Origin of the sequence: Candidatus Nitrosopumilus sp. (genome assembly GCF_965262695.1) — an archaeon.
Classification (GTDB): Archaea; Thermoproteota; Nitrososphaeria; order Nitrososphaerales; family Nitrosopumilaceae; genus Nitrosopumilus.
Genome location: NZ_OZ253550.1, coordinates 665963 through 723633, shown reverse-complemented (window position 1 = coordinate 723633; position 57671 = coordinate 665963). Strand labels below are relative to the sequence as shown.

Sequence of the window (57671 nt, the reverse complement as noted above, 5' to 3'; positions counted from 1 at the left end):
AATGATTCTGATACTGCTACATGAAAATTATCTGCTTTAGAGCATTCATTTAACTCTGGAATCAAATCCAATAATGGGTGGATGTATTTTTTTCCTTCAAATTCTGAACCTTTGACAGTTTTCTCGATTTTATAATCTTCAATCTTTACTTCTGTCATAAATTCCTCTAATCTTGTTTTTCCAACAACCCATGTTTCATTTTCTACTTTGACATAAACATAATCTTCTTCTGGTTGTAATCCGACCATTGCATCAGTAACTAGTGTAAATGGCATTGTAGTCCATACAATCAAAAATGTATCTTCATCTACTAGTTTGACTTTGTAGTACAACGATGGATCCTTTACTTCTTCATATCCTTGGTTAACTTCTGCATGGCTAAGTGATGTCTGGCAGCTAGGACAATATGCGATAACTGTAAAGTCTTCTTCTAAAATTCCATTCTCATGTGCTTTTTTTAGCACTTGCCATTCTCTTTCAATAAATTCATCTCTAAAAGTCCAATATGCTTTCTCATGATTAAATGACATTCCAAGTAATTCATCTACTTTAACCCATGTCTTGTTGTATTTCTCAACAACTTTTTTGCATTCTGATACAATTCGCTCAACACCAAATTGTTTGATGGCCTCTGTCTTTCCACCTGTTACTCCTAACTCTTTTTCCACTTGTAATTCTACAGGTAGTCCTTGAGTATCCCATCCTCCATTAAATTCAATTTTTTTTCCTTGAAGTGTGTTGTATCTATACCACAAATCTTTGATGACTCTACCTCTAAGATGACCCGCATGAGGAATTCCGTTCATTGTTGGGGGACCTTCAATGAATCTTATTTTTTCAGGCTTGTCTGATGCAAAAATCTGTTTTTCTAAACCAATTGATTTTACATATTCTTTAATTTCTGATTCTATTGCTTTTGCATCAAATTTTGTGGAAAGTTCCATCTGGCTTTTGGTAGATCTGTGGCATTATAAAGCTAAATTGGTTTTATGAGACTTGGATTATATAATTGAGCAAAAAATAATTTGTGTTGGTAAATGTACTGGTGATTGGTTCTGGAGGAAGAGAACATGCTCTGTCATGGAAATTATCTCAAAGCGCCAAAGTTGATACTGTATTTACTGCTCCTGGAAATGGAGGAACAAAAAACAATGTCTCAATTGATGTTGATGATTTAGATGGTCTCGCAGATTTTGCTCAAAAAAATAATTGTTTTACAGTAGTTGGACCTGAAGCTCCTTTAGCTGCAGGAATTGTAGATAAATTCAATCAAAAAAATCTTAAAATTTTTGGTCCTGCAAAAGACGCAGCACAACTTGAGTCAAGTAAAATCTGGGCAAAAAACTTCATGAAAAGAAACGACATACCTACTGCTAGATTTGAAATATTTGATGATGCAGAAAAAGCTCAAGATTATGTCAAGTCGCTTGATTACAATGTTGTAGTCAAAGCAGATGGGTTGGCTGCTGGAAAGGGCGTAATTGTTTGTAATAGTTCTGATGAGGCAATTTCTGCAATTCAAACGATTTTGATAAAAAAAACATTTGGCGATGCTGGAAATAGAATCATCATAGAGGAGAGAATTGATGGCATTGAAGCCTCATACATCGCACTTTCTGACGGAAATATTGCGATTCCAATGGCATCCAGCCAAGATCATAAGCGAATCTATGATGATGATAAGGGTCCAAATACTGGCGGAATGGGTGCATATTCTCCTACTCCGATAATTGATGAAAATCTGGCAAAAAAAATTCAAGAAAAAATTATTGATAAAACAATCCAATCAATGAAAAATGAAGGAATTACATTCAAAGGATTTCTTTATGCTGGAATCATGCTAAAAGACAATGAACCGTATGTTTTAGAATACAATGTTAGGATGGGTGATCCTGAATGTCAACCAATCACAATGAGAATGGATTTTGATTTGTATGATTATTTTGTTGCAAGTGCAAATGGTGACTTATCTTCCATGCCCCAAATCTCTTGGAAGGATCAATACTCTGTATGTGTTGTTTTAGCTTCAGAAGGATATCCTGAATCTTATCCAAAAAACGAAGAGATTGTTGGATTTGATTTGATACCTGATAATGCATATGTTTTTCATGCTGGAACAAAACATGTTGATGGAAAAGTTCTTTCAAATGGAGGACGTGTATTGGGAGTAACTGCATTAGGTGATACTTTAGAGTCTGCAATTGCAAATGCCTATACTGCATCTGAAAAAATCTCTTGGCCCCACAAGTTTTGTAGAAAAGATATTGGCAAAAAAGGTCTTGCCTATCTCTGAGTTTCTATAACTCTATCTTCAGTAACAACCCAATCAATTAGAATGTCATGATCTGATTTTGGAATATTTTTTACAACTTGTTTTTCTAGAGTTAAAGAAATTGTTGTCGTTTTGTGATTTGCTAAAAATTTGTCATAAAACCCATGACCGTATCCTAGCCTGATTCCTTTTGGGGTAATGCCTACAGTTGGTACTAAAATTACATCCAAATCATTTTCAGTTTCACATTCTATTTTTGGCTCCATAATGTCAAAACTACCACTTTCTAGGCTCGAAAAATTACTTATTTTCTTAAAATCCATATGTTCTCCTGACACTCTTGGCAAAAATACTTGCTTTCCATTACTTAGTAATTCCTGAATGATATCTTGGGTTAGTATCTCACTTCCAATTGGATAGTATACACCAATTTTTTGTGCTTCTCTGAACACTCTGATTTTTTTTAATTTCTTGTTGATTTTTTCACTGGCAATTTTCATCAAATCAAATGACGTTCCATCTCTTTTTTCTAAAAGAAGATTTCGTAATGATTTTTTCTCAGAATTATCTTCCAATTTGACTACTCAATGATGCTGCAGTTATTGTATTTTTTAAAAGCATTGCAACTGTCATTGGACCCACTCCTCCTGGAACTGGTGTTGCAAAAGATGCTTTTTGAATAATATCTTCAAAATCTGCATCCCCGACTAATTTTTCTTGGAATCGTGATATTGCAACATCAATTACTATTGCACCTTCTTGAATCATATCTGAAGTTAATGTGAATTTGTTTCTGTCTCCTACTGCTGTAATGACAATATCTGCTGATTTACATAATTCTGTTAGATTTTTAGTTCTAGAATGACATGTGATGACTGTTGCATTTTTGTCTAGCAACAAATGATAAAGTGGTTTTCCTACAAGATTGCTTCTGTTGATTAATACAACATTTTTCCCTCCCAATTCTATTCCATGATAATCAAACATCTCCATTACTCCTGATGGTGTACATGCAACTAGTGCGGCTTTTTTCATTGCTAACAGGCCTGCATTGTGAGGTGTTAATCCATCTACATCTTTTAATGGAGAAATTCTTGATGTTGTGGTAAATTCATCTAGTTGTTCAGGTAATGGTAACTGAACAAGAATGCCGTGAACTGAATTGTCATTATTCAAATTTTCAACAATTTCGTTGAGTTGGGCTTGAGTTGTATTTGCATCAAGTTTATGATCTTTTGTAGTAATTCCAACCTCTTCACATGCCTTGTGCTTGTTTCTCACATAGGTGGCTGAGGCTGGATTGTCTCCTACAAGAACTGTTGCCAGGCACGGATTGATTCCTTGAGTCTTCAACTCTTCTACTGCTTTTTTTACCCTGTCCTTGACTGATTGTGCAATTATCTTACCGTCAATCTTGGTTCCTGCCATGATATGTTTTTGATTTGTAGATATTTAATTCTTGGAATTCTTCTTTTGAAATCTTAGAAAAGAAATTTAATGTCACTTTATCTAGTCAGATCATGTTTGTAATGATAGCAGACGTTCAACTCAAAGATGGTGCTGAGGATGACTTCAAAAGTTGGTTTTCAGAATCAAACAAAGTTTTAGCAAACTTTCCTGGATTCATATCTAGAAAATTTCTAAAATCTGCTGATGGCAGTTATAGAATTGTTGTAGAACATGAAAGCAAAGAGACTTTTATCAAAATGCATAACAGTCCTGAACATGAAAAACTACATCCACAAGGACATTCTTACATGAGTGAACCTCCTCAAAGAAAAACATACACAGTAGCTGCTGAATAAATTGAAACTAGAATTTGATTTAACTACATATCTAGAAAAAATCAAAAACAGTAGTGATTATTTTCATACTTTTATTAATCGAGACAGCTTGGCTGCTGGAGTTCTAGTTCTTCAACCTGGGGAAGAAGATACTCAAACACCTCATGAAAGTGATGAAGTCTATTATGTTCTATCTGGTGATGGATTTTTGAAAATAAAAGACAAGGATTACAAGGTTTCAAAAGATAAACTATTTTTTGTTGCAAAAGACGTTGAGCATTATTTTCATGGTAACACAAAGGATCTAAAAGTTTTGTATTTTTTTGGTGGCCCTGATTCCTAACTGATTATTGTTCTGCGACCTGAAACTTTGATCTTTTTTCTTGCAAATAGATTAACTGCTTCGGGATAAATTCTGTGTTCTTCTTTTAGAATTCTTTTTGATAGTGATTTTTCAGTATCATTTTCTTTTACTTTGACTACTGATTGAATTATCACTGGCCCTGTATCCATCCCTGTATCTACAAAGTGCACTGTGCAGCCAGAGTATTTTGCACCATATTCTAATGCCTGTTTTTGTGCGTCAAGACCTGGAAATGATGGTAATAATGCTGGGTGAATATTGATTATTCTGTTCTTGTATTTTTTTACAAATTCTGGACTGATGATTCTCATGAATCCTGCCAAACACACCAGTCCTTTTCTTGGAGTTACTCCGTATTTTGTTAGAACCGTAATGATTTTCTTATCGTATTCTGCTCTACTCCCTTTGAATCCCTTGCTTTCAACAACTTCGATATTGACTCCAAGTTTTTGTGCAATTTTTAGACCCTTTGCATCTGGTTTGTTTGAAATAACTACTGCTGGGTTGATTGATATCTTTTTTTTCTTAATTGACTTTAGGATGGATTCCATGTTGCTCCCGCGACCTGAGATTAAAATTCCAAGATTTAGCAACTAGTCAATAGTAGATCAAACCTGCAATTTATATCAAATCTTATTTTCATGAATCTCATTGCCTAGAAAAGTCAGGATGACAAAAAATGGTATCCTGTGTGAGGTAAATGATAGTCGGGTTTGTTTAGATCCAAAAAATGCTGATGCTACCGGAATCAATTTTGTTTCGCATGCTCATGCTGATCATCTTCCTTCAAAAAATGGTGGGACGATTTTATCTTCAATTGAAACTAATGAAATTGCTAATCTACGTGGATTCAAGATGGAAAACCATATTGAATCTCATGCTGATTTTTCTCTAATTGACAGTGGTCATATTCTTGGAGCAAAGGGGCTTCTCTTTGATGATATTTTCTATACTGGCGATATCTGTACTCGAAATAGGGGATTTCTTCAAGGTGCAAAGATTCCAAAATGCAAGACACTGATTACTGAATGCACATTTGGCTTGCCTGAATTTGTTTTTCCAAAAATGGATGAAATTCAAAAACAAGTAAATGAACTGATTTCAGAATTGTACGGCAAAGGTATACCTGTTATTTTGATGGGGTATCAATTAGGAAAGGCACAAACCATAACTCAGCTTTTTGGACATTGGGGGCCTCTATATTTTCATGATTCTGTAAGGGAAATGAATACTCTTCATCAGAAATTTGGTGTTGAATTAAAAGATGGTATTGGTCATTCTGAGGCTCAAAAAAATGGATTGTTGGATAAGAAACCTTGGATAATGGTCGCTCCTATGATGTCAAGTAAAAACAAATTCGTTCAAGAAATGAAATTAAAATATGGTGCAGTGACAATTGGATTTAGTGGATGGGCCCAGTCAACAAAATTTTCTTTTGGAAGGAGAACTGATTACTCTATTCCAATGAGTGATCATTGTGATTTTAATGAATTAGTTGATATGGTGATACAATCTGGTGCAGAACAAGTTTACACGATACATGGATTCGTTGAAGAATTTGCAGAACACTTGAAGAAAAAACTTGGAATTAGTGCGCAGCCATTACTTGAAAATTCTTTAGATGATTTTACTTGATAAATTCCTGACAGTTACATTCTGTCATCAAACAAGTTTCAGCATTTCTAATGTGATCATGTGAAAAATGCTTACATTTCTCATTTTTACAAATCCTTCTCTGAGATTCTTTTTGCACCACTGATTGCGCAATCTCATTTGCTTTTTCTTTTGAGTATCCTTTTTTATCGATATAGAAATGAACTACTCTGTTATACAATACATCTGGATTGAATTGTTTTTCTAGCAAAGTAATTCTGCATAAAATACGTCATTATGATATTAAAAGATCAGTTATTGAAAATCTGCAATTTATCTCAAAATCACGCCTATATCCATGAGATTTGTATGCGTAAAATCAGTCACGATACTGCCTTTTTGCTTTTGAAAGAATCTCCCTGAATCGCTATTTTTTAGAAACTCTTTCATTGTGTTTAGGTCTACTTTGGTGTTCTCAGTAATTGCTCCTGCAAATACAGAGTTTCCATCAATTCCGTCAGTTCCCATTGATGCAATAACTATTTTTTTGAATTTTTGAGTATTTTTCAAAAGTCTTAAAACCAATTCTTGATTTCTTCCACCCATTCCTTTTCCTAAAACTTTGACTGTTGTTTCTCCCCCAATGATCAAACATGTTTTCTGATCTTCTGAAATGTTTTCAAGAATCTTTGTTACTGCCTCTTTAATGTCTCCAAAAATTTGCAATGTTTTAATTTTATAGCCTTTCTTTTTTGCTTCTTGTTCCATTGCTTTTAGGCAATCTTCATTATTTGCTATTACTTGGTTTTCCATTTTGTATTTTTTTGGGGTTTCTAACTTTTCATCTTCTAACCCTTTCTCTAAAACTTGCAGAACTTCAATTGGTGTCTTTCTTTTTAGTTTGTATTTTTCTAAAATCTCTAATGCATCTGAAAATGTTGTGTCATCCATGTATGTCGTACCTGATGCAATAGATGATAGGTCATCTCCTTCGACATCAGACATTATCAAACCTACTCCTTGGCATTTCATGTTTTCAACTAGTTTTCCTCCCTTGATTTTTGAGAGATGCTTTCTAACACAATTGAATTCTTGAATGGATGCTCCTGATTTTAGTAATAATTTTGTTACAAAGATTTTGTCATCTAGTGTTATTCCATTTGGCATGGCCAAAAGTGATGACCCCCCTCCAGAAACTAGGAAAATTATTAGCTCATCACTTTTTTTATTCTGTACAAATTTCATGACTTCTTTTGCTGCTTTTACGCTGGTTTGATCAGGCTCAGGATGCCTGGAATTGAAAATCTGGAATTTCTTGCCTTTGATAATTGATTTTGAGCCCTTGGGAATTACTATGATTCCACTCTTTACTGGAATTATTGCATTAAGTGCTCTTGTCATGGAATCTCCTGCTTTTCCAAATGCCACCGAGTAAATGTTAGAATATTTTGTAATATCGATAGTTTTGCCATTAATTTTGATTTTTTCAGGTGTGACATACTTTGAAATTATATTTTCAGGATTTGCTGCGCTAAGACCTGACTCTAAAATCTCTAAACACTCTTTCTTCTTGTCAGTTGTTGCCAACTCTTCAAAATTTTGAATGATCATACTCTACCTCAATAATGCAAGATATAATAATAATCAATGATGCTGGTGATCTATGCATACAGTACGCATTCCAAAAGTTATCAACTTTGGAGAAAATGCACTTGGTGAAACAGAATATCCTAAAAATGCATTAATTGTCACAACAGTTCCTCCAGAACTTTCTGACAAATGGATTGCAAGAATGGGAATTCAGGATTATATGCTGTATGACCAAGTAAAACCTGAACCATCAATTGATGATGTCAATGCTGTTATTTCACAATTCAAAGACAAAGATCCATCTGTCTTAATTGGACTTGGTGGTGGAAGTTCTATGGATGTAGTAAAATATGCTGCACCTGAGATGAAAAAAGAAAAAATCTTAATTCCAACAACCTTTGGAACTGGAGCTGAAATGACAACTTATTGTGTTCTCAAATTTGATGGAAAAAAGAAATTGTTACGTGAAGACAGATTCTTAGCTGACATGGCAGTAGTCGATTCATATTTCATGGATGGTACTCCTGAACAAGTCATCAAAAATTCTGTCTGTGATGCATGTGCTCAAGCTACTGAGGGCTATGATAGCAAACTTGGTAATGACTTGACTAGAACTCTGTGTAAACAAGCATTTGAGATTCTCTATGATGCAATTATGAATGACAAACCAGAAAACTATCCTTATGGTTCAATGTTATCTGGTATGGGATTTGGTAATTGTTCTACAACCCTTGGACATGCGTTGTCCTATGTGTTCTCAAATGAAGGTGTACCTCATGGCTACTCCCTTTCATCCTGTACCACAGTTGCTCACAAACATAACAAATCAATCTTCTATGACAGATTCAAAGAAGCAATGGATAAACTAGGATTTGATAAATTAGAACTCAAAGCCGATGTTTCTGAAGCTGCTGACACCGTAATGACTGATAAAGGACATTTGGATCCAAACCCAATTCCAATATCAAAAGATGATGTCGTAAAATGTCTTGAGGATATCAAAGCAGGCAATTTGTAAAAAATTCACAAATTTTTTACCTTTTTTCTATTTTCTTGATAAACTGCGAAATTGGCAGCTTGATTAAACTTTTTATTCTAATGATTCGACGTAAATGTACTTGACTGATAAGAAACTCAAATTTGGTATTCAAAACGGCCTAAATGTTGCAAGGGCCGGGTACACTGAAGACCAAATCTTAACAGCATGTATGCTTGCCGATAAAACCGGATATGACTCTATTTTCTATATGGACCACACAAATGTCCCACAATGGAAAAATGCTATTGTATTAGATCCATGGGTTATGCTTTCAGCTATAGCTGCAGTTACAAACAATGTCGAACTTGGAACTTGTGTAACTGATGCAATTAGAAGACATCCTTCAAACATTGCACTTGCTGCAATCACTCTTGATAGAGTATCAAAGGGAAGAGCAATTCTCGGAATTGGTGCAGGTGAAGCTCAGAATCTAAAAGAATTTTGTATTCCATTTGAAAAACCAGTTTCAAAATGGGAAGAACAAATTGAAACTATTCATACACTATACGAATCAACCCCTGATAACACTGTAGATTATGAGGGAAAATATTACAAACTTGAAGGTGCATGTTTGCAAGCACCGCCAATTAGAAAACCACGTCCCCCAACATACATGGCATCTGGTGGTAAACGTACACTTGCACTAACAGGTAAACTTGGTGATGGTTGGTTGCCAATTGGTTATACTCCTGAACTCTTTGAAGATCACGCAAAACAAATTCAAACATCCATGAATGAAAACAATAGAACTCAAGAAGAGAAAGATAATTTCCAATATGCACTTGACATTGATGTCTACTTTTCTGAAGATGCAGAAGAGTCTTGGGCAAGAATGAAAGAAGCAGTCAAGGTAAGTTTGTTTAAACCAGAAATTCTTCGTGTACATGGTCTAAAAGAAATCGAAGGCTTTGATTTTAGAAAATACTTTACAGAATATTCAATGTCTAATCAAGATTGGATTGTAAAGATGAGAGAAGCTGCAACAAAGATCCCTGAACCAGTTGCACGTTCTTCAACTGCCGTTGGAACTCCTGATGATATCATTCCGACATTTGAAAGATTCATGGATGCAGGTGTTAATCACTTTGTAATTAGATTCTGGGGTAAGAATTACTTTGGCTCTATTGACAAATTTGCCAGTCATGTAATGCCTGCCTTGAGAGAAAAAGCCAAACAATAAGACTTCTATTCTATAATTTAGAGAAAATCATTTACTATACTATCTATTACAATATGTCATGGATGATGACCTTCCTGAATCTGTAAAAAAATGCCTTGATATTTTAGAAGAAAATGTTGAGATTCTGGCAAATATCGAATTAGCATTAGAAGATGAAAAAGAAGATGTACTTAATCCTGATATGCAACTACACGAACTCTATGATATGACTGAAGATGTGGCTGAATCTGCAAAACTAAAACGTGCTGAATCTAATTTTGCAAGAAGACAAGCAGAAGATTCTTTATGATTTGTGAGGTCTCTTGTTTTTTGCTTTTGTAAATGATTTTGCTCTACGTTTGTTTCGTTGTTTTTCTAATCTCTTTCTAGTGCGCTCTGTTGCCTTTGTTGCACCTGCAATAATTTTTGTCTTACTTCCATCTCTAAGCATTATCTCTTTTCCTTTGAATCTAAATTCTACATCTCTACATTTGATGTAATATTTTCTCATGCAGAAAAATATCCTATTGTTTGTTCCATGCATTTCTTTAATTTCTCTCGATTTTTTTAATTCATTGAGAATATTTCTTAACAATCCTTTATCTACATCTGTAATTCTATGTAGTTCTCTAAACCAGATGAATTTTGACTCTGCTCCCCATTCTTCAAGAATATCTAGTACTTGGTTAGTGGCCTCTTCTCGCTCTTCGTCAAATTCAACCATGACTGCTATAGAATTTCTCTTAAATTAAGTCATTTTATTTAATAAAAAAATTGAATGAATAAAGTCAAGTTTTAGGACGTTTCTGTTTTTTTGATATTTTTTGTGATTTGATACTATGAATGAGTATCAAACTGAATGTGATGAATTGTCTTGTAAGATTTTAGAAATCAAGGCATTAGCAAAAGAACTAGACGAAGAAAACTAGATTATTTTTTTAATCGTCTTTCTTTAATTCTTGACTTTGTAACCTTTGTTGATTGTTTTTGATTATTTTCCATCTGTTTTGCAATGTTGTCTATTTGCTTGATAATTTTTTCTCGCTCTTGTGGTGATTTTGTCTTTAGGAGTTTCTTTTTTAATTTTTTCAAATTATTTGTGTATTTGTTAAAATCATTTTTTAGTTCATCAAGATATGGGTCTCTCATGGTTTTTGATGTATTTTGTTACATTTAGTTTATTAGATCAACTCCCAAATTATCTCTGATTTGAAATTAGTAGGACGTCTCGAAATCAAATCATATGAAAAAATAAAGGAATTTCTCTCTGAAGAACATGTTGGCCGTATTGCAAGCATTGATGAGAATGGCTACCCTCAAATCATTCCTATGAACTTTGCATTTGCCAATGATTCGATTTACATGCATTCGTATACTAGGGGTGAAAAACTGGATAATATTTCAAGAAATGACAAAGTTGGATTTGAAGTTGATAGAGAATTAGAATTTCTTCCGTCATATTTTTCACATCCTACTGATGCATCTCAAGCAGATACTTTGTACATCAGTGTAGTAATCAAAGGAAAAGCTGTTTTTGTTGAAGACGATGACGAAAAGGCACTTGGACTAAATGAATTAATGAAAAAATATCAGCCAGAAGGCAATTACGTTCCAATAAAAAATAATGACCTAGTATTAGATGAGGTTGCAGTAATCAAAGTAATCCCTGAATCAATTAAAGGCAAGTACAAAATTGGACAGCAACTACGATCTGATTCTAGACAAATTTTGGCACAAAAAATCCTAGAAAGAAACTCTCCCACATCTAAACAAACTCTGAAAATTATGGGCTTTGAAGAAACCTCTGAAGGCCTAAAAATGGTCGATGAACCTGTTTGGTAGTTTTTGATATCACCATTGCTTTAAATTCAGTTTTTAGGGATTGTACCTGTTGGAACAAATGTCTCAATTTGAATTAGCATCTGAATATTCTCCTACAGGTGATCAGCCTCAGGCAATTGATGCCCTAGTCAAAGGTGTCAAAAACAAAGCAGTTCAAACATTGTTGGGAGTTACTGGTAGCGGCAAGACGTTTTCTGTCGCAAATGTTATTGCAAGAACAGGAAAAAACACTCTGGTCATATCTCATAACAAAACTCTTGCAGCTCAACTGTATTCAGAACTAAAACAATTCTTTCCAAAAAACAATGTCGGATATTTTGTTTCATATTATGACTATTATCAGCCTGAAAGTTATCTTCCTCAAACTGACACTTACATTGAAAAAGACACTCAGATCAATGAAAAAATTGAAAAGCTAAGATTGGAGGCAACAGCAATGCTGCTCTCAGGTGAGCCTACAATAATTGTCTCAACTGTTTCTTGCATCTATTCTCTTGGAAATCCACAAGATTGGGAAGACCTAGCAATTACAGTAAACACTGGTGACGAAATTAAACGAAGTGAACTCATTAGGCAATTAATTGATGCAAGATATGAGAGAAATGACACTGAAGTAGCCCCTGGAAACTTTAGAGTAAAAGGTGACACTATTGACATTACTCCTGCATATTCTGAAGATCTTGTAAGAATCTCTATGTTTGGTGATGATGTTGAAAAGATATCTGTACTTGATCATGTTTCATTAAAAGAAAAAAAGAAAATCAATCAAATGAAAATTTTTCCTGCAAAACACTATCTTATTGCAAAAGATGTTAGAAAAAAAGCTGTTCAATCAATTAAAGATGAATTAAAGAAACGTTTGCCTGAATTAAATGAATTAGAAAAACAAAGACTAGAAATGAGAACAAAATATGATTTAGAAATGATTGAAGAATTGGGATATTGTTCTGGCATCGAAAACTATTCTAGACATTTTGATGGACGAAAAGCTGGTCAAAAAGCATTTTGTTTGATGGACTTTTTTGGAGATGATTACTTACTAGTAATTGATGAATCTCATGTTACATTGCCACAATTGCATGGTATGTACAAAGGTGATCATTCTAGAAAAAAAGAATTAGTGACGTATGGATTTAGATTGCCAAGTGCGTATGATAATCGACCATTAAAATTTGAAGAATTTGAAAAATATGTTCAAAACACAATTTTTGTTTCTGCAACTCCTGCTGAATATGAAAAAAAGATTTCATCTCAAATTGCTGAACAACTAGTCAGGCCTACTGGATTGCTTGATCCTCAAGTGGAGATTAGGCCTACAAAGAACCAAATGGATGACCTTATTGAAGAAATCAATAAAAAAGCGGCAAAATCTGAGCGTGTTTTAGTTACTACTTTGACTAAAAGGATGGCTGAAGATCTGGCTGAGTATCTTTCAAAAAAACAGGTTCGTGTACGATACATGCACTCTGAAATTGAAGGATTACAGAGAACCGAATTAATTCGACAATTGCGTCTTGGAGAGTTTGATGTTCTAGTTGGAATTAACTTGCTAAGAGAAGGACTGGATATTCCAGAGGTATCATTGGTTGCAATACTGGATGCTGATAAAGAAGGATTTCTTAGAAACTTTACCAGTCTGATTCAAACTTTTGGTAGAGCTGCAAGAAATGAAAATGGAAACGTCATCATGTATGCTGATAATGTCACTCAATCAATGAAGAATGCAATGAACGAAACAAAACGTCGTAGAGAAAAACAAATTAAATACAACAAAGATCATGGTATCACTCCAACAACAATCATAAAATCTGTTCCAGAACAAGTTACAACACTTGATGATTCAAAATTAAAATCTACTCATGATATTGCTACTGATATTATTGATTTAGAAGCTCAGATGAAAAAATATTCTGAAGATTTAGATTTTGAACGTGCAATTGAATGCAGAGATAGAATAAAAAGACTAGAAAAGGAGATTCAAATAAAAAATGACCGAAAATAAATTAAAAATCCGTGGTGCACGTCATCATAATCTAAAAAATATAGATATTGACATTCCAAAAAATAAACTAGTTGTAATTAGTGGTCTATCAGGTTCTGGAAAATCTACTTTGGCTTTTGACACGATATATGCTGAAGGTCAGAGACGATATGTTGAATCACTTTCTGCATATGCACGTCAATTTTTAGAGATGATGGACAAACCTGATGTTGATTCTATTGAAGGACTGTCTCCTGCAATTTCAATCCAACAAAAAACCACAAGCAAAAACCCTCGCTCTACTGTTGGTACTACTACTGAAATTTATGATTACATGAGATTGCTTTATGCAAGAATTGGAATTCCATACTGTACTAATTGTGGACGAAAAATCTCTACTCAATCAATTGAGACTATTTGTGATTCTATTCTAAGGGAGTTTTCAGGCAAAAAAATTCTAGTTTTATCTCCTATAATTCAAAGAAAGAAGGGAACCTATGAGAAATTATTTGAGCAGATCAAAAAAGATGGCTATTCTAGGATACGTCTAAATGGTGAAATTTTGAGCCTAGATGATGAAATTCCTCCTCTTGATAGGCAAAAATGGCATAATATTGAGATTGTAGTTGATAGAATTACTACTACAAAATCAGAACGCTCTAGATTGTTTGAGGCTATTCAGACTGCAATCAAGGCCTCAAAAGGAGATGTCATGATTGCATCTGAAAAATCTGAAAAAATCTTTTCACAAAACAATGCTTGTCCTTATTGTGGATTAACTGTTGGTGAATTGGAACCAAGAAATTTTTCATTCAATTCCCCTTTTGGTTTGTGTAAAGAATGTAATGGTCTTGGTGTCAAAATGGAATTTGATCCTGATTTGGTAATTCCAGATAAAGCAAAGTCAATTTTAGATGGTGCTATTGTTCCTTGGAGTGGAAGATTTTCTTCATTTAGACGACAAGCATTAAGAGCGGTTGGAAAAAAATTTGGTTTTGATCTGATGACTCCTATAAATAAAATAAAATCAAAACATCTTCAAATCATTTTGTACGGAACTGATGATTTGATTGATTTTAACTATCGTTCAAAATCTGGTGACTCCTCATGGCAATACACCAATGCCTTTGAAGGAGTATTATCTAATCTACAACGTGTTTTTATGGAAACTGATTCTGAATCAAAACGTGAATGGTTAAAACAATTCATGAGAGATACTCCATGTAATGCATGTGAAGGAAAAAAACTCAAACCAGAATCTCTTGCAGTAAAAATTAATGATAAAGGAATTATGGATGTATGTGATTTATCAATTGATCATTGTTATGATTTCTTTTCTACATTGAAACTCACTGAAAATGAACAATACATTGCAAGAGATGTTCTAAAAGAGATTAAAGAACGACTAGAATTTCTAATGAATGTTGGTCTGAATTATCTTACTCTAAACAGATTAAGTTCTACATTGTCTGGTGGTGAATCTCAAAGAATCAGATTGGCAACTCAGATTGGCTCTAATCTTACTGGTGTTTTGTATGTCTTAGATGAACCTACTATTGGTTTACATCAAAGAGATAATGCAAGACTCATAAAAACGCTAAATAAGCTACGAAATCTTGGAAATACAGTCATTGTAGTGGAGCATGACGAAGAAGTAATACGAAATTCGGATTGGATGGTTGATTTAGGTCCAGGCGCAGGTGTGAATGGAGGAAGTGTGGTTTTTGAGGGAACTGTCAATCAGATTCTCAATGGTCACAAATCTGTCACTGGTGATTATCTTAAAGATAATTCATTAATCACATTACAAGATAAAGTTAGAAATAATTCTGGTTCCCTTGTTGTACAAAAAGCATCTGAAAATAATCTCAAAGATATAGATGTTGAAATTCCATTAGGTCTTTTTGTTTCTATTACTGGTGTTTCAGGTTCTGGAAAATCTACTTTGATTAATGATATTTTACTTAAAGCCCTAGAGAATCATTTTTACAAATCTAATGTAAAGCCTGGAAATCATAAAAAGATTGTTGGTTTAGAAAATATTGATAAGGTTATAGCAATTGATCAATCTCCGATTGGAAGGACCCCTAGATCAAACCCTGCAACATACATTGGTGCATTTACTCCGATTCGTGAATTGTATGCAAATACTGAATTATCAAAGGAACGTGGTTATGCACCTGGACAATTTTCATTTAATGTTGCTGATGGTAGATGTTTTGCATGTGATGGTGATGGTGTAAAACAAATTGAAATGCAATTTCTTTCTGATGTTTATGTAAAATGCGATGAGTGCAAAGGAAAACGTTACAACTCTGAAACGTTATCTGTTCTTTACAAAGGAAAAAACATTTCAGATGTTTTAGATATGACTGTGTATGAAGCATTGAATTTCTTTGAGAACATACCTGCCATTAAACGAAAACTACAAACAATTTATGATGTTGGATTAGGATATATCAAACTTGGACAATCATCAACAACCCTTTCTGGTGGTGAGGCACAAAGAGTCAAACTAGCCTCAGAATTATCCAAAAGAGGCACTGGAAAGACTATGTACATTCTAGATGAACCTACAACTGGACTCCACTTTGCAGACGTTCAAAAATTATTAGACGTTCTAAACCGATTGGCAAATCTTGGAAATACTGTAGTAGTAATTGAACATAATATGGATGTCATCAAAAATTCAGACTGGATAATTGACTTGGGTCCTGAAGGGGGCGATGAGGGCGGTAGAATAGTTGCTACAGGTACTCCAAAAGACATTGCAAAAGCTCCTGGAAGTTATACTGGGAAATATCTTAAGAAACTAGTTAAAAAATGACTTTTGATATCTCCAAGATTACAATTCCAACTGATCCTGGTATCTATTTGATGAAGGATTCTGATAAAAAAATAATTTACATTGGTAAAGCAAAGAATCTCAAAAAACGTGTCAAGTCATATTTTCTAAAAAATCAAAATTACAAAACACAAAAACTGGTTCAAAATATTTCTGATATTGAATTTGTTTTAACTGATAATGAAAGTGAAGCATTTCTTTTAGAATCAAACATGATCAAAAAATATCGTCCTAGATTTAATATTGAATTAAAAGATCAACAACGATATACCTACCTTAGAATATCTGATGAAAAATATCCTAGATTGCTAGTTGCAAGACGTACTAGGGATGGAAAATTTCTTGGCAAAGGAAAAACTTTTGGTCCGTTTACTCAGGGTAGTTCAAAATTACTTACAATAGGAGCATTACGTAAAGCATTTCAAATTAGAATTTGTAAAACATTGCCAAAAAAAGTATGTCTTGAATATCATTTAGGTAATTGTGAAGGCCCATGTGAATTCAAAGATGCTCAGGATAGGTATCCAAAACATGTTGCAGCATTAGAGGAAGTACTCAAAGGAAAAAATCAAACAAAAATCTTTACAAAAAAACTAGAAGAAGAGATGCATCAGGCTGCTGAATTACAGCAATTTGAGCGTGCAAAAGACATTCGTGATACTCTAATAAGATTAGGTAGTCTTCAAACAAAACAAAAAATGGAATATGTAGAAAATTCTGATGAGGAATATTTTGGAATTGGAATTCAAGAGCAATCTGCAACTGTAATGAATTTTAGAATGATCAATGGAGTGATTCGAGACAGTGACAAATTCTTTTTTGATTTAGTTGGTGATAATTCCTTTTCAAATTTTCTCTATCAGTATTACTCAACACACAAAATTCCAAAACATATCATTGTAAGTGAACTTCCTGAAAATCAGAAACTTTTGGAATCTTTACTTTCAGAACAAGCTGGTTTCTCTGTAAAAATTTCCACTCCTACAAAGGGTAAGAAAAAAGATATCGTTAACCTGATTCTAAAAAACATCAAACTTATTCATACTAAAGGCGGTGAACCTGGCCTAGTTGAATTAAAGGAAATCTTACATCTTCCTGAAATTCCAAATATCATTGAATGTTTTGATATCTCTAATCATGGGGAAGATTTTGCAGTTGGTTCCATGGCACAATTTGTTAATGGTAAGCCAAACAAATCTGGTTATAGAAAATTCAAAATTAAAACAGTCTCTGGTAGAGATGATTTTGCCATGATTGGAGAAGTAATCAAGAGAAGATACTATAGATTGTTAGAAGAAAATTCTGAATTGCCTGATTTGGTCGTAATTGATGGTGGTAAAGGGCAACTTAATGCTGCTACAAAGTCTTTACAATCACTTGGACTGAAACTTCCTTGTATCTCTCTTGCAAAAGAAAACGAAGAAGTCTATATCCCAAAAACCAGAAACCCTGTTGTAATTGCAAAGAATAAACCTTCTTTGAAAATTTTACAACATGCTAGAGATGAGACCCATAGATTTGGTGTTGCATACAATAGAACTATACGCAAAAATCAGATAAAATAAGAAAAAGAAAAAATTTTGGTTTAGTTCACTGTAACACTACCAACCATCCAAGGATGTACCATACAGAAGTAGTCATAGCTTCCTGCATCTTCAAATGTGAATGAATATGCTGCTCCGCCCATAACTAAGCTGCTGTCAAAGACACCAGATGGACCATCTGCTGGACTGCCGCCAGTTACTGTATGTGCAGCGGTGTCTGAGTTAGTCCATTCTACTGTATCTCCAGCATTAATTGTAATGTCTGCTGGAATGTAACATTCGTTAGTCTCTTCACATCCTGGAACTGAAGTGCCTGCTGGCATATCGACTGTGTAAGTCATTGGACCTGCTGGTTCTTCTTCATGAGCTTCTTCTACATGCATTTCATCTTCTACATGCATTTCATCCTCAGCTTCCATAACCATAGGTTCTGTTTCAGTAAGGTCTAGGATTTTGTAGTCAACTACGAATGTGTTAGTATAGAATGTGTGAACTGCTAAAGCATTACCGGAAAATTCCCATTCGCCTTTTGCATTACCTGGTTCAACAAGTGTTAATTCAAATCTTGTTTCACCGTCTGGAGTCCAAATCTTTGATGGGTTTTCATCATCACCGATTGGACCTCTAAGTGAAACTAATTGAATATTTTCAGATGCATCATAGAGAAGTGTACCTGAATATGTGTTCTCACTTGGTGCCAATAACACTGCAAGTTGGTGTTCCTCATGTCCAATACCTGGGTCTTGTACAGATGTGGCTCTCTCCCAACCAACTTTCGTTGGTTTTTCAGGAGTTGGCTCTGGTTCATCCATTACTGGCTCAGGTGTTGTATCTCTTACAACTGGAGCTGAAACACTGGGTCCGGCATTTTGAGCTGCATCGCCAGCCATGGCCAATGCAACTCCTATTGCTACAATTGCGATTGAAAATCCAATTGCAGCTTTGTCTATACCTGCCATAGTTGATCAATGACTTTCTACAAGGTAAATAAATCTAATCTTCATTCTTATTTTCATATTCCAATTTTTCTAGTTTTTTTCTTTTATGAGATTTAATTTCTTTAAAATTTTCAAATTTTTACAAATTTTCTAAAAATTCATTGAAAATTACATATGATCGCTCTAATGTGACCTTGAGTGTTGTCAATCAAGTTGAACAATTCTTTCTTTTATGATTCTACTTTGTAATAACATCATACAAAGCAATTGAGCTGTCACCAAGTAACTATCCGTTTTTGGTCTTAAGCTCCTTTGCCTTTAGATATTTTTCCTTGACTCAACTAATTCAAATTCCATTTTCAATTTTCTTTGTGAAATTAATTGTTTGATAAATTGTGTCCTTTTTCTGATAAACTCATCATTTACTTCTTGATTTAATTTGAAATGCTCAAACATTGTTTTTTCATTGAATTTTACTTTGACTGTGTCTTCATTTTTTATGATGAATACTCCTATTGCCCAAAAAAGACCTACATGAAATGCGATGTATTTTGATTGTAAATTTGTCACTTTATTTTTGTACATTTGAACATGTTCTCTATTTTGTTCTGCAATGGATTCACCTGTTTCTATTTTCCAAGAAATTTTCTCATTATCTCCATCAAAGTAAAAAACATGGTCCAATTGTCATCCAAAAAGTGGTTTTTTGTCAATATATTTTGAATCCTTCACTTATGATCAAAGATTGAAATGTGTAGGTATGCTTGAATCTCACGCCTTCTTTTCAAAAATGGTGGATGAATTAGTTGAATTCTCTGAATATGATCCTGAATTAGCTGATGGTATAAAGTGGCTTGATGAGCAGGCACAGAAAAAAGGCATCACATTTTATGATATGGTTTTTGAAGTGTTGTACAAGCATGATGTAAATTCTAAAGCTAAAGATTGGCTTAGTACAAGAAACTAAATTATTTTCTCAAGTCCAGTGTTTTGTATTCACAACCTTCTGGACCGCAATACTTTCCAACATACGTTGCTTTTGGTCTGTACAATGCTGGCTTTGGTGCAGCTTCTGCAAACTTTTCTTCAATGATATGAGCTGCCCATCCGACAACTCTTGATATTGCAAATATTGGTGTATTCAAATCCACTGGAATTTTTAGCATATAGTAAATTGATGCACTATACAAATCGACATTTGGATAGATGTCTTTTCCTTTCTGTGCTTTCATTTCAGAAATGGTTGTAGTTTCAACTTTTTCAGTCATATCAAACCATGGCTCTTTTGTTTTTTCTGCAAGTTTTCTTGAAAGTTCTTTTAGAACTTGCGCTCTAGGATCATATGTTCTATACACTGCATGACCCATTCCCATAATTCTTTCTCCTGCGCTCATCTTTTCTTTAATCCAAGGTTCAACTTTTTGAATTTCTTGGATTTCTAATAACATCTTCATGACTTCAGTGTTAGCTCCTCCATGTAACTCTCCACTTAATGCTCCTATTGCAGCACTTGATGCTGAATACATATGGGCTCTAGTTGATGCTACTTGTCTAGCTGTAAATGTTGATGCATTGAATGTGTGGTCTGCATGTAAAATCAAACATACATCAAAAACCTTCTCTACCTCAGGATCTGGTTTTTCACCTGACATCATGTATAGGAAATTTGCTGCATGACTTAGGGATGAATCAGGATCCATAATTGGCAGTCCATTTCTAATTCGTTGCCAACTTGCAATTATAGTAGGTACTTTGGCAATCAGATTGATTGCTTTATCATAACTTGCTTCTTTGTTTGAAAACTCTTCATCATAATATCCTGCAAGTGCTGAGACAAATGCTTGAAGCATGTCCATAGGATCTGCATCCTTTCTCCAATTCCCCATATTCTTCTGCATCTGTTTTGGAATGTATCTTGCCTCAACTAATTTTGAATTAAATTCATCTAGTTGTGCTTTTGTGGGTAAATTATCGTAAAGTAGTAAGTATGCTGTTTCTTCAAACGTTGAATTCTTTGTAAGATCTAAAATGTCAAATCCTCTGTAGATTAGCTTGCCTTTTTCACCATCAATATTTGAGATTTTTGTATCTGCCACCTCAATTCCTCGCAAGCCAATATTTTTTGTCTCCATATTGAGGCTAGCAAAAATTCTTCTATTATATTTTCGCTAAAATTATGTCTATGAAATTTAGTAATTAGTCTAATATGCCAACTTTTGGCCCTAAATGAGAATTTTTAATCAAAAATTAAATGACTCCCAGTGAACGCAAAAATTTGCAAAAACTTGACGACTTGGTTCTAAATGCATCTGCTGAAGAATTAAAAAAAATTCAAGAAGTTGATCACGAAAACCAGATGGAAGGACTATCTCTTTACGAGGTGTATCTTGACTCGAGTTCTTTGATAAATCAAAGCATCAAAAAACCATCTAGAAAATCTTGAAATTCCATTCTTCATTTAAATGAGGGTTTGTAGTTTTTCTTGATGTTGGCAGCTTCAAAGGCAAAGAAATCTACTAAAAAATCTACAACTAAAAAGACAAAGACAACTAAAAAAACTGCAACCAAAAAAGTTGTCAAAAAAACAACTAAAAAAACCACTGCTAAAAAAATAACAAAATCAAAGCGGACCAAAGTAATTTGTATTTCTCATAAAGAAGATGCTGATGGAATTAGTTCTGCTGCATTAATTCGCCAGGCATTTGGTGGTGATGCCATGTTGGTTGATTACCCTGGACAAATGGAAGCTTTACAACAAGTTGTTACTGATGAAAAATTGAAGTCATTATACATTTGTGATTTGGGTCTGAGTAAAAAGACTCAAGATGAATTTATTGATCTTATGAAATCTCTAAGAAAAAACAAAGTTTCAATCACATACATTGATCATCATGATATTGATCCTGCTGTTGTAAAATCATTACAAAAACTCAAAGTCAAAGTAATTCATGATATCAACGAATGTACTACCGTTCAAGTCTACAATGCTTTCAAATCAAAATTAAATGAACATGCAACTTTTGTTGCAACATGTGCTGCTATTACTGATTACATGGAAGATAGACCTTTAGGCTCTAAATTACTTCAAATGTATGATAGACAATTTGCACTCATCAGTGCTACTGTTCTGACATACAATATTGTTGGACATCAAAAAGAACCAGATTATTTGTTGTATTTGGTTGAAGAACTAGCAGAATCCAAATTCCCTCATGATATTCCAAATACATTTGAATTTGCACAAATTCAAGTCGAAAAACTCTCTCAAATGATTGCCAAAGTAAAAGCAGGTATGAAAACAATGAAGAATCTAGGACACATGGAAATTCTTGATTCTGGTGCTAGTGGTGCTGTGAACTTTGTAATGGGATTGTCTGGTAAAGATGTGGGTGTTGCATACAAAGAAAGAGTAGACCATGGAATCTATGCAGTTTCAGTTAGAGGTTCCAAAAACTGTAAAGTCCATTTGGGAAAAATTGTTAACGTGTTGGCAACTGATCTTGGTGGTTCTGGTGGTGGACATGATAAAGCATGTGGTGCTGTAGTTCCAAAACCAAAAATAAAAAAATTCATTACAGAATTAAATAAAAAAATAAAATAATCACTGTAAGAATCTAGGAATCTTTTTTGCTACGTAAGATATTGAAATTCTTCCTGGTCCTGCAACTATTATTGCAAGTGTAGCTGCTAACATTACCAAATCCCACTCCCATCCTCCTTTGGAAACAAAAAATCCATTTTCCCATCTGATGTGGAATATAGCTCCAAGCAGAATTATTGATAATATTGCAGCAGATATTCTAGAAAGAACTCCTACCACAAGCAATACTCCTCCAATAAATTCAGCTAAGGCAATTGGTAATTGGAATTCTGGCGGAATTCCTATTGAAACTAACCATTCTTGCCAACTAGGATCAAATTTCTTTATGCTGTGTACGATGAATATCACGCCAATAGATGCGCTAATTCCCCAGTGGGTAATGTCGTGTAATACATTTCCCTTTAGGGTTGCTTCAGTATTCATTGATTTTGACCTTTGAAAAATCATTAAAAGGATTTGTCCAAATTTTGTCCAAAAATTGGAACAATTTTTTAATAATTTGGATGACAAATTCATGCAAAATTGAATGTCAAGATTCTTGCTCCAGCAATAGCTATAGGTATTGCACTTGTAGGTTTGGGATTGTTTCTGGCTGAAAATTCTCAACCCTACGTTACAATCACGCCTACATCATCTTCAATCACAATTCCTGAAACAGGAATCTCTGAACTTCAAATGATGGAAACTGATGGCGTCAAACATCTTATTCCTCTAGATAAGATCAAAGGAGGTGGTCCTCCAAAAGATGGGATTCCTTCAATTGACGATCCTGTTTTTGCCCCTGTATCTGATTCTCAATTTATGTCTGATTCAGATACTGTAATTGGTTTAGAAATTAATGGAGAAGCAAAAGCATATCCTTTATTCATTTTAGTTTGGCATGAAATTGTTAATGATAGAGTTGGTGATGTTCCAGTATCTGTGACTTATTGTCCGTTATGCTACACTAATCAAGTCTTTGAAAGAATAATTGATGGACAAGAAGTGGAGTTTGGCACTTCTGGTAAACTCTATAACAGTAATCTATTGATGTATGATAGATTCACTGACTCTTATTGGAGTCAAGCACTTGGCATTGCTGTAAAGGGAGAATTAACTGGATACCAATTAAACTTGGTTCCTTTTGATGTGATTACTTGGGGTGATTGGAAACAACTTCATCCTGATACTTTGGTTTTAACAACTGATACTGGCCATCTTAGATCATATGCAACAGATCCTTATGGAAATTATTACACCGAACCAAGAATAATGTTTCCAGTAGAGCACAATGATGATAGAATGCATCCAAAGGAAATAATCATTGGATTTAATCAAGATGAAATCTCCAAAGCATTCAAACAAAATGACATTGAATCAGAAATTGTGATTAATGACTCAGTTGGCACAATTCCTGTTATGTTGATTTCATTGTATTCTGAAAATTCTCGTGCATTTGAAAGAACACTTAATGGAGAAGTCTTGAATTTCCAATTTTCAAATGGGAAAATAATTGACATTCAGTCAAACTCTGAATGGAATTATGATGGGTTGGCAATTTCAGGCCAATATGCGGGAAAACAACTAGAACGATTGCCAATTGAGCCTGGATTTTGGTTTGAATGGATTGCATTTCATCCTCAAACTCTAGTTTATGGTGATAAATAATGAAACCTATCCAAAAGGCAACCATTGTTGGAATCATTACAGTTGTAATCTATTTGGCAGTGGTAGTGGCAACAACTCCTGCATTAGAGCCATACGCTGCAATTAGTGCTGCGTTTCAACTAAATTCTATTGTAATAATTGGCATGGGAATTGGAATTGGATTACAAGTATTCTTGTCTGAAAAAAGTAAACTCCTGGGTTGTAAATTAGATATTAAACGAAAAGCATTTGGTGGTAACTCTGGAAGTACTGCTGCAACCTCTTTCTTCTCTTTCTTTTCCCTAGTGCCACTTGGTTGCTGTGGTTGGTGGCTCTATGCATTATCTTTACTTCCAAGTGTTGTTGGAACGGGAGTATCTGCAGTACTTATTGAATATAGTCAAGTATTGGCATATGTTGGGTTGGTAATTATTTTTGGATTTGCTGGATTGACTGCTATGAAACTAAAGAAAGAACAAAAATTAAAAAATTCACTTAATCTTAATTGAGAATGCTAAAAGTTCCCCTTTACTTTTGGTAAGAAACCTTGCCATCTTAGAGAAAAATCCGTATTTCTTGTCTCTTCTCTTAACTGCCTCTTTTGTTTTTCCTTCATCTAAAATCTCTGCAATTCCTGAAACCCACTTTCCTTTGATTTCTCCTTTAATGGTACATGTTGCAATCTTTACTTGAGTATTATTTTTGAGACGCTTTACTTTTCCTGTTTGGTCACGAGTTACTACAAAGATTTGGTTATCTTTTATTGTAAACCAAACTGGAGTTTTGACTGGTTCTCCGTTTTTTCTGTATGTCTCAACTGAGATGTATTTCTCAGACTCTATTTCTTCTAAATACTTCAATTTAGCCTCGATTTTAGAATCATTTGGGTGTATTTTTGAGTTTTCTGGTGATTATATTCTTGGTAAATCGTCTTTTTTACTTCTAGCTTTTGATCTTAATCTTGTTTTGCAACAAGGACACGAATTTTCTTCTGTAAGAAAAAATATTGCACACAATGAACACCACTTTTGTCCTATCTTATAACGAAGATTATTTGTAAATGACGTTGATTTTAATCGCTCACACAACCCTTTGCACATTTGAACCATAATGCAAATTCTTTGAAAATATATTTAAGAAAATTTCCAAATTCTCAATTTTTTTCTCGCGTTATTTCATTAAACGCACAAGAAGCAGTAAGATCCCCTGTGACATTGACCATGGTCCTAATCATATCTAAAATCCTGTCTACTGAAAGTAATAACAAGATTCCCACTGGGGGAATTCCAACTGTTACTAATATTGTAGCTAAGACAACTGTCCCTGCACCTGGAACTGCAGGAGTTCCAATTGAAGCTAATAGTGAAGTAATAATAATCACAAGTATGGAGAATATACTTAACTCAATTGCAAAGAGTTGTGCCAAAAAGAAAACTGCTATTACTTGGTACAAAGCTGTTCCATCCATATTTACAGTGGTTCCAAGTGGAATTACAAATTTTGAAACACGTGTATCTAGTTTTAGATCTTCTTCTGCTGTTTTTAATGTCATAGGCATTGTCGCCATTGAACTTGCTGTTGAAAAAGCCAAAGTTTGTGGATTACGGAATTTTGAAAATGTAGATGAAATTGGTCTTTTTGCTACAAACTTTATGATCATTGTGTATACCAACAACATAGCTCCTAGTCCTAACACCACGGTTACCATGTATACTCCAAGCCCTGCCATGGTTTCTACTCCAACTTTGGCAACCATGCCTACAATCAAACCAAAAACTGCAAACGGTACAATCTTCATTGCCATCAGTAGAATGTATAATGTAATTTTTTGAACAGATTCTAGCAAATCCAACAATGGTTTGACTGACTCTTTTGGTAGAGCTGCCATTGCCAATCCTACAATCATCGCCATTATCAAAATGCTTAACATCTGTCCTTCAAGATACGACACAATTGGATTTCTTGGAATAATGTTTGATGCTATGTCCGGAATCTCATCTATTGAGAAACCTTCTGTAACTTTCAAATCCTCTTCAGACAAATCATGAGTTTCTTGAAGTGCAGTAAGGTCTAAAATACTTCCTGGAGCAATAACTGATGCAAGAGTTATTGCAATTAGAATTGCAATTGTTGTAGTTATTACAAAATAAACTCCAATACCCAATCCCAAAGTTTTCATTTTTTCTTTTGTACCTAAATTAGTAATAGCCACTACAATTGATGCAAAAATTAATGGAACTATAATCATCAAAATTACACTCAAAAATATGTTGGCTGGAATTTTGAGATATGATGAAAGAGCATCCAAAGTATTGTCATCTAGATTGACGCCAACATCATCTCCTAAAACTAGACCAACTCCCAATCCAACTAGTAACGAGATTACAACTTGAAGCCACAAATTTTTAAAAATATAATTTTTTAATGTCATTTAGCACACCTAGATTTTCAGCATGTTCATTTAATATAAGAACTACCTATGCTCATGTATAATTTTATTCTGAGATTTCTACAACTGCATCAATTTCAGTCATAGAATCAAGTGGTAAACTTCCTGCCCCTAATGCTATTCTTGCATGTTTTCCTTTTTCTCCAAAAACCTCAAACATCAAATCTGATGCTGCATTGATTACTTTTGGATGTTGTGTGAATTCTGGAACTGAATTTACAAATCCTGATAATCTGACAATCTTTGAAACTTTATCCAAACTACCTGCCTCTCTTTTTATCTGAGCTAGTATGTTAATTGCACAACTTTTAGCTGATTTTTGAGCCGTCTCTAGATTCTCATCAGAAACTTTTCCAGTATATGCTACTTTGCCATTTTCTAATGGAATTTGCCCTGATATGAAAAGCAAATTTCCTGTTTTTACTGCTGGGATATAATTTCCTGCAGGTACTGGGGCTTCTGGTAATTCTATTCCTAATTCTTTGAGTTTTTCTTCGGACATGACGATTGTTGCGTCATTTTTATCTGATTTTAGTTTTTACTTATTTTGATATGGACTTTTTCGCCTTTACTTGAGTTATTTTGGAATACTGTTCTAGTTTTGTAGCCTTGTTTTTGGAGGCATCCATCTAAAATTGAAACCCATGGAAGTGAATGTCCGCTATTTAGCTTTGATTCTACTGTGATGTTTTTTGTATTTGCCTCAAAGTTCACATGTCCTGAACATGTAATTTGTAATACTGCGTCCATTATCTCAATGATGTCATCTAGTGATTTTGATTTTAGTGACACTCCATTCTTTTCTAATAATCTAAACAAGTCAAACTCTGGCTTTTTTGAGAACATTGTGGAATTCAAGATATGTGTCAACCCTGTTTCATTAATTGTCTTGATGATTTTGTAAATCTCTTGGGCTTCTGTTTTTGTCATATCTGCAAGTGCTTTTGTTTTTGTTGCATTTTTCCAGATGTGTGCAAATATTTTTTCTTGATTGACTCCTAGAATGTCAGTTGATGAAAAGATTGCACCTTTTCCGTTTTCGTTATTTACCATTAGCAATTCTGTTTCATCAAAGATAAAGCAATTTTGCGTAATGTCTGATGCTCTAATCTCTACTCCGTCTGGTATTGATCTGTATGCTTCTGAACAAATTTGTGCAGGTGATACTAGAACTTTAACATCTAGGTTTCTACGTAATACTGATACTAGTTGTTCTTTGCATTCTGCTAGTAGTCCTAAACCCCATTGGTCTACCATTATCTTCATTGAAGATTTACTACCTTCAATCATGGTTTGAAGTTGTGATAATACGTTATTTGCACTGATGTGAAAATACCTTTTTTCTTCAGAACCTCTTGATTTTCTACTTTCCTCACTGGCTTTTTTGAGATTGGATACTAGTGTGTTCATTGCATTTACTTTGTTAATCTGTTCATGAATTATTCCATCAAATGCATCTTCTGGTGCAATAGCAGTACACATTATTGGTTTACTTTTTGAAATTATTGCAAGTTTCTTGTTTTCAAGTTTTAGTAAAGTTGGGTAAATCTTGGTCCTTGGAATTTCTGAGTAATATGCTAATTCTCCTGCTGAAATTGTGCCCTTGGCAATTAATGCAACATAAGCTTGTGCCTCATATTTGCTTAAACCAAATTCTTCAAGGCTAACTGTTAATGCGTGCTCATTGACCATGATTATGATTGATTTGTTATTAGGTAAAATTGAGAGCTAAATTCCTTTACACAAATACTCAAAAAAAATCAAAATTGTATCTACAGATAGGTGTAACTGTGGTTACTAAATTAATTGTGACATCGTCCTCAAATACAAAATCTCGACAAAATATTCCATGTCGGTTAAATGCATAGAAATAGACACTGAGAATATCTCTCATTCTGTTACTTTGACTCCTAGATTAGAATACTCTGCTACTTTGCTTGATGAAATTGTAGATATTATCTCTCAAAGACGAGATGATTTGAAGCAATCAAACAAAGATTTAGTTTCTGATTTTGATGAATCAGACAAAACTCATCTTCAAGCAATTGAACTTGAACGAATTATGGCATTTTCTCTTGAGGTTTTGACTTTGACAAAACGAAAGACTAGAAGCATTACAAATGTTCAATCAATCCCTCAAGTTCTACCTTCTTCTATTCCGTTAATTAGAACAATTAGTGCTCAACTCTATGAAATAGTTCCTGATTGCAGTCAAAAACTATCAGAACTATCTGTCCATTTGGGTAGCATAGTACTTGACTCCGCAGCACTTACTCATGCCAGTTTTGATTTTAGTCAATCAAACACTGAATCATCAATCCTATTGGATGAAGTAAAATTGATGGTGGACTCTAAAATAAATAAGCAGTACCCTAATGTTGATTTTTTTAAATTATGCAATACTTGAATGTATTAAACACTAAACGTGATTTCTCAAAGGATCTTGAGCGTGTAAAATCACTCTCCTTAAAAATTGATAAAAAAATTTCTGAGGTAAAATCATCTGATGATAAAAATATTGAAAAATTAACTTTAGAAGAACTGCAAGATTTGAATAAAATTGTTGGAATTGCTGATTTTCTACTAGTCAAATATGCTGATAAAAAAGAAATGCGTTCAATTCTAAAATATTTTGTATCTGTAGTTTCAGATGCTGCAGGTTCTATCGAAGATTTGGATGATGAAATTTCTGAACTGATCATGTCTGCTGAGGATTCTATTAGTAAGGTAAAGGGAATTCATGTGGATATTACAGAAAAATCTGATTTCAAGAAGAAATACCATGATGGTCCTGACTATGATGAGCACGAAACGAGTGCAATTAATTTAACCAATTTTGCTACAGAGATTAACACCGTAGAATACCAACAAAATTCTCAAGGGAATACTGCGTAGGTAATTTGACATGAGTCTGGCTCCCCAAGAATTAGAAAATACTGCTAGCAAATATGCTTCTGAGGCTATCAAATTTGATTCTCAAGGAGCCCGTGGTCAGGCAATCACATACTATCAACAAGCAATTGATGCTTTAGTAAAATTACTAAAATTATATCCAAATAGCAAATTAAATCCAATTTACAAAGAAAGATGTAACTCTTATCATAATAGAATTAATGCATTACAACAGTCACATGGTGTAGAGCCTGCAGTTGATCCTAAAGCTTCTGAAGAAGACCAGAAAAAATCTGTTCAGAGACAAGAAAATGAAAATGACTTTGAAGAACTAATTATGAAAGAAAAACCAGATGTAACTTGGGATCAAGTTATTGGTTTAGATGATGCAAAAAGTGCATTACGTGAATCAATTGTATATCCAACTAAAAGACCTGATTTATTCCCACTAGGATGGCCAAAAGGAATGTTACTTTATGGTCCTCCTGGAACTGGTAAAACAATGTTGGCAGCTGCTACTGCAAATGAGATGGATGGTTACTTTATCAACGTAGATGCATCTTCTATGATGAGTAAGTGGTTAGGTGAAGCAGAAAAGAATGTTTCAAAATTATTTGCAATGGCAAGAAGTTATGCTGAAAAAGAAGGTAAACCTGTTATTTTGTTTGTAGATGAAGTTGATTCATTATTGGGTTCTAGAAGTAGTGAAGTAGGCGGAGAAGTTAGAACTAAAAATCAATTCCTCACTGAAATGGATGGTGTTAATGGTAAAGGAAAAGATTTGATGATGTATGTAATTGGAGCCACAAACAAACCTTGGGCTCTTGATTGGCCTTTCCTTAGAAGATTCCAAAAGAGAATTTACGTATCATTACCTACCCAGGCAGCAAGAGAAAATCTCTTTGAACAATACACTGCCAAATTAAGCAAAGATTCTAGAGTCAGCACTAATGATCTTGCAAAATTATTTGATGGTTACAGTGCCAGTGATATCAAAGATGTATGTCAAGCTGCACAAATCAAAACAGTCCATGAGATATTTGACTCTCCTGATTACCATGAACCTGTAGAGGGTGAAGACCCAATTCAGCCAAGAGAATTAACTGCATCTGATTTCAAAAACATTATGGAAAGAAGAAAACCAAGTGTTTCAACTGAAATGATTCGTGCATATCATAAATGGAGCGAAGAGTTCCAAGCATTATAATCAAAATTTTTGCGATCAAAACTTATTTTCTTTAATTCACACAAAACTTAAATTCGTATTACAACGGAATTGCTGAGGGTCACAATAACCACAAAAAAATCAATCCACGCAAACAAGCATGGAAAGCTGATCTTTGATGATGGTACTGTTTTTGATGGTCAAGGCTTTGGTTATTCGACGGCTGTTTTTGGTGAAATTGTATTTAACACTGGTATGGTTGGTTACACAGAAGCTCTAACTGATCCATCTTACAATGGTCAAATTCTAACACTCACTTATCCCCTTGTTGGAAATTATGGTGTACCCGATCCAGAAATTAAAGACGAGGATGGAATTTCAAAATTCTTTGAATCTGATGTTATGCAAATCAGAGGCCTTGTAGTACATGAACTCTCTCTGACTGCAAGTCACTGGAATCTCAAAATGACTCTAGATGAGTGGATGTATAATGAAAAGGTCCCTGGAATATCTGGTGTTGATACTAGGGCTGTAACTAAGAAACTTCGAAGTAGCGGAGTTATGATGGCAGCACTTGTGGTCTCTGATGAGCCTATTGATGTTGAAAAAATCAAAAAAGAACTGGCAGAGGCAACTGATTACAATTCTGAGAAATTTATGGATTCAGTCTCAACTAAAGAAGAAAAAGTCTATGGAAATGACTCTCAATCAGTTGTGGTAATTGATACTGGCGCAAAAAATGCTATTGTAAGAAATGTGCGAGAATTAGGATACAATGCAATAGTTGTTCCATGGGATACTTCGTATGAAAAAATAATGTCTCATAATCCAAAAGGCGTGGTACTAAGCAGTGGGCCTGGTGATCCACAAAACTGTCCTGCAACTGTTGATACTGCAAAAAAACTAATTGAAAACAACGTCCCTACCTTAGGAATATGTCTAGGTGCGCAAATAATTGGACTTGCAGGGAAAACTGAAACTTACAAACTAAAGTATGGACATCGTGGACAAAACAAACCTTGTATTAATTTAGAAACAAATCAAGTTTATGTTACAAGTCAGAATCATGGGTATGGAATAAAACCTGAATCTTTAGAACAATCTGATTTTAAATTATGGTTTACAAACGCAGATGATAAAACAGTTGAAGGAATAAAACACAAAACACAAAATTGCATCGCAGTACAATTTCATCCAGAAGCTGCACCTGGGCCTTTTGATTGTAAATATGTTTTTGATGAACTCAAAAAATTAATGGAGAAATAAAAATTGCCAAAAAATGAATCTCTAAAGAAAATCTTAGTACTTGGTAGTGGCGCAATCAAAATTGGTGAAGCTGGAGAATTTGATTATTCTGGCAGTCAATGTCTAAAAGCAATTCAAGAAGATGGAATCAAAAGTGTTCTAATTAATCCAAACATTGCAACCATTCAAACAGATACTAGATTTGCAGATCAAGTGTATCTTTTACCAGTAAACCCATCTTATGTTGAATCTATTTTAGAAAAAGAAAGACCTGATGGAATCATGTTGGCATATGGTGGACAGACTGCCTTAAACTGTGGTGTTAAACTCGAAGAGGCTGGAATTCTCAAAAAATATGGGGTAAGTGTTCTTGGAACCCAAGTTCAAGGCATCAAAAACACCGAAGATAGGCAGCTTTTCAAGGATCAAATGAAGGAAGCAGGAGTTCCTGTGCTCAAAAGCAAGACTGTGACAAACTTTGATGATGCAAAAAAGGTCGCAGAAGAACTGAGCTATCCTGTCATAATTAGAGTAGCCTATACTTTGGGTGGCCGTGGTGGCGGTATTGCCCACAATGAGATTGAACTGCATGAAATTGTTGAGCGTGGCCTAAAGGCAAGTCTTGTAGGTCAAGTCTTAATTGAAGAATACATCGGTCACTGGAAGCAAATTGAATATGAAGTAATGCAAGACTATGATGGCAATAATGTAATTGTATGTAACATGGAAAATGTTCTTTCTATGAAAGTTCATACTGGTGATAACATTGTGGTTGCACCATCACAAACAATTGATAATCATGAATATCACATGTTGCGTTCAGCAGCACTGCGTGCAACAAAACATGTTGGAATAGTTGGAGAATGTAATATTCAATATGCATTGGATTCTGATTCTGATAGATATGTTGCAATTGAAATTAATCCTCGTCTATCCCGTTCATCAGCTCTTGCAAGTAAAGCAACCGGTTACCCACTTGCATACATGTCTGCAAAGATTGGATTAGGTTATAGCTTATCTGAACTTGTAAACAGAATTACAAAAAGTACTACCGCATGCTTTGAACCCTCACTTGATTATGTTGTATGTAAACATCCTCGATGGGACTTTTCAAAATTTGAACTTGTTAATCGTAAACTTGGTGTTACTATGAAGTCTGTAGGAGAAGTTATGGCAGTTGGCAGGACATTTGAAGAATCTTTACAAAAAGCAATCAGAATGCTTGATATTGGAAATGATGGACTTGTTTTGAATCGTACAAATGGACAAAAATACACTGAAGAAGAAATTGAATACAAGCTTTCACATCATGATGATCAAATATTGTATAATGTTGCAATTGCACTAAAGATGGGTATCTCAGTTGAAAGAATCTACAAACTATCTGCAATTGACCCTTGGTTTATAGAAAAAATCCAAAATATAGTAAACACTGAATCAAAACTCAAAGAATCTGAACTTGATGAATCTGTGATGTGGGATGTCAAAAAGATGGGCTTTTCAGATAAACAAATTGCTCGAGCAAAAGACAAAACCTCTGATGAAGTGCGTGAAATACGCAAAAAACTAGGCGTAATTCCTTCTGTCAAGCAAATTGATACATTGGCTGCAGAATGGCCTGCTGTTACAAACTACCTCTATCTTACCTATGGTGGTAATTCTAATGATATCACAGTTCCTGAAGATGAGAAAGGAGTAATCGTTGTTGGAGCTGGTCCCTACAGGATTGGAAGTAGTGTAGAGTTTGATTGGGGTACAGTCAACATGGTATGGGGATTACAAGAGAATGGTGAGAAAAATGTTTCAGTAGTTAATTGTAATCCTGAAACAGTTTCTACTGATTATGATATTTGTACAAGATTGTATTTTGAAGAATTGACTCAAGAAAGAATTCTTGACATTACAGAATTTGAAAACCCCAAAGGTGTAATCACTTGTGTTGGTGGACAAACTGCAAACAATTTGACTCCTGGTCTTGCACAACGGGGAATCAATATCATGGGAACAAGTGCAATAGATGTCGATAGAGCTGAAGACCGTTCCAAATTTAGTGCTGAACTTGATAAACTACACATACAACAACCAAAATGGCAAGCATTCTCAAATCTTAATGAAGCAAAAAGTTTTGCACAAGAAGTTGGATTTCCTGTAATTGTTCGACCTTCATACGTTTTGTCTGGAGCCGCAATGAAAGTTGTATGGTCTCAAGATGAACTAAAAACATATGTCAAGGAAGCAACAGATGTTTCACCTGATCATCCAGTTGTAATCTCAAAATTCATGCTAAATTCACTTGAAGTAGATGTTGATGGAATTAGTAATGGTAAAGAAGTTGTTATTGGCGCAATAGTTGAACATATTGATTCAGCTGGTGTTCACTCTGGTGATGCAATGATGTGTATTCCTCCATGGAGATTAAACAACAAAATCATTGAAACAATCAATGATTACACCAAAAAAATTGCATTGACGTTTAATGTTAAAGGTCCGTTCAACCTACAATTCCTAATTCATGATGACCATGTTTATGTAATTGAGCTCAACATTCGTGCGTCTCGTTCTATGCCATTTGTTTCCAAATTAGTAAAAACGAACCTAATTTCACTTGCTTCTAAGGCTATTTTGGATAAACCCCTTCCTAAAATCCCTGAAAACAAGTGGCAAAAAATTCACAACTATGGAATTAAAGTCCCTCAATTTTCATTCATGCAATTGGATGGTGCAGACATTGCACTAGGAGTTGAGATGCAGTCCACTGGTGAGGCAGCATGCTTTGGTGATAGTTTCTATGATGCATTATCCAAAGGTTTGACTTCGGTTGGATACAATCTTCCTGACAAAGGAACTGCACTTGTAACAGTTGGCGGTGCTACAAATAAAGAAAAACTCTTGCCAAGTATTGCAAAGCTCAAACAATTAGGATTCAAAATTTTAGCAACAGAACATACTGCTGAATTCTTTGAAGAAAAAGTTGGTGATGTTGAAATTGTACACAAGATTTCAGAACCTGAAAGAAAACCAAATATCTCTGATCTACTTTATGAGAAAAAGATTGACTTTATCATAAACATTCCAAGTACACTGTCTTTAGAAAAATATGTTGGAATGCTTGATGATGAATATCAAATTAGACGAAAGGCATTGGAGTTGGGAATTCCTGTTCTGACCACTATTGAACTAGCAGATTCTTTTGTCAAAACCCTAGAGTGGCTACAGAATAACGAAACAACAAAAAATCCTATTGAACCATACGACGTCCATGAATAATTTTACAAAACTTGATCAATAATTGATTCGTTTCCAATAATTGTCCCATCCAATGTAACAATTCTGGCCTTTGCAACTGACTTTATTCTATCTATTATTGGGGAAATTGATTTTTTGTATTTTTTTCTATGTGTTGCGTAAAAGTACTTGTTAAATGAAGGAATTATAGTAATTTCCAATTCCCCTGATTTGGTTGGAAAAATTTTCTCTTTTTCTATCTTCATTGAAACCCAAACACGTTGCCCATTTATCACAGAATCTTCTTGAAAAAACACTGGATGAACATGTCCCATAATTATTTTATCTACATGTGAAAAATTCTCTGATGGCATAGTGTGCCCATGTGTTAACAATACATTTTCTTCAACAATTCCAGTTGAACTAATCATTGTGATATTTTGAGGAACTAGCCTTGAAATGTTTGCATCATGATTCCCTGGAACCAAAACCACTTCACATTTTTGACTAATTTTTTCAAAAAACATTGGGATTTCGTCCCATTCGCTTTTTGAAATACTTTTGACACTTGATTTTACATCTCCAAGTAAAATTACTGAATCCGGATTTTCTGAATCAATCATTTGAGATAATTCTTGAATCGTTTCATTTATTGTGGAATTTTTTCCAATGAAAATCTCATTTGATGCCATACTGCTTTCAAATCCTATATGAAGATCTGTTACAACAAGATGTTTTCGTTCTCCATCCAAAATCAATGCTGGCTTTGATGGTATTATTCTGGTTTGCAACATCAAAGTTATACTGCAGATATCTGATTAAATTCTTGTGAACAAAGATCCTGATAGAATTGAATCTCTAGTTTCAGAAAAACGAGTAAAATTACATGTTTTTGAGCCTAGTCAAAGGAAAATTTGGACTGTTGTTGGCAAGGGTGAAGAACATTGGGTTGATCCATCTAGTCTGTATTGTTCTTGTCCTGGATTTTATTTTGGTAAATTAAATGGAAAGGAAACTTGTTATCATTTAGATTCGGTAAAACTTGCTCAAAATGAAAACAAAGTTGAAAAAATTATTTTTTCTGATGAGGAGTTTTCTGATTTTCTTTTAGGATTACTTTTAGATTTGTAATGATTTTTTATTCGAATGTATTAATAACTAGAAAAATTACTGACAAACATGGATGAAGAACAACAAAATTCTGAAATTGAAAAAATTGCAAATCTGATGGTTCATGATGGTGTTTCTCTTGATGAACAAGAACCTGGGAAATTAGAAAAATACAAAAATCAAATTAAAGAAGATTGTAACCTAAATGACGAAGATGCAATGAAGCTTGTTTATGAAACATTGTTGTTTAGAAAATTAAAAAGTTCAGATTCTGGTGACCTTTTAGACAAAGGTTCTGATTTTGGTGCTGGGTTTAGTTGAGTTTATTCTAATGGAATAGATTCAACATCTTCTTTTGAAACCCCTTTCCAAAGACCTATCATTCCTTCTGGCTCCACCTCTTCAACTTTGGTTATTTGTTGAATTTTGATTTGATTTGGTGCTGGTCCTGGTGGCCATAATTGAACCATGTAATCTCCTACGTTGCCCACTTTTGTTGGTACTCCCATGGTAATCTTTGCCTCAGAACATCCTTTCTCAATTAAAACATCAGTTGCCTTTTGTTTGAGATCCATTTTTCCATGCAAGAAAAGAAAAAAATCCTTTTGTGTATCAATTTCTGTCATAAAATTACTAATTTTTTAAACTAAATCAACCTTTCCTGATCTGCTCTTTCCAAAAAGGGTTAAATTAGAATGGACAAAATTTGAATTTGTGAAAATATTCACTGTGGGAAGCAAATCATTCGTAACCAGCTTTCAGTTAGCCGGCGTTCCAGGTATCATCGCTGAGTCACCTCAAAAAGCTTTAGAGGATATCACGAAACTAACTGATGATTCTGATGTGGGATTGGTTCTAGTTAGTGATGATATCACTGAATCCATCAATGATGAGTTGACTGCATTAAGGGCTGAAAAATCTACTTTGGTATTTGCATTACCTGCAACAGGTAGTGAAAAAACTGAAGTTGACTACAGAGTAATGTTGAAGAAGATTCTCGGTGTTTAATTTAATCTACTTATACTCAATTTTCTAATGACCAATTATGAAAACTGCATCTGTTAAAGAACCATCTGTAATTTCTGTAAGTGAAACAGAAAACCCCTCTTTAGAATCTGGTGATATTTTGGTTCAGATGCATGCATGTGGAATTTGTGGCTCTGATTTAGAAAAAGTATTTGGACAATATGGGCAACCTTCAATGCGTTTGGGTCATGAACCTGCTGGTGTAGTTTCAGCTGTTGGTTCTGATGTAACTGAATTCAAAAAAGGCGATAGAGTGTTTACTCATCATCATGTCCCTTGTTATGATTGTCATTTCTGTAGTCACGGAAACGAAACAATGTGCAAAAAGTACTATGAAACTAATCTGTCTCCTTGTGGTTTATCTGAACAATATGTGGTTCCTGCATGGAATGTATCTCATGGAGGAGTATTGAAAATATCTGACTCTCTTAGTTTTGAAGAAGCTGCAATGATTGAACCTCTTGCATGTTGTGTTAGAGCTTGGACAAAATACGATTATCAGGAGGGAGATAGCGCAGCAATCTTTGGTGTTGGTCCTACTGGAATGATGCATGTGATGCTTGCACAAGCAAAAAAATTCTCAAAAATTTTCTGTTTTGATGTTAATGATTTTAGATTGGACTTTGCAAAAAAATTCAATATCACCGAATCTATCAACTCTGCTGATGAAACTCGGAAACAAAAAATCTTAGACCATACTGATAACATGGGAGTGGATGTTGCTATTGTTGCAACTAGCAGTCTTAAAGCTCTTGATGATGCAATTGATATGGTTCGAAAAGGAGGCGCTGTAATGATGTTTGGTGTTCCTTCAAAAGGCGCAAAAATGGATTTGGATATGAGCAAAATCTATTCAAAAGAAATTACTCTTGTTACAAGTTATGCTGCATCTGATAATGACACCAAAGAAGCATTGAATCTAATTGAATCCTCACAAATTGATGTCAAACAATTAATCACACACACTTATCCAATTAATGATACTCAGAAAGCATTTGATCATGCACGTAGTGGTGAAAATGCCATGAAAATAATCATTACAAAATAAGAAAGGCTTAAGAAAGGCATTTCAAAATCGATGAAATATGGATTGGGGATTAAAAAACAGATTATCTAGTATAATTAAACCACATAATAATCGCGCACTTATGTTAGCAGTTGATCATGGATATTTTCTTGGGCCAACTGAAAAATTAGAAAATCCAAAAAAGGTAATTGCACCTTTGCTGAAACATTGTGATTCTTTGATGTTAACTAGAGGTGTTCAGAGAACATCTGTCCCTGCTGAGACTGACACTCCGATGGTACTTCGTGTCTCTGGAGGTTCTAGTATTATTGGTGATGATTTATCTCAAGAAGACATTACAGTATCTATTGAAGATGCAATTAGACTAAATGCTAGTGCTCTTGCAATGTCTGTCTTTGTAGGCTCAAAATATGAGTATCAAACAGTTGTAAATCTAGGAAAACTAGTCAGCGAAGCAGAACGATATGGAATTCCCGTTTTGGCTGTAACTGCTGTAGGAAAAGAACTGGGAAAAGATGCAAGATATCTTTCTTTGGCTTGTAGAATGGCAGCTGAGCAAGGTGCACATATTGTTAAAACATACTATTGTGAAAACTTTGAAAAAGTTGTTGAATCCTGTCCTGTCCCAATCATTGTTGCAGGAGGAAAGAAAATTCCAGAACGTGATGCATTACAACTAACTTACAATGCTGTAAAAGCAGGTGCAGTTGGTGTTGATATGGGAAGAAACATCTGGCAATCTGAACATCCTGTTGCTATGATTAGAGCAACCAGAGCAATCATTCACCAAAATGCAAATGTTGATCAAGCTTTCAAATTATACAAAAAACTAGCAACCGAAGAACCAAATAAAAAACAAAAACCAAAAGGCAAGAAACCTAATCAGAACAAACCAAAAGGCAAGAAACCTAATCAGAACAAACCAAAAGGCAAGAAACCTAATCAGAACAAACCAAAAGGCAAGAAACCTAATCAGAACAAATCAAACAAACCACAAAATAAACCTCAACCAAAAAAGAACTAATTCATCCATTAATCTTTGATAGATGAATGTGAGCAATTTTCCATGTTGGTTGCTTTACTAAAACAAAAGTTGCCCTTCCTTGGATTTCCATGTGTTCTCCTGTGTATGCTTTTGTATCTACCAGCATTCCTTTCTGGTTTAGTTCCATTGCAACAACTGCCGAATCTCCAAAAATACTGATTTTTGGATTCTTTATTTCATAACTATAATCTGAAATACTAACAAACTTGAGTTCTTCTAACTCTATAGTATTTTGATAATCTTTTAGATCATATGGTGGCAAATCGCTAAAACTAGAAAATTTTGGGTCATTTAGATGAATGTCTTTTAAAACAGATGTGTCCTTTGTGATTCCTGCTTGAAATAATGCCTCAATTACTTTGATGATTTCTTCACTATCTGACAAAACCGTATTTTCGAATATGAAAATAATCAGTTTAAGTCTTCTGCTTCGTTTATGATGTTATTGTAGTCTAATCTAAAAAATAGATATTTGATGAATTGGGATATTTTACTTTAGAATTTATATAAATCAGTAAAGTTGTAGAAGGGTGCAGATAGGAAAGAAAATCCTACTTAGTTTTACAGTTATAATCGCATCAATTGTGATTATGGGATATCTTATAGTTACCACAACACAAGATAATCTTATTGACAATATTGGTCAGGATTATTCTCAATCTCTCTCTGATGTTGTCTCTGAAATGGTTCAAGGTATAGATGAGAAAACTTTTGGCCTGATCGAAATTTCTGACAGACGTCTGGTCTATGAAATTTTGGAAGAATCAAATTCGCAATCTATAGACTTGACTGATGCTCAGATAAATGAAACAAACATTGCATGGAATGATGCACTTAACCAAGATCAGACTTTGCCTATAGCAGATGAAATCTTAGACAATACCCTATCTGAAAAATTATCATTCTCATCAAATCTAATTGAAACTAAATTCTCTTATCCAATATATGATCAAATTGGAATCTATAATCAAGTTGGTATCTTAGTTGCATATGACGGTACTGTTCCTCAATATTACGTAAGTGATTCTGAATGGTGGAGCACTACAGTATCTACGGGATATTTTGTAGATGATATATCATATGATGATTTGGGAATTTATTCACAAGACATTGCAATTCGAATCGATAATGAAGATGGGGAATTTTTAGGCATCTTAAAGACAACTATACAACTTCAAGATTTGATAGGTGGAATTCATGATCTACAACAAACAAACAAATTTCTAGACACAGAAATTTCTCTTCTTGACGATAAAGGTCAAGTGATTTACTCTACTGTGGGGCTTGAATTTGGTGAGAATATCTCACTTGTTGAATTTCTTTTAATGTCTGAAAAATCAGATTATTACATTACAGATAGCGCTGAAGGAAGTGATATACTCAAAGTCTATGCAAAGCCTGACCAAACATCTTTGCCACTGGGATGGAATTTAGTTGTAGAAAAAAACATTGATGAAGTCTTATCCCCTGTAATTGTATTAACTAACATAATTTTGATTGTACTTGTTACTACGATTATGTCTGCAATAATTGTCGGATTATACATTAAAACATCTATTTCTAAACCTCTGATAGAATTACGTGATGCATCTTCTCAAATTGCAGATGGAAACTTTGATGTTTACTTTGATATTAAAACAGATGATGAAATAGGTGATCTTGCTAACAAGTTTGAATACATGAGAGACAGTATTAATTTTACAAATTCCAATCTGACTGATCTGGTAAAACTAAGAACTGATGAACTAGAACGAGCATTAGCTAAAATTGAAAAAAATGATTCATGGACAAAAAGTATAATGGGGTTCATCTCCAAAAAAACAAATCAATCAATTGTCGATATCACTAAAAATGTGGACCTTTTAAAAAATGATAAATTAACAAAAGATGAAGTTCTTCGTTCAATTGATACTACGCTTTCACAACTAAAACTGGTAACTGCTACTGTTACAGACATCTCCAATTTGGAGCAAGGAAAATTATCCTATGACATGAATGATGTTAAAATAAACGAAATCATCACTTCTTCTGTAAAAGACATTGAACCACCAAAGAAAGTAGTGATGGACATTAAACCGTCTGATGAAGCACATGTATTTGCAGATGCCCATCAATTGGGAAGAGCATTACGATACATATCTGATATTTTTATGACATATCTTGATGAGGGTGTTATTCAGATTAAAACAACTGTTGATGAGAACAACATAACTATCCAATTTGCCTCAGACACAAAGATAGACTCTGACATATTTTCTCCCTTAGATGAGAATGAGGCTGGAATCGCTCAAGCAGACCATATTCTACTTTACATGGCTAAAGTAATCCTAAAGGATCATGCAGGCACGACTATCATAGATGATTCTGATGATAAAACCCTGGTCTCTATATCCATGCCTACAGTTGAGGTCTAGGTTTGTCAAGATCAGTTGATCGGCAATTTATTAAGCAGATATCGGATCGCAAATTAGGTAAATTTCATTGGTGAATCTGTCTACAGAGGACACTGTAACGTTCCTAGAGGATCTTATCGCCCAGAATAAGGGTGACATTGGTAGGCTTCGCCATATACTAAATTCCCTAAAAAATAACAAATCCCTTGCAAAGTCTGATAAGCAATATCTTGAAGAGAGAATTGAACAAGAATACAATGCCTCTGATGAGGTATCTTCTCCAGAACAATCAATTGTTTTTATATCAAAACTGGTTGCCGAAGGATTTGGTGACTCAAACAGACTTCGCTATATTTTACATTCATTAAAACAAGGAAAAACACTACATGCATCTGACAAAAATTATCTTGATAGTGTAACTCAATCATATTATGCTGAGGTAGCACAAGAAAAATTATCTGAAACCAAAACCTCCGCTGTTACAATTGATGAAGAACATAAACAAAAACAATCCGAACTTAATGCATTAAAAGAGACCTATGAAAATTCACAAACCGAACTTCAGGAAAGCAAAAGACATCTAGAAGAGAAGATATATTCTCAGCAAAGCGAACTTGAAAGACTTCGCAATGAAAGAGACTTGGCTAAAAAAGAAGCCGAGTTTGAATCTAAACGAGTTGTAGAACAAGCAGAACTCGAAGAAAAAATAAAACATCAACAAGAAGAACTAAGTCAATTATCACGTGACTATAGTGTCGCAACAAGAAAAGCATCTCTTGAAAAAGCTAAACTTGAAGAACAGATACACGTTCAACAAGCTGAGCTTGAAAGACTTGCTCAAGACCGAGAAGAAACTGAACACAAAATGAGTCTTGAAAAAGCTAAACTTGAAAAGATGAAGCTAGAAGAAAAAATTGCAACTCAACAAACACAACTTGAAAAACTAGCAAAAGACAGAGAACTGCTTGCAAAAAAATCTGAACAAGAAACAAATGACTTAGAGAAAATCAGTCTAACTGAGCAGATTCACGCCCAGGAGGCTGAACTTGAAAAAATGGCCCATGATTATGAGTCTGTAAAACGAAAAGCTACCGCAGATAAGGTTATGTTAGAAGAGAAAATCCAGACCCTCCAAGTTGAACTCAAGGCTATCTCTGAAGAGCGTTCTACCTTTGAAAAGAAACTTGCAAGTGAAAAGGCAGCTCTTGAAGAACAACTCTACATACAACAAGTCAATTTGGAAAATCTAGCAAAATCTAATGCAACAAACAATGCACAACAAATAACGGATCTAGAAAATAATCTTCAAGAAAAACAAGCAGAAATTGACACTATCACTAAACAACACCGATCCAAACTAGAGCAAATCCAATCAGAAAAGACTGCGCTTCAAAATAAGATCCAATCCCAACAAGCAGAACTTGAGGCAACCAAATCAAAATCTTCCTCTGCTAAAATAGAATCTCAATTACAAGCTCAAATTGATGATTATAAGGAAAAACATGCTCAGCTAGATGGTATTATGGAACAATATCAAGATGTAATGTCAAAGTCTCAATCAGAAAAGACTGCACTTCATGAAAAGATACAAACACTACAAGCAGAACTTGAGGCAACCAAATCAAAATCAATCTCTCCTGAATTAGAATCAAAACTCACTTTACAAAAAGAACAACTGCAAGAAAAACAAGCTGAGATTTATTCTATAACTCGACAACACCAATCCAAGCTAGAACAAGTCCAATCAGAAAAGACTACCCTTCAAAAACAACTAGAATCAAAACAAGCAGAACTTGAAGAAATCAAATCCAAACCTACATTGTCTCCTGAGATAGAGTCTCAACTCACATTACAAAAAGAGCAACTAGAGTCAAAACAAGCAGAAATTGACACTATAACTCGACAACACCAATCCAAGCTAGAACAAGTCCAATCTGAAAGAAATACCCTTCAGAAACTACTAGAAACTCAAAAAGCAGAACTTGAAGAAATCAAATCAAAATCCCCTTCTGCTGAATTAGAGTCTCAACTCACATTACAAAAAGAGCAACTAGAATCAAAACAAGCAGAAATTGATACTATCACTAAACAACACCAATCCAAGCTAGAGCAAGTCCAATCCGAAAAGACTGCCCTCCAAAATAAGATAGAGTTCCAACAATCTAAACTAGAAGAAATCAAATCCAAACCTACTTCCTACCCTGAGATAGAATCTCAACTCACATTAGAAAGACAAGAACTAAAGAAAAAACAAGCAGAAATTGATACTATCACTAAACAACACCAATCCAAGCTAGAACAAGTCCAATCTGAAAGAAATACCCTTCAGAAACTACTAGAAACTCAAAAAGCAGAACTTGAAGAAATCAAATCAAAATCCCCTTCTGCTGAATTAGAATCTCAACTCACATTAGAAAGACAAGAACTAAAGAAAAAACAAGCAGAAATTGACACTATAACTCGACAACACCAATCCAAGCTAGAACAAGTCCAATCCGAAAAGACTGCCCTCCAAAATAAGGTAAAATTCCAACAATCTAAACTTGAAGAAATCAAATCAAAATCCCCTTCATCCAAGCTAGAATCTCAACTCACATTAGAAAGACAAGAACTAAAGAAAAAACAAGCAGAAATTGACACTATAACTCGACAACACCAATCCAAGCTAGAACAAGTCCAATCAGAGAAGACTACCCTTCAAAAACAACTAGAATCAAAACAAGCAGAACTTGAAGAAATCAAATCCAAACCTACTTCCTACCCTGAGATAGAGTCTCAACTCACATTACAAAAAGAGCAACTAGAATCAAAACAAGCAGAAATTGATACTATCACTAAACAACACCAATCCAAGCTAGAACAAATCCAATCAGAAAAGACTGTTCTCCAAGAGCAGGTGGACTCTCAGCATGCTGATTTGAAAAAACTTACTGCAGAACGAAAAGAATTGGAAAAGAAATTATCTTCTAGACAACCCTCTCTTGTACAACCTGGTCAAGAAGAATATGTTGAGAAGAAATCTTCTTGGCTTTCTAAATTATTTAACAAGAAGTCTACTTCAAGACCTGTTGATCCTGTATCTTTGAATGAAAAATTACTACAAGCCCAAATCAAAGAAGCTGAAGCAGGAGACACTGTTGCTGACGACCTAAGACTCCAACAGGTCAAACTAGTTGAATTAATGAAGAAACGTGATGATGCAGAAAAGAAGTCCAAAGTCATATCTCCTGCACTTGAAAAACAGATCCAAAAATTACAAGATGAACTTGAAAAGTTTGAGCAAATCAGCGTACTTGCAGAACAAAGAGCATTAAAGAAGAAAGAGTCTCTTGAAGAGAAGATCCGTTCCCTAAGAGAAAAAGAGTTTGAAAATAACATGAGGATGGAAACCCTCGAACAAGAAAAAGTAGATCTAGAAAAGAGTCACCAAGACCATGAAGACCTGATAATCAAACTAGCTGAAGATGAAGTGCAAATAATCGATCAGATAAAACGAGAAAAAGCACAAATTCGTAGACTGATACAGACTCAAGCTAAACTAAAAGAATACATGAGTAAGACTTCTACTGAAATTCAAGAAGAACTAAAGGAGATTGAAGATCAAATTCTATTTTTGATAAATCGTCAAGCTGAAAAACCTCTTTCTACTGATGTGATAAAATCCCTAGAATCCTTGAATGATAAACTAAATGATATTTTGTCTAAAAAATAGTAGTTATTGTTATTAGCGTTAGTGGTCGACTGATCTAAGTGAGCAGTAAAATCTTACTTTTAGCAATTGTGCCTATTGTAGCAGGTGTATTATTATCAACTTACCTTAGTGATGAGGCAGTTGAAAAAAAATTCCTTCCGACATACTCTGTAATCCCGATTGGCGGTGGCGTATCTGAGATTGTTTTAGAAAAGAGCACTGCTGTTTTAGAAGAAAATGAAGAATTGAAAACTCGGGTGCAACAGACAGCAGAGCAGATTCTAGAAGCAGAACAACAAAGAGCTGATCTTGCAGAAAAGATCAATGTACTTCAAGACCAAATGTCTGTCATTGAAGATATCAGGTCTTCGTCTAACGAAAAAACAGAACAATTAGAACAAGAAATTACAAAACTAGAAGCCCAAATTGAAGAATTCAAAGCACAACCTGATGTAATAGTTCAACCTACTCCTGAGCAAGAAGACAGTATTGCTCAACTAGAGGCAAAAATACGGGAACTAGAACAGGTGCAAAACCAAACAGAAAGTGGCTCCATATTTGAAACATTGACTGGATTTGAACGAGAAATCCTTGTTGAAACATCCAAAGTACCTGCGGTTGCAATGGATGAAGGAACAATTAGTTGGGACTTTGTAGATTCTAGAAACAACAAATACACTTTCTCAAAACTTTCAGATGATTTCATAGATGAGGTTGTACGACTTCCGGCACCTCAGGATACCTTGTCAATAACTCTTGTAAATGTGGGTGCTGGAGGAACCTCAGAAACTGTTGAGGTTCGTGATTTATCAAAATTTGTTACAGGACAAATGCCTCAACCCATGAATGAATTATACAGTACTGTGACTACACCTGGTGAATTTATCTTTGAAGTGTGGTGGATTGTATCACAATTCGAGCTAACATCATATGAAATGCAATCTGACCCTAAACACCCCCTTGATACATTCTCTAAGGGTGAGGGTGACAATGAGGACTTGGCCATTTTGATGGCAGATATGATAAAGTCTTCTGATATTGGTAAAACTTGGGATCTTAGATTTATCTACTTTGACTCTGATAACCCCTCATCCCCTAAAAAAATCAACCATGTTGCATTACTAATAGAAAGTGAGAGGGATACTTGGCTTGTGGAGCCTACTGCAAAAACACTTGAGGATGCTTTCGTAAAACGTGATAAAGTCCGTGGAAACTTGTCTCCTATCTGATTTTTTTGGATATTTTTTAAAAATCCCAAAATCTCATCTTATGACATTAAGATCCTCCCAACAGGCGTGAATTTCCCAAATTTGGAACTATGTCCTAATTCTTCACTAGTTAGTAAAACATTCCAACCATAGTCGGTGAAATTCAAAAAGTCCCAATATTAGGAAAATCGCTCTGTCTTTAAATACCGAAAACAGACTCAAAAAAGTGCTTGAAACAAAGTAGGACTGTACTCCTCAACCGACTGTTAGTATGTAGTATAGCTGTTATTCTACTCGTTCATCCTGCAACACTTCCAATTTTTGATCCTGCTCCAGATGCATTTGCTCAAACTCCTTTACCCTATGAAGCTGGTATCATTTCCACAGATGGTTGGACCACTGTATCAATTCAAGGAACATTTACTGATCCTGTAGTTATTGCGCAACCGATAGATGGTTTTGAAACGAGTGCGTTAATGGAATATGCGACTGCTGTTGTCAGAAATGTATCAACATCAAGTTTTGAAGTTCAACTGTATCGAGGAGATAGTACTGGTGGTTCGATTGCTGGTGATGTTGGATATGTTGTTGTTGAAAAAGGAAATCATACACTTCCTGATGGCACGCAAATGCAAGCAGGTTCTGTTGATATATCTAGATATGACTCACGAGGCAATAACGCCGGTCGTGATTTTACTCAAATTAGTTTTTCACCCACATTTAGTTCTGCACCAACTTTTGTTGCAACTGCAAACAAAGACAGTGCACAAGACTGGGTCTCTGTTAGATATCAATCTGGTAGCTTAAGTGGAAGTAGTGTAACTGCATCTCTGGAAATTGATGAATCTTATCCTGGTGGACAACTCGCTTCTAATGTTGGTGATGGTACTGACAACGAGATGGGTTGGCTTGCAATTGAGAGAGGTACCTTTGATGGAATAGAGGCTGCCCAAACAACAAACATCAGTCAAGATCCTGGTAATAATTCCAACCCTACCAACTGGAAAAGTTTGGGTTTTGCAAACACTTACTCTAATCCTGCATTTTTTGCTATAACCAGCCATCACGGTGGTGACCCTACCACTGTTGGACGAAACAATCTTAGTGGAACTGGAGTTGATATTAGAACTACAGAAGACACAGCTCAAAACAGTGAACAAAGTCACGCTACTGGCCAAGCGTTATGGGTAGTATTTGAAACTGCCCCACCAGTTTCTGTTCCAGGACAACCCCTTAGCCTAGTTGCAACTGCAGGTGATGCTGAAGTTTCACTATCTTGGACTGCACCAAATGAAAATGGCGGTGCTGCAATTGACTACTATGTAGTACAATACAGAGAATCTGGCATTGCTGCTTGGTCTGATGCTGGTAATAGTCCAACAACTAATGCAGATGTTACTGGATTAACTAATGGTGTAATTTATGAATTCCAAGTTTTAGCTCACAACTCTGCAGGTAATGGTAATCCTTCTGGCACTGCAAATGCAACTCCAACAGCTGCCGCATCAGTTCCAGGACAACCAACTGGACTAACTGCAACTGCAGGTGATACTCAAGTTGGATTAAGCTGGACTGCTCCTTCTGATGGCGGTTCTGCAATCACTGATTACATTATACAATATCGTCCAACTGGAAGCTCAGAGAGCATTTATGTTACTGACAAAGACAACCACCGAATTCAAGTTTTCAACTCTGCCGGAGTTTACCAATCACAATTTGGAAGTGAAGGTGATGACGATGGTGAGTTTGACAAACCAACCGGTATTTTCATTGATGGTTCTGGTAATGTCTTTGTAGCTGACACTGATAATCATAGAGTTCAAAAATTCTCATCTGATGGAACCCATCTTCTTACATTTGGAAGTAATGGTGAAGGAAACGGTCAATTTGATAAACCAACAGGTGTTACTGTTGCTAATAATGGATTTATCGGAGTAATTGACAAAGACAATCACAGATATCAATTTTTCAACTCTGCCGGAGTTTACCAAGGTACAATTGGCAGTGAAGGTGATGGAAACGGTGAATTTGACAAACCATATGATTATGCACGTGGCACATCAGCATCATACATTACTGAAGAAGACAATGACCGAGTAACCCTTCTTAATCCTGATGGAAGTTATCAGGGACAATTTGGAAGTGAAGGTGATGGAAACGGTGAGTTTGACAAACCACAAGGAATTGCACTTGACAGCTCTGGCAATGTCTATGTAGCTGACAAAGACAATCACAGAATTCAAGTTTTCAACTCTGCCGGAGTTTACCAATCTCAATTTGGTGATGATGGTGAAGGAAACGGTGAGTTTGACAAACCACGAGATGTTGCAATTACATCTGATGGTACAATCTATGTAGCTGATACTGATAACCACAGAATTCAAGTTTTCAACTCTGCCGGAGTTTACCAATCTCAATTTGGTGATGATGGTGAAGGAAACGGTGAGTTTGACAAACCAACTGGTCTTGCAATTTCTGGCTCTGCAAATTCATGGAGTACCTTTGCTGATGGTACAAGCACTGCAACTACAACAACAGTAACTGGTTTGACTAATGATCAAGAATATGAGTTTAGAGTAATTGCTAAAAATGCAATTGGTGAAGGAAATCCTTCTGCAACAACTACTGCAACCCCCGAAGGAGAAACACCAACTAGTGGTACTGTTCAAGTCCGAGTAAATCACAATGATGATGATGCAGAACAGGAAGTTGATGATGGTGATGTAGATCGTGGTAGCACTGATTTGGAGCTTACAGAAGATGGTGGTGATGAGCAAGAGATTGGTATTAGATTCAATGATGTTGCAATTCCTTCTGGTGCAATAATTCAGAATGCATATGTTCAGTTTACAGTAGATGAGACCGACGATGAGCCTACCGACCTTCAAATCTTTGGTGAAGATATTGATGACTCTGAAAGATTTAGCAATGATGATTATGACATTTCAGATAGAACAAAAACTTCTGCATCTGTTTCATGGTCTCCTGTTGAATGGGATTCTGTAGGCGAAGCAGGAGTTGACCAAAGAACACCAAACCTTGCATCTGTAATACAAGAGATTGTTGACAGAGAAGGATGGGAAGAGAATAACTCCCTTTCAATCATAATTACTGGTGAGGGTCAAAGAACTGCTGAATCACACAATGGTGACGATGATACCGCACCACTCCTTGTAGTCACTTGGACACTTGAAGCTACTGCACCTGGTGCACCAACAAACCTTTCTGCAACTCCTGGTGACACTGAAGTCTCACTATCTTGGACTGCTCCTTCTAATGGTGGCTCTCCAATTACTGATTATATAGTAGAAGTAGATGATGGCAATGGCTTTGAGATATATTCTGATGGCACAAGTACTTTCACCACAGCTACAGTTACTGGATTAACCAACGAACAGGAATACACATTCAGAGTATCTGCTGTAAATGATGAAGGCACAGGACCTGTATCTAATACTGCTACTGCAACACCAAGCTCTGAGCTAAACTTACCTGGTGCACCAACAAACCTTTCTGCAACTCCTGGCAATCAACAAGTCTCACTATCTTGGACTGCACCTGGTAGTTCATCTGGTGAAATTACATTTGATTCTGTAGTAGATAATGAAGGCAATCTTTGTTCTGATGATTCTTGTTCAATCTCACTTGATGTTGCTGCTGACACTAATCGTATGATTCTTGTAGGAATTACCGATGAGGACAGCAACCCTGAAGACATATCATCAATTGACATCAATTCTGACACTGGTGCTGGCATATTTGTTGGTGATTCTGAAATAATTACTGGAACAGGTCAACGCGTAGAATTATGGAGAATTATGGATGAGCACATTGAAACAGGCTCTAACACTATAACTGTAAACTTTGACTCATCTGTTGGCGGCGCAGCTATTATTGCAATGTCATTTTCTGGTGTTGCACAACAAGCAGAAGAAGTCACAGCATCTAATTCTGCTACTGAAACTAGTTCCATTAGTCAAAGCATTACAACACAAACAGATGGTTCTCTAATTGTATCTCTAGTTGGAAATGGTCAAGGTGGCTCATATACCTCCCATGGTGATGATCAGACAGAAAGAGCCGACTTTAATCCATCAAGTGCAGTTGCTGCAATCACCACTGAAGTAAAGGATACTGCCGGATCTGATGTTCAATCTCATACTGCTAGTGGCTCTGCTAACAGACATGCACAATTCGTTGCATCTTTTGCACCTGCTGCACAAGCTACTACTGATGTTACAGACTATATCGTAGAATACAAACTAACAGCAGATCCTACTTGGAGTATATTTGCTGATGGTACAAGTACTGACACTACAACTACCGTTACTGGACTAACAAACGACCAGGAATATTCATTTAGAGTATTTGCCGTAAATGATGATGGTACAGGACCTGCATCTAACATTGCTACTGCAACACCAACTGGTGCTGCAACCCTTTCTGTACAAATCTCACAATCATCTGATGATGCAGAACAAGATGATCAAAATGAAGATGGCAATCAAGTGATGGAACTTACTAGCGGTGATTTGGATCTTGATGACTCTGATTATGTTGGTTTAAGATTTAATGGAATTAACATTCCAGCAGGAACCACAATTACTAATGCCTATGTAGAGTTTACATCTGAAGACGATGAGTCTGGTACTACATCTGTAACAATACATGGACAAGCAATTGCTGATGCTCCAACATTTACAAATTCTGATAATGATATTACTTCTAGGACAACTACTTCTGCATCCGTTTCATGGAGTAACATTGGAACATGGGATGAGGATGAAGTAAGTGATGACACAAGAACTCCAAACATTGCATCTATCATTCAAGAAATAATCAATCTATCTGGCACTGGTCAGAACCTTGTAACTAATGGTGGATTTGAAACTCCAACTGTAACTCCTGGTGGTTGGCAAATATTCCCTGACGGTACATCTGGTCTTGGTTGGACTGTTAGTAGTGACGGTTTGGAAATTCATAATGGTGTTGTAACTGCCGCTGATGAAGGACAACAAAGTGCAGAACTTGATGGTAATGAATCTACTACAATCTCTCAAACTATATCTACTGTTTCTGGTCAGACATACACTCTTTCATTTGCATCTATGGCAAGACCTGGAACTGATGCTTCCACTAACGGCCTTCAAGTAACTTGGAATGGTGTTGATGTTTCTCCTGGACTTACACTTGGTAGTTCATGGGAGACTACAACTGTACAAGTAACTGGTACTGGCAGTGATGTTTTATCATTTATTGATACTGGAACCTCTGACAGTTATGGAACACTTGTTGATGATGTATCTCTAACTGGTACTGTTGGTTGGGAATCTGGTAATTCTATTGTATTGATTTTTGAAGCAACAAACGCATCAAGTGACAGAGATGCATATTCTTATGATCAATCTCCTTCAGACTCTCCAAGATTATACATTACATATTCTGCTGAAATATCAACACCTGGTGCACCCACAAACCTATCTGCAGAACCTGGTGATACTCAAGTCTTACTTTCTTGGGCCCCTCCATCTGATAATGGCGGTTCTCCAATTATTGATTACATTATAGAATACAATGATGGTTCTGGATGGCAAGTATTTAGCGACGGAACAAGTATTGATACAACTGATATTCCAGTAACTGGATTAACAAACGGACAATCATATGACTTTAGAGTATCTGCTGTAAATGGAGAAGGCACAGGACCTGTATCTAATACTGCTACTGCAACTCCTGCAGGTGTTCCTGGTCAACCTACCATAACTGAAGCCCAGGGCGGCAACACCCAAGTTCTTCTTACATGGACAATTCCTGCCAATAATGGTGCTGCAATTGATTACTATGAAATACAATACAGAGAACTTGGTGCTGCTAATTGGTCTGATGCTGGTACCAGCACTGATAACACATCAGTTCCAGTAACTGACCTAGAAAATGGAGTTACTTATGAATTCCAAGTACGTGCAGTAAACTCTACAGGTGAAGGCCTATTCTCTAATCCTGTATCTGCAACTCCTAGCTCTACTGCTACAGCTCCACACATTCACACTTTGACTCCTGATGATTCCCAAGTCTTTGTTGATTGGGATGCTCCTCAAGATGACGGTGGTGCTACAATCACTTCTTATGAAGTAGAATATTCTACTGATGGAACATTTGATCAAAACACACCTTCTGTAACCGTAACTGGCAGTCCTCCTGCAACTGAAACTACAGTTACCGGATTAACAAATGGACAAGAATACACATTCAGAGTTACTGCAATAAATGCTAACGGTCCTAGTACTCCTTCTAATACTCCTACAGCAACACCAGCTACTGTTCCTGATGCGCCAGTAATTGATAATAATCTAACAGTAACAGGTGATGAATTTGTAACCATTACTTGGTCTACACCATTTGACGGTGGTTCTCCACTTGAAGATTATGTAATTCAATACAAACCAGCAGGCGGTTCTTGGGAAACAGTAAATGATGGAGCAAACAACCTTGCAAATACCATCACTATTACTGGTCTTGACAATGGTATTCAATACTCATTCCAAGTGGCTGCTGTAAATGAGGATGTTGGCCAAGGCCTATTTTCTGATCCAATTTATGCAACACCTGGAGATGTCCCAGACCAAATTCTTAACCTCTCTGTTATCCGTGGAAATGAACAAGTTCTTCTTACTTGGTCTGCACCTGATAACAATGGATTCCCAATAACTGATTATGTGATAGAAGTAGATGATGGTAATGGATTTGCAGTTTATGATGACGGTCAATCAATTGACACTACTGATGTTCCAGTACTTGAACTAGAAAATGGTGTATTACACAAATTCAGAGTATATGCACAAAATGCTCTTGGAGATGCAATTCCTTCCAATGAAGTTGAAGCAACACCAGCTACTGTTCCTGATGCACCATCGATAACGGCACTCAATCCTGGTAATGGACAAATTGAAGTTATTTGGGATGCACCTGTAGATGATGGTGGTGAATCAGTAGACGATTACCGTCTTGAATGGTCAACTAATGACTTTGCAACAATACTGGATGACATTACAATTTCTGGTAACCCTCCTGCTACAACTCACACTGTTACCGGATTAACTAATGGTGCCACTTACTACTTTAGAGTAATTGCAATAAACGAAGTAAATGAAAGTCAACCTTCTGTTGTACAATCTGCAATTCCTGTAACCGTTCCAACAAAACCAGTTCTTAACGAACCTGTTGTAGGTGATTCTTCACTTACTGTTTCATGGTCTGCACCAAATGATGGTGGCTCACCATTAACTGGGTACACACTAAGTATCACTGACCTTACAACTGGTAATACTTTCCCTGATGTATCATTACCTGCAAATGCCGTAGACTATAATGCAAGCCAACTAACAAACGGAAATGAATATTCATTTACCCTTGTTGCAATTAATGCTGAAGGATCAAGTGATCCCTCTGATGCTGTAACTGGAATTCCATTAGGTGCTCCAGGAATAATTGATGACCTTGGTGCAGAATCCGGAGATAAACAAGTTACACTTACCTGGACTCAACCAGACCTTAACGGCAGTGGTGACATTGAATCTTACACAATCGAAGTACGTGATTCTTCTAATGTTCTAGTTGACACCATTACTCTAACTGGAGCACAAGGAGCACCACCAGCAACAACTACAACTATTTCTGGTTTGACAAATAATGAAACATACTCATTTACAATTACAGCTACTAATGTAAACGATCTTACTAGTCTTCCATCTGATCCTGTAACTGCTACTCCATTAGGAGCACCAGCAGCACCAGTCAACCTTGAAGCAACACCTGGTGACAAACAAGTATCACTAGATTGGGAACAACCAGACCTTAACGGCAGTGGTGCTATTGACTTTTACACCGTAACAGTTCTTGATGCACAAGGAAACGAAGTTCAAGAAATTGAAGTTGACGGTTCAACAACTGATGCACTAATCTCTAATTTGACAAACGGTGTACAATACACCTTTGAAGTAACTGCAACTAACATTAATGAACTAGAAAGCAATGCTGCAACTGCAACTGCTACTCCATTAGGAGCACCAGCAGCACCAGTCAACCTTGAAGCAACACCTGGTGACAAACAAGTATCACTAGATTGGGAACAACCAGACCTTAACGGCAGTGGTGCTATTGACTTTTACACCGTAACAGTTCTTGATGCACAAGGAAACGAAGTTCAAGAAATTGAAGTTGACGGTTCAACAACTGATGCACTAATCTCTAATTTGACAAACGGTGTACAATACACCTTTGAAGTAACTGCAACTAACATTAATGAACTAGAAAGCAATGCTGCAACTGCAACTGCTACTCCATTAGGAGCACCAGCAGCACCAGTCAACCTTGAAGCAACACCTGGTGACAAACAAGTATCACTAGATTGGGAACAACCAGACCTTAACGGCAGTGGTGCTATTGACTTTTACACCGTAACAGTTCTTGATGCACAAGGAAACGAAGTTCAAGAAATTGAAGTTGACGGTTCAACAACTGATGCACTAATCTCTAATTTGACAAACGGTGTACAATACACCTTTGAAGTAACTGCAACTAACATTAATGAACTAGAAAGCAATGCTGCAACTGCAACTGCTACTCCATTAGGAGCACCATTACAAGTAACTGGCCTTGAAGCAACACCTGGTGACAGACAAGTATCATTATCCTGGAATGAGGCAGATGAAAATAACAGTGGCGCTATTGACTTTTACACAATTACTGTAACTGATCCAAATGGAAATGTAGTACAAACAGTAGAGGTTGATGCCCCAGCAGACAGCACAACAATTTCTAATTTAACGAGTGGTACAGAATACGAATTTACAATAACTGCAACTAACATTAATGAACTAACCAGTCCTTCATCTGCTCCTGCAACTGCAACACCATTTGGTCCACCAAACGCAGTAACTGGCCTTGAAGCAACACCTGGTGACAAACAAGTAGACCTATCATGGACCGAACCAGTTCCTAATGCTGGTGGTGCAATTGATTATTACACAATTATTGTTACTGATCCAAACGGAAATGTAGTACAAACAATTGAAGTTGATGCTCCAGCAACTTCTGCAAACATTGACGGATTAAACAACGGTGTAGAGTACACCTTTGAAATAACTGCAACTAATGTTAACAACCTAGAAAGCAGTGCTGTAAGTACGACTGCAACACCATTAGGTGCACCCGGAATAATTGATACTCCTACTGCAGATGCAGGTGATGGTGAAGTCTTCTTAGATTGGGAACAACCAGACCTTAATGACAGTGGTGCTATTGACTTTTACACAATTACCGTCACTGATCCAAACGGAAATGTTGTTGATACCATAGAAATTAGCGGTCAAGAAACTGAGGCAACAATTCCTAACTTGACAAATGGTGTGGAATATGAATTTACAATTACAGCTACTAACGTAAATGAACTAGAAAGTCTTCCATCTGATCCTGTCACTGCAACACCTATCACTACACCTACCGCTCCAACTAACCTTGATGCAACTGCACTTTCTGATACTGAGATTGAATTAACTTGGACTGCACCTGAAATTAATCCACAATTTGGCACTTTGGTGGGTTATCAGATTGAAAGACAAGCAGAAGGCGAATCTGACTTTACAATAATTGTAGCAAACACTGGAACTACCGATACTACATTTAATGATCTTGGATTATCTAGTGGTGTAGAGTACACCTATAGAGTCTCTGCTATTACTACTGCTGGTGTAGGTGATCCATCTAGTCAAGCAAGTGCAACTACCTTTACTGTTCCAGCCAAACCAGTTCTTAACGAACCTGTTGTAGGAGATTCTTCTGCAACTGTTTCATGGTCAAAACCATCTGATGGTGGAACTCCAATTACTGGCTATACCCTTAGCATAACTAATCTTACTACTGGTATCAGTTCACCTGATGTATCATTACCTGCAAATGCAGTTGACTATACTGCAAATCAACTAACAAATGGAAATGAATACTCCTTTACACTTGTTGCAATAAACAGCGTTGGTTCAAGTACTCCATCTGATCCTGTAACTGCTACTCCATTAGGAGCACCAGCAGCACCAGTCAACCTTGAAGCAACACCTGGTGACAAACAAGTATCACTAGATTGGGAACAACCAGACCTTAACGGCAGTGGTGCTATTGACTTTTACACCGTAACAGTTCTTGATGCACAAGGAAACGAAGTTCAAGAAATTGAAGTTGACGGTTCAACAACTGATGCACTAATCTCTAATTTGACAAACGGTGTACAATACACCTTTGAAGTAACTGCAACTAACATTAACGGTGGTACAAGTGATGCTGCAACTGCAACTGCTACTCCATTAGGAGCACCAGCAGCACCAGTCAACCTTGAAGCAACACCTGGTGACAAACAAGTATCACTAGATTGGGAACAACCAGACCTTAACGGCAGTGGTGCTATTGACTTTTACACCGTAACAGTTCTTGATGCACAAGGAAACGAAGTTCAAGAAATTGAAGTTGACGGTTCAACAACTGATGCACTAATCTCTAATTTGACAAACGGTGTACAATACACCTTTGAAGTAACTGCAACTAACATTAATGAACTAGAAAGCAATGCTGCAACTGCAACTGCTACTCCATTAGGAGCACCAGCAGCACCAGTCAACCTTGAAGCAACACCTGGTGACAAACAAGTATCACTAGATTGGGAACAACCAGACCTTAACGGCAGTGGTGCTATTGACTTTTACACCGTAACAGTTCTTGATGCACAAGGAAACGAAGTTCAAGAAATTGAAGTTGACGGTTCAACAACTGATGCACTAATCTCTAATTTGACAAACGGTGTACAATACACCTTTGAAGTAACTGCAACTAACATTAACGGTGGTACAAGTGATGCTGCAACTGCAACTGCTACTCCATTAGGAGCACCAGCAGCACCAGTCAACCTTGAAGCAACACCTGGTGACAAACAAGTATCACTAGATTGGGAACAACCAGACCTTAACGGCAG

The 57671-nt window shown here is 35.6% G+C and carries 49 protein-coding genes (2 of these 49 running past the window's edge); 30 read left to right on the top strand and 19 right to left on the bottom strand.

Features of this window, described 5'->3' with window-relative positions:
• Positions 1–944: the 5' end (the start) of an isoleucine--tRNA ligase gene (gene ileS / locus ACQY2P_RS04400; RefSeq protein WP_428327179.1), read on the bottom strand. Its footprint begins 2254 nt before the window's first position; 944 of the gene's 3198 nt are visible here — the first part of the coding sequence; the start codon lies at positions 942–944; its stop codon lies off the left edge, out of view.
• A gap of 86 nt (positions 945–1030) precedes the next feature.
• On the opposite strand from ileS, the gene purD reads away from it, so the two are divergent.
• Positions 1031–2293: a phosphoribosylamine--glycine ligase gene (gene purD / locus ACQY2P_RS04395; RefSeq protein WP_428327178.1), complete on the top strand. Its 1263-nt coding sequence runs from the start codon at positions 1031–1033 to the stop codon at positions 2291–2293.
• Here purD and ACQY2P_RS04390 read toward each other — a convergent pair.
• On the bottom strand, positions 2284–2847 hold the full coding sequence (locus ACQY2P_RS04390) for a 5-formyltetrahydrofolate cyclo-ligase (protein ID WP_428327177.1): 564 nt from the start codon (positions 2845–2847) through the stop codon (positions 2284–2286). The genes purD and ACQY2P_RS04390 overlap by 10 nt on opposite strands.
• Positions 2837–3700, bottom strand: a complete 864-nt coding sequence (locus tag ACQY2P_RS04385; RefSeq protein WP_428327176.1) for a bifunctional 5,10-methylenetetrahydrofolate dehydrogenase/5,10-methenyltetrahydrofolate cyclohydrolase — start codon at positions 3698–3700, stop codon at positions 2837–2839. Before ACQY2P_RS04385 ends, ACQY2P_RS04390 begins: the two co-directional genes overlap by 11 nt.
• Positions 3701–3792: 92 nt before the next feature.
• On the opposite strand from ACQY2P_RS04385, the gene ACQY2P_RS04380 reads away from it, so the two are divergent.
• A complete protein-coding gene (locus tag ACQY2P_RS04380) occupies positions 3793–4077 on the top strand; it encodes an antibiotic biosynthesis monooxygenase family protein (RefSeq protein WP_012215499.1) in 285 nt (94 codons plus the stop codon).
• Between the two features lies 1 nt (position 4078).
• Positions 4079–4399: a cupin domain-containing protein gene (locus ACQY2P_RS04375; protein WP_428327175.1), complete on the top strand. Its 321-nt coding sequence runs from the start codon at positions 4079–4081 to the stop codon at positions 4397–4399.
• Here ACQY2P_RS04375 and purN read toward each other — a convergent pair.
• Positions 4396–4971 carry a phosphoribosylglycinamide formyltransferase gene (purN, locus tag ACQY2P_RS04370; RefSeq protein ID WP_428327174.1) on the bottom strand — a complete coding sequence of 192 codons (576 nt, stop codon included), beginning with the start codon at positions 4969–4971 and terminating at the stop codon, positions 4396–4398. The genes ACQY2P_RS04375 and purN overlap by 4 nt on opposite strands.
• Before the next feature lie 118 nt (positions 4972–5089).
• On the opposite strand from purN, the gene ACQY2P_RS04365 reads away from it, so the two are divergent.
• Entirely contained in the window at positions 5090–6055 is a 966-nt protein-coding gene (locus tag ACQY2P_RS04365) for an exonuclease (RefSeq protein ID WP_428327173.1), read from the top strand.
• On the opposite strand, the gene ACQY2P_RS04360 is transcribed toward ACQY2P_RS04365, so the two are convergent.
• Together ACQY2P_RS04360 and ACQY2P_RS04355 are read right to left on the bottom strand one after the other, a co-directional pair.
• Positions 6048–6284 (bottom strand): hypothetical protein, encoded by a 237-nt coding sequence (locus ACQY2P_RS04360; RefSeq protein ID WP_428327172.1) that lies wholly within the window; start codon positions 6282–6284, stop codon positions 6048–6050. The two genes, ACQY2P_RS04365 and ACQY2P_RS04360, sit on opposite strands and share 8 nt — an antisense overlap.
• 62 nt (positions 6285–6346) lie before the next feature.
• Entirely contained in the window at positions 6347–7624 is a 1278-nt protein-coding gene (locus ACQY2P_RS04355; RefSeq protein WP_428327171.1) for a glycerate kinase type-2 family protein, read from the bottom strand.
• A gap of 52 nt (positions 7625–7676) precedes the next feature.
• On the opposite strand from ACQY2P_RS04355, the gene ACQY2P_RS04350 reads away from it, so the two are divergent.
• The 3 genes from ACQY2P_RS04350 to ACQY2P_RS04340 all read left to right on the top strand — a co-directional run bounded on the left by ACQY2P_RS04350 (position 7677) and on the right by ACQY2P_RS04340 (position 10111).
• Complete coding sequence (locus ACQY2P_RS04350) at positions 7677–8621, top strand: iron-containing alcohol dehydrogenase (protein ID WP_428327170.1); 945 nt, start codon at positions 7677–7679, stop codon at positions 8619–8621.
• 94 nt (positions 8622–8715) lie between these two features.
• A complete protein-coding gene (locus tag ACQY2P_RS04345) occupies positions 8716–9822 on the top strand; it encodes an LLM class flavin-dependent oxidoreductase (RefSeq protein ID WP_428327169.1) in 1107 nt (368 codons plus the stop codon).
• 58 nt (positions 9823–9880) lie between these two features.
• On the top strand, positions 9881–10111 hold the full coding sequence (locus ACQY2P_RS04340) for a hypothetical protein (protein WP_428327168.1): 231 nt from the start codon (positions 9881–9883) through the stop codon (positions 10109–10111).
• Here ACQY2P_RS04340 and ACQY2P_RS04335 read toward each other — a convergent pair.
• Entirely contained in the window at positions 10106–10525 is a 420-nt protein-coding gene (locus ACQY2P_RS04335) for a hypothetical protein (RefSeq protein ID WP_428327167.1), read from the bottom strand. The two genes, ACQY2P_RS04340 and ACQY2P_RS04335, sit on opposite strands and share 6 nt — an antisense overlap.
• 206 nt (positions 10526–10731) lie before the next feature.
• On the bottom strand, positions 10732–10950 hold the full coding sequence (locus ACQY2P_RS04330) for a hypothetical protein (protein WP_428327166.1): 219 nt from the start codon (positions 10948–10950) through the stop codon (positions 10732–10734).
• A gap of 60 nt (positions 10951–11010) precedes the next feature.
• Between ACQY2P_RS04330 and ACQY2P_RS04325 the strand changes: the two genes are divergently transcribed.
• Genes ACQY2P_RS04325 through uvrC form a run of 4 tightly spaced genes read left to right on the top strand, consistent with a single transcriptional unit; the run spans position 11011 to position 18034 of the window.
• Positions 11011–11643 (top strand): pyridoxamine 5'-phosphate oxidase family protein, encoded by a 633-nt coding sequence (locus ACQY2P_RS04325; protein WP_428327165.1) that lies wholly within the window; start codon positions 11011–11013, stop codon positions 11641–11643.
• 58 nt (positions 11644–11701) lie between these two features.
• Positions 11702–13645, top strand: a complete 1944-nt coding sequence (gene uvrB, locus ACQY2P_RS04320; RefSeq protein ID WP_428327164.1) for an excinuclease ABC subunit UvrB — start codon at positions 11702–11704, stop codon at positions 13643–13645.
• On the top strand, positions 13632–16451 hold the full coding sequence (gene uvrA, locus ACQY2P_RS04315; RefSeq protein ID WP_428327163.1) for an excinuclease ABC subunit UvrA: 2820 nt from the start codon (positions 13632–13634) through the stop codon (positions 16449–16451). The genes uvrB and uvrA overlap by 14 nt, the downstream gene beginning before the upstream one ends.
• Positions 16448–18034 (top strand): excinuclease ABC subunit UvrC, encoded by a 1587-nt coding sequence (gene uvrC / locus ACQY2P_RS04310; protein WP_428327162.1) that lies wholly within the window; start codon positions 16448–16450, stop codon positions 18032–18034. The genes uvrA and uvrC overlap by 4 nt, the downstream gene beginning before the upstream one ends.
• 20 nt (positions 18035–18054) lie before the next feature.
• Here uvrC and ACQY2P_RS04305 read toward each other — a convergent pair whose 3' ends face one another.
• Together ACQY2P_RS04305 and ACQY2P_RS04300 are read right to left on the bottom strand one after the other, a co-directional pair.
• Entirely contained in the window at positions 18055–18972 is a 918-nt protein-coding gene (locus tag ACQY2P_RS04305) for a cupredoxin domain-containing protein (RefSeq protein WP_428327161.1), read from the bottom strand.
• A gap of 297 nt (positions 18973–19269) precedes the next feature.
• Positions 19270–19635 carry a hypothetical protein gene (locus ACQY2P_RS04300; RefSeq protein WP_428327160.1) on the bottom strand — a complete coding sequence of 122 codons (366 nt, stop codon included), beginning with the start codon at positions 19633–19635 and terminating at the stop codon, positions 19270–19272.
• Between the two features lie 76 nt (positions 19636–19711).
• Here ACQY2P_RS04300 and ACQY2P_RS04295 point away from each other — a divergent pair, with 76 nt between their 5' ends.
• The gene (locus ACQY2P_RS04295; protein WP_012215483.1) at positions 19712–19918 is read left to right on the top strand and encodes a hypothetical protein; all 207 of its coding nucleotides are present in this window, start codon (positions 19712–19714) and stop codon (positions 19916–19918) included.
• Between the two features lies 1 nt (position 19919).
• Here ACQY2P_RS04295 and ACQY2P_RS04290 read toward each other — a convergent pair whose 3' ends face one another.
• On the bottom strand, positions 19920–21083 hold the full coding sequence (locus ACQY2P_RS04290; RefSeq protein ID WP_428327159.1) for a citrate synthase: 1164 nt from the start codon (positions 21081–21083) through the stop codon (positions 19920–19922).
• Positions 21084–21202: 119 nt separating this feature from the next.
• Between ACQY2P_RS04290 and ACQY2P_RS04285 the strand changes: the two genes are divergently transcribed.
• Together ACQY2P_RS04285 and ACQY2P_RS04280 are read left to right on the top strand one after the other, a co-directional pair.
• Positions 21203–21394: a hypothetical protein gene (locus ACQY2P_RS04285; protein WP_428327158.1), complete on the top strand. Its 192-nt coding sequence runs from the start codon at positions 21203–21205 to the stop codon at positions 21392–21394.
• A gap of 42 nt (positions 21395–21436) precedes the next feature.
• The gene (locus ACQY2P_RS04280) at positions 21437–22552 is read left to right on the top strand and encodes a DHHA1 domain-containing protein (protein WP_428327157.1); all 1116 of its coding nucleotides are present in this window, start codon (positions 21437–21439) and stop codon (positions 22550–22552) included.
• Here the strand turns inward: ACQY2P_RS04280 and ACQY2P_RS04275 are convergent, their stop codons facing one another.
• Positions 22553–22975, bottom strand: a complete 423-nt coding sequence (locus ACQY2P_RS04275) for a DoxX family protein (protein ID WP_428327156.1) — start codon at positions 22973–22975, stop codon at positions 22553–22555. It lies immediately after the preceding gene.
• A gap of 99 nt (positions 22976–23074) precedes the next feature.
• Between ACQY2P_RS04275 and ACQY2P_RS04270 the strand changes: the two genes are divergently transcribed.
• Together ACQY2P_RS04270 and ACQY2P_RS04265 are read left to right on the top strand one after the other, a co-directional pair.
• Positions 23075–24199 carry a DUF3179 domain-containing protein gene (locus ACQY2P_RS04270; protein WP_428327155.1) on the top strand — a complete coding sequence of 375 codons (1125 nt, stop codon included), beginning with the start codon at positions 23075–23077 and terminating at the stop codon, positions 24197–24199.
• On the top strand, positions 24199–24687 hold the full coding sequence (locus ACQY2P_RS04265; protein WP_428327154.1) for a hypothetical protein: 489 nt from the start codon (positions 24199–24201) through the stop codon (positions 24685–24687). Before ACQY2P_RS04270 ends, ACQY2P_RS04265 begins: the two co-directional genes overlap by 1 nt.
• Here the strand turns inward: ACQY2P_RS04265 and ACQY2P_RS04260 are convergent.
• The 4 genes from ACQY2P_RS04260 to ACQY2P_RS04245 all read right to left on the bottom strand — a co-directional run bounded on the left by ACQY2P_RS04260 (position 24670) and on the right by ACQY2P_RS04245 (position 28319).
• Positions 24670–25038 carry a PPOX class F420-dependent oxidoreductase gene (locus tag ACQY2P_RS04260; protein ID WP_428327153.1) on the bottom strand — a complete coding sequence of 123 codons (369 nt, stop codon included), beginning with the start codon at positions 25036–25038 and terminating at the stop codon, positions 24670–24672. The two genes, ACQY2P_RS04265 and ACQY2P_RS04260, sit on opposite strands and share 18 nt — an antisense overlap.
• Positions 25039–25331: 293 nt before the next feature.
• Positions 25332–26609, bottom strand: coding sequence for a dicarboxylate/amino acid:cation symporter (locus ACQY2P_RS04255; protein ID WP_428327152.1), 1278 nt, complete (start codon positions 26607–26609; stop codon positions 25332–25334).
• A gap of 64 nt (positions 26610–26673) precedes the next feature.
• Positions 26674–27129, bottom strand: a complete 456-nt coding sequence (locus ACQY2P_RS04250) for a RidA family protein (RefSeq protein WP_428327151.1) — start codon at positions 27127–27129, stop codon at positions 26674–26676.
• Between the two features lie 29 nt (positions 27130–27158).
• Positions 27159–28319: a TrmB family transcriptional regulator gene (locus tag ACQY2P_RS04245; RefSeq protein WP_428327150.1), complete on the bottom strand. Its 1161-nt coding sequence runs from the start codon at positions 28317–28319 to the stop codon at positions 27159–27161.
• A 157-nt stretch (positions 28320–28476) separates the two neighbouring features.
• Between ACQY2P_RS04245 and ACQY2P_RS04240 the strand changes: the two genes are divergently transcribed.
• From ACQY2P_RS04240 to carB, 5 genes are all read left to right on the top strand, one after another.
• A complete protein-coding gene (locus ACQY2P_RS04240) occupies positions 28477–29034 on the top strand; it encodes a hypothetical protein (RefSeq protein WP_428327149.1) in 558 nt (185 codons plus the stop codon).
• The gene (locus ACQY2P_RS04235; RefSeq protein ID WP_428327148.1) at positions 29031–29522 is read left to right on the top strand and encodes a hypothetical protein; all 492 of its coding nucleotides are present in this window, start codon (positions 29031–29033) and stop codon (positions 29520–29522) included. Before ACQY2P_RS04240 ends, ACQY2P_RS04235 begins: the two co-directional genes overlap by 4 nt.
• A 10-nt stretch (positions 29523–29532) precedes the next feature.
• The gene (locus tag ACQY2P_RS04230; protein ID WP_428327147.1) at positions 29533–30726 is read left to right on the top strand and encodes an AAA family ATPase; all 1194 of its coding nucleotides are present in this window, start codon (positions 29533–29535) and stop codon (positions 30724–30726) included.
• Between the two features lie 69 nt (positions 30727–30795).
• A complete protein-coding gene (gene carA, locus ACQY2P_RS04225) occupies positions 30796–31950 on the top strand; it encodes a glutamine-hydrolyzing carbamoyl-phosphate synthase small subunit (RefSeq protein ID WP_428327146.1) in 1155 nt (384 codons plus the stop codon).
• 3 nt (positions 31951–31953) lie between these two features.
• Positions 31954–35196, top strand: a complete 3243-nt coding sequence (gene carB / locus ACQY2P_RS04220; RefSeq protein WP_428327145.1) for a carbamoyl-phosphate synthase (glutamine-hydrolyzing) large subunit — start codon at positions 31954–31956, stop codon at positions 35194–35196.
• A 2-nt stretch (positions 35197–35198) separates the two neighbouring features.
• On the opposite strand, the gene ACQY2P_RS04215 is transcribed toward carB, so the two are convergent.
• A complete protein-coding gene (locus ACQY2P_RS04215) occupies positions 35199–35948 on the bottom strand; it encodes a metallophosphoesterase (RefSeq protein WP_428327144.1) in 750 nt (249 codons plus the stop codon).
• 34 nt (positions 35949–35982) lie between these two features.
• Between ACQY2P_RS04215 and ACQY2P_RS04210 the strand changes: the two genes are divergently transcribed.
• Positions 35983–36285, top strand: a complete 303-nt coding sequence (locus ACQY2P_RS04210) for a hypothetical protein (protein WP_428327143.1) — start codon at positions 35983–35985, stop codon at positions 36283–36285.
• 48 nt (positions 36286–36333) lie between these two features.
• Positions 36334–36585 carry a hypothetical protein gene (locus ACQY2P_RS04205; protein WP_428327142.1) on the top strand — a complete coding sequence of 84 codons (252 nt, stop codon included), beginning with the start codon at positions 36334–36336 and terminating at the stop codon, positions 36583–36585.
• A gap of 2 nt (positions 36586–36587) precedes the next feature.
• On the opposite strand, the gene ACQY2P_RS04200 is transcribed toward ACQY2P_RS04205, so the two are convergent.
• Entirely contained in the window at positions 36588–36890 is a 303-nt protein-coding gene (locus tag ACQY2P_RS04200; protein ID WP_428327141.1) for a hypothetical protein, read from the bottom strand.
• A gap of 88 nt (positions 36891–36978) precedes the next feature.
• Here ACQY2P_RS04200 and ACQY2P_RS04195 point away from each other — a divergent pair, with 88 nt between their 5' ends.
• From ACQY2P_RS04195 to lsrF, 3 genes are read left to right on the top strand one after another with little or no spacing between them, the layout of a single operon-like run.
• On the top strand, positions 36979–37272 hold the full coding sequence (locus tag ACQY2P_RS04195; protein ID WP_428327140.1) for a V-type ATP synthase subunit F: 294 nt from the start codon (positions 36979–36981) through the stop codon (positions 37270–37272).
• 37 nt (positions 37273–37309) lie between these two features.
• Entirely contained in the window at positions 37310–38338 is a 1029-nt protein-coding gene (locus ACQY2P_RS04190; RefSeq protein ID WP_428327139.1) for a zinc-dependent dehydrogenase, read from the top strand.
• A 37-nt stretch (positions 38339–38375) separates the two neighbouring features.
• Entirely contained in the window at positions 38376–39341 is a 966-nt protein-coding gene (gene lsrF / locus ACQY2P_RS04185) for a 3-hydroxy-5-phosphonooxypentane-2,4-dione thiolase (RefSeq protein ID WP_428327138.1), read from the top strand.
• A gap of 1 nt (position 39342) precedes the next feature.
• Here the strand turns inward: lsrF and ACQY2P_RS04180 are convergent, their stop codons facing one another.
• On the bottom strand, positions 39343–39747 hold the full coding sequence (locus ACQY2P_RS04180; RefSeq protein WP_428327137.1) for a YybH family protein: 405 nt from the start codon (positions 39745–39747) through the stop codon (positions 39343–39345).
• Between the two features lie 145 nt (positions 39748–39892).
• On the opposite strand from ACQY2P_RS04180, the gene ACQY2P_RS04175 reads away from it, so the two are divergent.
• The 4 genes from ACQY2P_RS04175 to ACQY2P_RS04160 all read left to right on the top strand — a co-directional run.
• The gene (locus ACQY2P_RS04175) at positions 39893–41776 is read left to right on the top strand and encodes a HAMP domain-containing protein (RefSeq protein WP_428327136.1); all 1884 of its coding nucleotides are present in this window, start codon (positions 39893–39895) and stop codon (positions 41774–41776) included.
• A 70-nt stretch (positions 41777–41846) separates the two neighbouring features.
• On the top strand, positions 41847–45467 hold the full coding sequence (locus tag ACQY2P_RS04170) for a hypothetical protein (RefSeq protein ID WP_428327135.1): 3621 nt from the start codon (positions 41847–41849) through the stop codon (positions 45465–45467).
• Positions 45468–45505: 38 nt separating this feature from the next.
• Positions 45506–46675, top strand: coding sequence for a hypothetical protein (locus ACQY2P_RS04165; RefSeq protein ID WP_428327134.1), 1170 nt, complete (start codon positions 45506–45508; stop codon positions 46673–46675).
• A gap of 209 nt (positions 46676–46884) precedes the next feature.
• On the top strand, positions 46885–57671 hold the start of the coding sequence (locus ACQY2P_RS04160) for a fibronectin type III domain-containing protein (RefSeq protein WP_428327133.1). Its footprint extends 19372 nt past the window's final position; only the first 10787 of its 30159 coding nucleotides appear in the window; the start codon lies at positions 46885–46887; its stop codon lies off the right edge, out of view.

Bases quoted from the DNA above. Each gene is read 5' to 3' on its own strand.
- ACQY2P_RS04280 (WP_428327157.1), top strand. From the start codon at position 21,437: ATGTTGGCAGCTTCAAAGGCAAAGAAATCTACTAAAAAATCTACAACT.
- ACQY2P_RS04200 (WP_428327141.1), bottom strand. From the start codon at position 36,890: ATGACAGAAATTGATACACAAAAGGATTTTTTTCTTTTCTTGCATGGA.
- lsrF (WP_428327138.1), top strand. From the start codon at position 38,376: ATGGATTGGGGATTAAAAAACAGATTATCTAGTATAATTAAACCACAT.
- ACQY2P_RS04290 (WP_428327159.1), bottom strand. From the start codon at position 21,083: ATGGAGACAAAAAATATTGGCTTGCGAGGAATTGAGGTGGCAGATACA.
- ACQY2P_RS04385 (WP_428327176.1), bottom strand. From the start codon at position 3,700: ATGGCAGGAACCAAGATTGACGGTAAGATAATTGCACAATCAGTCAAG.
- ACQY2P_RS04295 (WP_012215483.1), top strand. From the start codon at position 19,712: ATGCTTGAATCTCACGCCTTCTTTTCAAAAATGGTGGATGAATTAGTT.
- ACQY2P_RS04335 (WP_428327167.1), bottom strand. From the start codon at position 10,525: ATGGTTGAATTTGACGAAGAGCGAGAAGAGGCCACTAACCAAGTACTA.
- ACQY2P_RS04285 (WP_428327158.1), top strand. From the start codon at position 21,203: ATGACTCCCAGTGAACGCAAAAATTTGCAAAAACTTGACGACTTGGTT.
- purN (WP_428327174.1), bottom strand. From the start codon at position 4,971: ATGGAATCCATCCTAAAGTCAATTAAGAAAAAAAAGATATCAATCAAC.
- ACQY2P_RS04245 (WP_428327150.1), bottom strand. From the start codon at position 28,319: ATGGTCAATGAGCACGCATTAACAGTTAGCCTTGAAGAATTTGGTTTA.
- ACQY2P_RS04240 (WP_428327149.1), top strand. From the start codon at position 28,477: ATGTCGGTTAAATGCATAGAAATAGACACTGAGAATATCTCTCATTCT.
- ACQY2P_RS04255 (WP_428327152.1), bottom strand. From the start codon at position 26,609: ATGACATTAAAAAATTATATTTTTAAAAATTTGTGGCTTCAAGTTGTA.
- ACQY2P_RS04350 (WP_428327170.1), top strand. From the start codon at position 7,677: ATGCATACAGTACGCATTCCAAAAGTTATCAACTTTGGAGAAAATGCA.
- ACQY2P_RS04345 (WP_428327169.1), top strand. From the start codon at position 8,716: ATGTACTTGACTGATAAGAAACTCAAATTTGGTATTCAAAACGGCCTA.
- ACQY2P_RS04330 (WP_428327166.1), bottom strand. From the start codon at position 10,950: ATGAGAGACCCATATCTTGATGAACTAAAAAATGATTTTAACAAATAC.
- ACQY2P_RS04230 (WP_428327147.1), top strand. From the start codon at position 29,533: ATGAGTCTGGCTCCCCAAGAATTAGAAAATACTGCTAGCAAATATGCT.
- ACQY2P_RS04205 (WP_428327142.1), top strand. From the start codon at position 36,334: ATGGATGAAGAACAACAAAATTCTGAAATTGAAAAAATTGCAAATCTG.
- uvrA (WP_428327163.1), top strand. From the start codon at position 13,632: ATGACCGAAAATAAATTAAAAATCCGTGGTGCACGTCATCATAATCTA.
- ACQY2P_RS04365 (WP_428327173.1), top strand. From the start codon at position 5,090: ATGACAAAAAATGGTATCCTGTGTGAGGTAAATGATAGTCGGGTTTGT.
- ACQY2P_RS04265 (WP_428327154.1), top strand. From the start codon at position 24,199: ATGAAACCTATCCAAAAGGCAACCATTGTTGGAATCATTACAGTTGTA.
- uvrB (WP_428327164.1), top strand. From the start codon at position 11,702: ATGTCTCAATTTGAATTAGCATCTGAATATTCTCCTACAGGTGATCAG.
- uvrC (WP_428327162.1), top strand. From the start codon at position 16,448: ATGACTTTTGATATCTCCAAGATTACAATTCCAACTGATCCTGGTATC.
- ACQY2P_RS04250 (WP_428327151.1), bottom strand. From the start codon at position 27,129: ATGTCCGAAGAAAAACTCAAAGAATTAGGAATAGAATTACCAGAAGCC.
- ACQY2P_RS04190 (WP_428327139.1), top strand. From the start codon at position 37,310: ATGAAAACTGCATCTGTTAAAGAACCATCTGTAATTTCTGTAAGTGAA.
- ACQY2P_RS04215 (WP_428327144.1), bottom strand. From the start codon at position 35,948: ATGTTGCAAACCAGAATAATACCATCAAAGCCAGCATTGATTTTGGAT.
- ACQY2P_RS04380 (WP_012215499.1), top strand. From the start codon at position 3,793: ATGTTTGTAATGATAGCAGACGTTCAACTCAAAGATGGTGCTGAGGAT.
- ACQY2P_RS04275 (WP_428327156.1), bottom strand. From the start codon at position 22,975: ATGAATACTGAAGCAACCCTAAAGGGAAATGTATTACACGACATTACC.
- ACQY2P_RS04340 (WP_428327168.1), top strand. From the start codon at position 9,881: ATGGATGATGACCTTCCTGAATCTGTAAAAAAATGCCTTGATATTTTA.
- ACQY2P_RS04355 (WP_428327171.1), bottom strand. From the start codon at position 7,624: ATGATCATTCAAAATTTTGAAGAGTTGGCAACAACTGACAAGAAGAAA.
- ACQY2P_RS04305 (WP_428327161.1), bottom strand. From the start codon at position 18,972: ATGGCAGGTATAGACAAAGCTGCAATTGGATTTTCAATCGCAATTGTA.